Annotated in this window: 36 protein-coding genes (2 of these 36 only partly in view); 17 read left to right on the top strand and 19 right to left on the bottom strand. The window is 48.7% G+C overall.

Going from position 1 to position 57,671, the window contains the following annotated elements; translation table 11 throughout:
- The 13 genes from NH568_RS18040 to NH568_RS17980 all read left to right on the top strand — a co-directional run.
- Nucleotides 1-395: the end of a hypothetical protein gene (locus NH568_RS18040; protein ID WP_253049506.1), read on the top strand. 1,552 nt of this gene lie to the left of the window's left edge; 395 of the gene's 1,947 nt are visible here — the last part of the coding sequence; its start codon lies off the left edge, out of view; its stop codon occupies nt 393-395.
- Nucleotides 395-3,508 carry a poly-gamma-glutamate biosynthesis protein PgsC/CapC gene (locus NH568_RS18035; protein ID WP_253049504.1) on the top strand — a complete coding sequence of 1,038 codons (3,114 nt, stop codon included), beginning with the start codon at nt 395-397 and terminating at the stop codon, nt 3,506-3,508. The genes NH568_RS18040 and NH568_RS18035 overlap by 1 nt, the downstream gene beginning before the upstream one ends.
- Nucleotides 3,495-5,792 carry a hypothetical protein gene (locus NH568_RS18030; RefSeq protein WP_253049502.1) on the top strand — a complete coding sequence of 766 codons (2,298 nt, stop codon included), beginning with the start codon at nt 3,495-3,497 and terminating at the stop codon, nt 5,790-5,792. The genes NH568_RS18035 and NH568_RS18030 overlap by 14 nt, the downstream gene beginning before the upstream one ends.
- On the top strand, nt 5,782-6,540 hold the full coding sequence (locus NH568_RS18025; RefSeq protein WP_253049499.1) for a hypothetical protein: 759 nt from the start codon (nt 5,782-5,784) through the stop codon (nt 6,538-6,540). The genes NH568_RS18030 and NH568_RS18025 overlap by 11 nt, the downstream gene beginning before the upstream one ends.
- Nucleotides 6,528-10,862, top strand: coding sequence for a hypothetical protein (locus tag NH568_RS18020; RefSeq protein WP_253049497.1), 4,335 nt, complete (start codon nt 6,528-6,530; stop codon nt 10,860-10,862). Before NH568_RS18025 ends, NH568_RS18020 begins: the two co-directional genes overlap by 13 nt.
- Nucleotides 10,852-14,961 carry a poly-gamma-glutamate synthase PgsB gene (locus NH568_RS18015; RefSeq protein ID WP_253049495.1) on the top strand — a complete coding sequence of 1,370 codons (4,110 nt, stop codon included), beginning with the start codon at nt 10,852-10,854 and terminating at the stop codon, nt 14,959-14,961. Before NH568_RS18020 ends, NH568_RS18015 begins: the two co-directional genes overlap by 11 nt.
- Nucleotides 14,962-15,354: 393 nt before the next feature.
- Nucleotides 15,355-16,563: a DUF642 domain-containing protein gene (locus NH568_RS18010; protein WP_253049493.1), complete on the top strand. Its 1,209-nt coding sequence runs from the start codon at nt 15,355-15,357 to the stop codon at nt 16,561-16,563.
- Nucleotides 16,564-16,842: 279 nt separating this feature from the next.
- Entirely contained in the window at nt 16,843-18,279 is a 1,437-nt protein-coding gene (locus tag NH568_RS18005) for a peptide MFS transporter (RefSeq protein WP_253049491.1), read from the top strand.
- Nucleotides 18,280-18,708: 429 nt separating this feature from the next.
- The gene (gene hppD, locus NH568_RS18000) at nt 18,709-19,755 is read left to right on the top strand and encodes a 4-hydroxyphenylpyruvate dioxygenase (RefSeq protein WP_125719936.1); all 1,047 of its coding nucleotides are present in this window, start codon (nt 18,709-18,711) and stop codon (nt 19,753-19,755) included.
- Between the two features lie 156 nt (nt 19,756-19,911).
- A complete protein-coding gene (gene fahA / locus NH568_RS17995) occupies nt 19,912-21,225 on the top strand; it encodes a fumarylacetoacetase (protein WP_253049489.1) in 1,314 nt (437 codons plus the stop codon).
- A gap of 128 nt (nt 21,226-21,353) precedes the next feature.
- Nucleotides 21,354-22,451: a M23 family metallopeptidase gene (locus NH568_RS17990; protein WP_253049487.1), complete on the top strand. Its 1,098-nt coding sequence runs from the start codon at nt 21,354-21,356 to the stop codon at nt 22,449-22,451.
- A complete protein-coding gene (locus tag NH568_RS17985) occupies nt 22,441-22,815 on the top strand; it encodes a polymer-forming cytoskeletal protein (protein WP_253049485.1) in 375 nt (124 codons plus the stop codon). The genes NH568_RS17990 and NH568_RS17985 overlap by 11 nt, the downstream gene beginning before the upstream one ends.
- A gap of 168 nt (nt 22,816-22,983) precedes the next feature.
- Complete coding sequence (locus NH568_RS17980) at nt 22,984-23,592, top strand: porin family protein (protein ID WP_253049483.1); 609 nt, start codon at nt 22,984-22,986, stop codon at nt 23,590-23,592.
- A gap of 33 nt (nt 23,593-23,625) precedes the next feature.
- Here NH568_RS17980 and NH568_RS17975 read toward each other — a convergent pair whose 3' ends face one another.
- Complete coding sequence (locus NH568_RS17975) at nt 23,626-24,093, bottom strand: hotdog fold domain-containing protein (protein ID WP_253049481.1); 468 nt, start codon at nt 24,091-24,093, stop codon at nt 23,626-23,628.
- Between the two features lie 640 nt (nt 24,094-24,733).
- Between NH568_RS17975 and NH568_RS17970 the strand changes: the two genes are divergently transcribed.
- Nucleotides 24,734-26,746: a methyl-accepting chemotaxis protein gene (locus tag NH568_RS17970; protein WP_253049479.1), complete on the top strand. Its 2,013-nt coding sequence runs from the start codon at nt 24,734-24,736 to the stop codon at nt 26,744-26,746.
- Between the two features lie 72 nt (nt 26,747-26,818).
- On the opposite strand, the gene NH568_RS17965 is transcribed toward NH568_RS17970, so the two are convergent.
- The 3 genes from NH568_RS17965 to imuA are packed head-to-tail and all read right to left on the bottom strand — an operon-like array spanning nt 26,819 to nt 32,222.
- Nucleotides 26,819-30,088 carry an error-prone DNA polymerase gene (locus tag NH568_RS17965; protein ID WP_253049477.1) on the bottom strand — a complete coding sequence of 1,090 codons (3,270 nt, stop codon included), beginning with the start codon at nt 30,086-30,088 and terminating at the stop codon, nt 26,819-26,821.
- A complete protein-coding gene (locus NH568_RS17960) occupies nt 30,034-31,521 on the bottom strand; it encodes a DNA polymerase Y family protein (protein ID WP_253049475.1) in 1,488 nt (495 codons plus the stop codon). The genes NH568_RS17965 and NH568_RS17960 overlap by 55 nt, the downstream gene beginning before the upstream one ends.
- Nucleotides 31,522-31,526: 5 nt before the next feature.
- Entirely contained in the window at nt 31,527-32,222 is a 696-nt protein-coding gene (gene imuA, locus NH568_RS17955; protein WP_253049473.1) for a translesion DNA synthesis-associated protein ImuA, read from the bottom strand.
- 208 nt (nt 32,223-32,430) lie between these two features.
- Here imuA and NH568_RS17950 point away from each other — a divergent pair, with 208 nt between their 5' ends.
- Nucleotides 32,431-33,144, top strand: a complete 714-nt coding sequence (locus NH568_RS17950; RefSeq protein WP_253049471.1) for an SOS response-associated peptidase family protein — start codon at nt 32,431-32,433, stop codon at nt 33,142-33,144.
- A gap of 3 nt (nt 33,145-33,147) precedes the next feature.
- Here NH568_RS17950 and NH568_RS24255 read toward each other — a convergent pair whose 3' ends face one another.
- From NH568_RS24255 to NH568_RS17930, 4 genes are all read right to left on the bottom strand, one after another.
- A complete protein-coding gene (locus NH568_RS24255; RefSeq protein ID WP_253049469.1) occupies nt 33,148-35,457 on the bottom strand; it encodes a methyl-accepting chemotaxis protein in 2,310 nt (769 codons plus the stop codon).
- Nucleotides 35,458-35,906: 449 nt separating this feature from the next.
- Entirely contained in the window at nt 35,907-36,053 is a 147-nt protein-coding gene (locus tag NH568_RS17940; protein ID WP_253049467.1) for a hypothetical protein, read from the bottom strand.
- 176 nt (nt 36,054-36,229) lie between these two features.
- Nucleotides 36,230-36,370 (bottom strand): hypothetical protein, encoded by a 141-nt coding sequence (locus tag NH568_RS17935; RefSeq protein WP_253049465.1) that lies wholly within the window; start codon nt 36,368-36,370, stop codon nt 36,230-36,232.
- A 137-nt stretch (nt 36,371-36,507) separates the two neighbouring features.
- A complete protein-coding gene (locus NH568_RS17930) occupies nt 36,508-36,660 on the bottom strand; it encodes a hypothetical protein (protein ID WP_253049463.1) in 153 nt (50 codons plus the stop codon).
- Between the two features lie 468 nt (nt 36,661-37,128).
- Between NH568_RS17930 and NH568_RS17925 the strand changes: the two genes are divergently transcribed.
- Nucleotides 37,129-38,841, top strand: a complete 1,713-nt coding sequence (locus NH568_RS17925; protein ID WP_253049461.1) for an alkaline phosphatase D family protein — start codon at nt 37,129-37,131, stop codon at nt 38,839-38,841.
- A 78-nt stretch (nt 38,842-38,919) separates the two neighbouring features.
- Here NH568_RS17925 and NH568_RS17920 read toward each other — a convergent pair whose 3' ends face one another.
- The 5 genes from NH568_RS17920 to hrpB form a co-directional block, all read right to left on the bottom strand.
- Nucleotides 38,920-39,261, bottom strand: a complete 342-nt coding sequence (locus tag NH568_RS17920) for a hypothetical protein (RefSeq protein WP_253049459.1) — start codon at nt 39,259-39,261, stop codon at nt 38,920-38,922.
- 1 nt (nt 39,262) lies between these two features.
- Nucleotides 39,263-39,814: a hypothetical protein gene (locus NH568_RS17915; RefSeq protein ID WP_253049457.1), complete on the bottom strand. Its 552-nt coding sequence runs from the start codon at nt 39,812-39,814 to the stop codon at nt 39,263-39,265.
- 25 nt (nt 39,815-39,839) lie between these two features.
- Nucleotides 39,840-40,019 carry a hypothetical protein gene (locus tag NH568_RS17910; protein WP_253049455.1) on the bottom strand — a complete coding sequence of 60 codons (180 nt, stop codon included), beginning with the start codon at nt 40,017-40,019 and terminating at the stop codon, nt 39,840-39,842.
- Between the two features lie 310 nt (nt 40,020-40,329).
- Nucleotides 40,330-41,988, bottom strand: a complete 1,659-nt coding sequence (locus NH568_RS24250) for a sensor domain-containing diguanylate cyclase (protein WP_253049453.1) — start codon at nt 41,986-41,988, stop codon at nt 40,330-40,332.
- 236 nt (nt 41,989-42,224) lie between these two features.
- Nucleotides 42,225-44,660: an ATP-dependent helicase HrpB gene (gene hrpB / locus NH568_RS17900; protein ID WP_253049566.1), complete on the bottom strand. Its 2,436-nt coding sequence runs from the start codon at nt 44,658-44,660 to the stop codon at nt 42,225-42,227.
- A 296-nt stretch (nt 44,661-44,956) separates the two neighbouring features.
- Between hrpB and NH568_RS17895 the strand changes: the two genes are divergently transcribed.
- The gene (locus NH568_RS17895; RefSeq protein ID WP_253049451.1) at nt 44,957-45,508 is read left to right on the top strand and encodes a metal-dependent hydrolase; all 552 of its coding nucleotides are present in this window, start codon (nt 44,957-44,959) and stop codon (nt 45,506-45,508) included.
- 96 nt (nt 45,509-45,604) lie between these two features.
- Here NH568_RS17895 and NH568_RS17890 read toward each other — a convergent pair whose 3' ends face one another.
- The 6 genes from NH568_RS17890 to NH568_RS17865 all read right to left on the bottom strand — a co-directional run.
- Nucleotides 45,605-46,534 carry a diguanylate cyclase gene (locus tag NH568_RS17890; protein WP_253049449.1) on the bottom strand — a complete coding sequence of 310 codons (930 nt, stop codon included), beginning with the start codon at nt 46,532-46,534 and terminating at the stop codon, nt 45,605-45,607.
- Between the two features lie 104 nt (nt 46,535-46,638).
- Nucleotides 46,639-49,368, bottom strand: a complete 2,730-nt coding sequence (locus NH568_RS17885; protein WP_253049447.1) for a CHASE domain-containing protein — start codon at nt 49,366-49,368, stop codon at nt 46,639-46,641.
- Between the two features lie 69 nt (nt 49,369-49,437).
- Nucleotides 49,438-52,926, bottom strand: coding sequence for an ATP-binding protein (locus tag NH568_RS17880; RefSeq protein ID WP_253049445.1), 3,489 nt, complete (start codon nt 52,924-52,926; stop codon nt 49,438-49,440).
- Nucleotides 52,927-53,137: 211 nt separating this feature from the next.
- A complete protein-coding gene (locus NH568_RS17875) occupies nt 53,138-55,264 on the bottom strand; it encodes an EAL domain-containing protein (protein ID WP_253049443.1) in 2,127 nt (708 codons plus the stop codon).
- A 117-nt stretch (nt 55,265-55,381) separates the two neighbouring features.
- Nucleotides 55,382-57,220 carry a GGDEF domain-containing protein gene (locus NH568_RS17870; protein ID WP_253049438.1) on the bottom strand — a complete coding sequence of 613 codons (1,839 nt, stop codon included), beginning with the start codon at nt 57,218-57,220 and terminating at the stop codon, nt 55,382-55,384.
- Nucleotides 57,217-57,671: the 3' portion of a hypothetical protein gene (locus tag NH568_RS17865; RefSeq protein ID WP_253049436.1), read on the bottom strand. 433 nt of this gene lie beyond the right edge of the window; the window shows 455 of its 888 coding nt (coding positions 434-888); the start codon falls outside the window, past its right edge — the gene reads right to left on this strand; the stop codon is at nt 57,217-57,219. Before NH568_RS17865 ends, NH568_RS17870 begins: the two co-directional genes overlap by 4 nt.

Here is a 57,671-nt window from a genome sequence, read left to right as displayed (position 1 = left end):
AGGTAGTACAGACCAATCAACCGTTGGAACAACTGGCTAAAAAGCATCACCTTGCACTGTTCGAAATGACCGCACTGGATCTGTTGGACAAGATCACTTCGATGCCAAAAGAGACACTCAAAGGCAAGCTACGCTATTTGACCCTGCAACAGGGTGAGCTATTTTTGCCGGCAACCCTCGGCACGGACACTTATATCCTCAATATTCGCTCACTCTCCGCAAGCCAGGTCAGCAGTACCATAGGAGAGCCTTTCTCGGTAGCTGGTATTTTGTTTGAATTTATCGACATCACAACCCTGTTACAGCAACTCGAAGATCCCCATGCGCTTTTAAGCAAGCTTACGTCTGTGACGCCCAGTAGCGACGGCGACATCAATAAGGAGCGCACGCTGTAATGGATTGGGTGTTACCACTTTTTCCAGATGGAAGCGGGCTGGGCCAGTCTGTTATCACCACCGTTTGGGTAGGCATTGCGGTTGTTTGCATGCTGAACTTGCGTTTTGGCTTTCCACTCACTGGTTTGGTGGTACCCGGATATCTGGTGCCCCTGCTGATTGTCAGCCCCGTGTCTGCCGTCGTGATTGTGATTGAAGCCATCGTTGTCTATGTCTTGATGCGATTTAGTGCCAAGGTGGTGATGGAGCGGCTGGGATATGCAGAAATGTTTGGCCGGGATCGCTTCTTTGCCATTATTCTGATCAGTATTCTGGTCCGGGTGTTTATGGACACCTTGTTCTGGCCTCAGATAGGTCAAGTGTTGGCGCTGTGGGATATTACCTTCGATTATGCCGGACAGCTCTACAGCCTGGGGCTGGTGATCATTGCACTGACCGCCAACGTGATGTGGAATGGTGGTTTCCGCTATGGTATGCGAGTGACATTAGTCCAGCTGGCCATCACCTTTGTATTGGTGCGATTTGTTCTGATGCCGTTTACCAATTTCAGCATTGCAAACCTCGCCATCATGTATGAAGCGGTTGCCGCTTCTATTCTGGCTGCGCCTAAAGCGTACATCATCCTGGTTATCACAGCCTTTTTGGCCTCTCGGGCCAATATTCGTTACGGCTGGGAATTCAATGGCATTATGTTACCGGCACTGCTGGCACTGCAGCTCATGCAACCCAGCAAGCTACTCACGACCTTTATCGAAACGACAGTGATCTTATCACTGGGCGCCATCTTGCTTAACTTTACCCGCCTCAAACATGCAAACTTTGAGGGTGCGCGGCTGTTACTGTTGTTTTTCAACATTGGCTTTATCTACAAGCTGCTGCTGAATTACTTTGTGGTCGATTACTTCCCGACACTCAAAGCCACGGACACATTTGCGTTCGGCTATATGCTATCCACCTTACTGGCACTCAAAATCTATCAGAAGAACGCTCTGGGTCTGGTACTGCGGGCCACTTTTCAGACTTCAATGATCGGAGGCCTGCTGGCATTTGGTATCGGCTTCGCCATCATGTTTGTGCCATCTCTGATCCACAGCCCAACACAACCCGCTGCAGTTGATGAAGCCCAAAGTGCCCCGCTGAGTCATCATGTCAGTGAATACAAAAGCTATCTGTACACCGCACGGTACGACTTGCTGAACCTCAGCCATTATCAGCAAGCACAACAATTGCAACGTTTTAGAGGGGCCATTCGATTGCTGAATGAGAACCCTCAGGATCCCGACACCCAATACCGCGCTGCTCAGGTACTTGCAGAACTCGGCTTTGTGCTCATTGATAATCCTGCCATTTTGGTGATCAAAGATACTCAGACAACACACCCCAGAGGTTTATTTGCGCTGGCTAAATCTCCGGTTCGTGAACATATAGTGACCGTCCCCTACCCAACCAGTGAACGTCTGGCAGGTGATGCCGCCGGGCAACTGTTCGCCATTTTAGGGAGCAGTGCACTGGCACTGGGCACTCGGGTGACACCATCGGCAGCCAGTCAACAAACCCGGCCACAAAGCGCTTATTATCAGGCCTTTATTAGCGCACTAAACACCAACCAGGTGTTGCAACTCAGGGCCATTAACCAATATACACGGCCTCAGTTGAGGCAAACGCGCTTTGACGACAACAGTCAGTTCTGGATTTACAATCAGCTGCCCGACTCGCTGTCACAGCGCCAGTTAACCCGCCTGTTAGGGTTTGAGCGTAGCCAGTTTGGTCTGCTCAGTGAGGACAACCTGCCCTACCCTGGCTATCAGGGCGCTATGCTGGAAACCTTCTTCGACAACTTGAGTTACGCCACCCTCTTGTCACATACAGCAAGAAGTAACGTGAATGCACCTCAGTACCCTGTCGAACGGATTAGTCTGCCACTTAAAGAGTTGGTTACTCAGTTTTCTCAACATATTAGTGCCAAGGGCAGCGGTCATTTTCGGATGCTTGCAGAAAACGAGGCTGCATTGTGGGAATACGAGGTCCTCGAGCCTTTATTCAAACTTTCCTATGAGCTGCGTTCACGTTCACTGGGCGACGATGATCTCAATCGCCTGCAACAGCTTAACCGGCTCGCCAACATGGTAGGCTATCGCTTGCAGCTGATCATGAATGATGCCCAACGTCTGGTGATCATCAGTCCTTTGCCCGAAGTCAGCTATTACCAGCAAGGGCAGGGATTTTATGTCATTAACCTCAACGCCACTGCGCCGCTAACTATTCAGGTGCCACGGCCACTGTTCGAAAGTAATACGCTACAGTTTGCAACGGATCTGTTCCAGACCAGCGGTGCCCGGGCACTGCTTATTGCCGGTGCCCACCCTTATGCCAGTGAAGAGGCAAACGTCATGGCACCGACCAACACACGAACACTTTATAACGTGGTACACCAAAGTGCAGTACGGCACAACCCGGGAATGCCGGTGTTAAGTTTGCAGGTACGTAGCCACAGCGCGCCCTCACAGATCCGCCCCAGCGCCATTGCGTATCAGTTTACTCAACCTGATTTTCGACATACGTCTACCATTAATGCACTGCACAAGGCCATGACACGATTGGGGATAACAGTAGAGAAAGTCTCTGGTCAGATTGCTACCCGGGGGCTGGAGATTGGCTCGTCTCCGCAATCAGGCTACCGTCTGTTCAGCCCAGACAGTGAACTGGCAACCTTGTGGCTGGCCTCCGATTTTAAGCAGCACTACGCCGTCTCTGAACAAGCGCTTCAGGAGCGGCTGCTTGCCGTATCCGCTCACCCCACCTTTATGCAGGTGCGCCTTGCGGCTACAGGGCCAGATGACTGGGCCAGGCTATCGCAAGAGCAAAGACAAAGACTTGACATGATAATTGGCCGCTATGCCCAAACCCAGCATCTCCCCTGGTTAAGTGCCTTGTGCGACGGTAAACCACACTGCACCCTGCAAGCAATCCGACTTTCCGACAATGGATTGCTCGGGCTGCAAATGCAGTTGGCTGGCAAAACAGCGGCAGTTTACCTTGCTCAGCGCAACCGGCTCATTACCCTAGAAGCACTTGAAAAAATGATGCAAGGAGGGCCAAATGTACTGGATTAAACGAGTACTGCAGGCGCTGCTAGTAATCCTCGTGTTACTCGCGGGGTACCGTGTTGCACTGCATTTTTACGTCTGGCTAAATTCGGCTGAGCGCATTGCAGCGCGCAGTGAAGAAGAAACGCGCTCAGTGGTACACTGGCTGAGTCCGGATCGTCCACTCATTTATACTTTTCCTACATCACGGACAGTCGCAATTCGTGTGCTGTCGAACGCCATATTTGCCAGTCAAACCGTTTTCGATAAACCAATCAATTATGCGATTGAATACCGGCTGCTGGATAGTCAGGACAATGAACTGGAAAAACATGTTTATCATCATGCGTCTAAGCTTGCACTGGAGGAAGGCCAGCAGCAGGTAAAACAATTGATTGAGGACCGGCAGGCGCTGGCTGTGACATCTGGTCAGTCATTTTACGTTGACTGGCAGCAGCTGACACGTGCCAGTAAAATTTCCTTACGGTTAATTCCGGAAGAGCCCAGCCTGCGTGGCGTTGTCGTGCGTATCCATGGTAAGACCCCAACCAACGCGGATGATGTAACCCGTACCTGGCTCAAGCTTCCTCAGCAATGGCGAGAGCGAATGACCAGTTACCATACATTGGGAAACAGTGGTTTGCAGCCGCTGCAAATTACCAATGCAGTCTCTTACGATTGGCGAAAACTGGCACCGCAAGGGATCCCAGGTATCGACTTTGACGCCGATATTCTCTATGAGTCTCTACCCTATAATGTGATCACCTATGACTTTTCTGCCGAGCAATTTGACTTGGACGGATACTACACCCGACCAGGGCTTGCCGCTTCGATACGCCTAACTAACACCGGGGACCTGAGCGTACAAACACAAGGAAACAGCAAAGATCTGCAACTGGTCTGGCACGACCTCACACAGCATCAAGCCCCAGTGACATTGAGCCTGATAGAGACAGATGACCCGACGCGGTTCCTGTTACCGGGTCTGCAACCCGGATTACTGGTGATCCGCTCTCGTTCTGAGATGATCACTACCTGGCGGGACGAGTTGGACCAAGTCGTTACCCCCTTGCACAGCTATTACTATCAGCTGGAAGAGGCCAGCCAGGCCGAGTTCACCGTCCAGGGTGGAAGCGATATCCAGCTCGATATGCGTGGTCCAGTGGGCAGCACAGTACAAGCAAAGGTGTATGATGTCCGGCAGCAGCTACTGCGCTCTGAGGAGCTTGTTCTGACGGGCTTGAACAGTGGCTTTGACCGTTTAATCACCCCGGAAACCCGACGAGAAGCCATTTCCGACAGCGAAAAAAGATTTCTGCGCCTGAGCCGTGAAGCATATAGGATCACGCTCAGCAGCAACGAACAAGTAGCCGTAAAAATGCAGAGTCGTCATGGCGCCATGCATCATCAGAACTATGTGTGTGCCACGCTCTGTGACGCACCACAAACCGGCTTCACTGAGGTCGGTGCCTGGTTTAGCCAAAGTGCCGATAATGAATTCTATTTTATTGAGCAGCAGAAGATCCTCAAGGTACGGCTATTCAGCGCCCCTCCTCCTTTAGAAGAAAAACAAACGGGTTACCTGTCACAAGCCCTGTTTGTACGTTTACCGGTCTCTAATACAGCACTTGTCTACAGTCCGCCCAAGTACTTTGCACCACCGCAGCCGGCGGCCCCGTTTCAGTATGCGCCGTTAGAAGATCTGGCGCAGCTGCAACAAGCTCAGCTCAGCTTGCAACAAAGTGATCCGGCCCTGGCGCCTGTTCCCAGGTTAATTACTCTCAGTGACAAGGGGATCCGTTACACCGAGCAGGATATCACGCAGCTGGATAACTTACCTGATTTATCAAATGCGTCTTCACAGCATTTTATCAACCTGGGAACGCCCCGTGATTACTGGAAAGTACGTCTGTTCCAGTTGCAACCCGGACAAACTCTGATACAGGATTATCGCGCCAAAGATAAACCGATGGCGATTGTCATCAAGCCCTTTGTCAGAGGGAATCGCCCTGAACACCCACTCGTTATGAATACCCAGCTGGATGGACGTTTTAGTCGTGTTTTTACCAATGAATATAGTATTTCGCGAAAGCGATATGCTTTGGCACCTGAACAAGAGTTACCCGCTTTCTTACTGCACCCGAAAAACCCGGCACTGACAGCTTACCCTTCCGTCACGCTGGCAGTGGGCTCGGATATTGAACAGTTACATCAGCTAAGTCTGTCGGCAGAGCAACCTCTTTGGTTTGCGTTGCTGGAAGAATATGCAACGCCTCCTCCTCAACCGCAATGGTGGCAACATGAATATTAAAACACTTCTTTTTCTGTCATTGCTCCTGCTAGCAGGCAAGGGGTACACCAATGAGACGCCTGAGCAGCTAAGCCCCAGTTGGCAAGTACTGTACAATTGGTTCGCACAGCCGGTTGCCTTGCCGCCCTGGCAACTGCGAAGCCAACCAGGGTTGGTCACTTTGCGTGCCAGCTCAGCTCAGTTTGGCGGTGGTGACCTGTATTTCCGCCCTCAGGGAAGCGCCTGTATGCTCTCCGTACCTCATCAGTTTCATGATCAACTGACAGGCAGAATTGGCAAAGCCGTGTTCAATACCCGCTGTCAGGTCATGGTTATCAACACTGAGCACCGAAATGAGCCAAGCCCGGATCTGTACAGTATGGACTATTCACACCGTCCCAGTGGCTTGCATGCCGCCGCGGCACAAGCTTTCGCACGGCGCTATCCAGCCAGTCATTTGTACCAAATACATGGCTTTAATCAGGATAAGCGTCGCACACCACATGGCCGTCTCGCAGATTTCATTATCAGTCAGGGCAGACAATACACCCCGGCTTTGACACAATTAGCCCAGTGTCTGTCAAAGGTCAGCGAGCATACCTATCAATACCCGCATCAGGTATCTGAGCTGGGTGGTACACGCAACATTATGCATCGCCTCGGCTTGCCCGCGGGCTTTTTTATTCATATTGAGATAAGTCGCCCAATGCGAGAGCGACTGGTATCAAATCCTCAAACTCTGGAACAGTTTGCCCTATGCCTTATTTGATTGTTTTGCTCCTGCTCCTGACAAGCACTTGGTTGCCTGCGCAGGCACAGCCCGCGGCACTGCACAGTGCTCCGAACTGGTTCGAGCCCGGTACATTGCAGTTGCACCGTAATGCCGCAGACATCAATCTGGATGCAGAACAATCCCGTTTCATCCTGCTTCCGGCTGGCCGCTGGCTCAGTCTGCAGAGCGAAGCACAGGTCATTCAAATGTGGCAGGGACAGTCTCCTCACGCCATGCAGCGTATTACCCGGGCTGAACTTCACTGTGAACAAAACCGGTGTCAGCTGCCTGCTGCTGGCACTACGCGCCTGATCCGCTTTTACAATCCAAGTGAAGAGATCCAGCAATTCTCAGCCTGGCATGGGCTGTTTCATCGACACCGGGATCCGTTTCGTATTCCGGTCAAGCTTGCACTTCCGGCAATGCAACTTTATGAAGCGCAGACCCACACCACACATTATCGCTTAAACAACAGGCAGAGTATTCAGCTGTTTTTTGCCGAGGCAACTAAGCTCAAATTAAACGCCCGGCGCATTCTGCCCGACCCGGCACAGCCCGGCATAGTCTCGGTCCGACTCAATGACGCCGTGATTAGTCAGATCACTCTAAGCGATTCTCCCGCCGAGGAATTTGCCCCGCAGTTGCGTAAACACCGATTTGGCCATGACGTAAAGCTCAATAACGATCAGGTTATTGGCCTGGTTAGCAGCGACTATATTGCCGTGCCAGCCGGAGGCTATTTGCGCCTTGAAGCCCAGGGCGATACCTTGCTAAACCTGGTGCGCATGGAGCGTGGCTTGTTTGATACCGACGCAGCACAAACCTGGCCGGAATCCTTGTTTAACCCATACTGGACAGATAACTTGCAGTGGCAGCTGGAGCAGGTCTATCAGCATCACACTATCTCGGCTTTGCATTCGGCGGATCTGGCGAAAACTAGTGCACTGGGACGTCAGCGACTGTCAGAGTTGCAAGATACGTTAGGCACAGTGCGTTTTTTACAGCCCAAACGCGCTGAACACCCATTTACCACTCATGTCAGTGAGCAAACCGTAACTCAGGCTTATCGTTTTGCAACCGACCGCCTGTATGCAACCCAACAGCGCCAGTTACTCCACTATCATACCCTCTCTGGCCCTGTTCAGTTTGAGCTGATTGATCAACAACGCCTGTCCCCGACACTCAGGCTGTATGCACGCACAACCACAGCTACCCAGCTGATAGTGGAAATAGACAGTTATCGGCACACCATAGATCTCTTGCCATCCGGACATTTTGCAATGCTGGAGCTGCCTCTGCCACTGGACGCGCAGCAACTCAGTGTCACTGTCAGCGATCCCATTGAGGTGGATCTGGCTTTACGTGTCAGAGAATTACAGTCTTTGCCAAACAATGCCGTTTTATATCAGCGCCCGGGCCGGCTCAGCGATAAAAGCCCGGCTATTGCCTATCGCCTGGAGCAACAGTTGCAAAGGCTTGCCCATTCCTACCTGCAAGGTTTGTCTCGGTTTGTGCTGACTCATTCGCAGCACTCAACGACCAAAAGTAGTCTCAGCGCCAGCCACTGGCACTATCGCCTCGGCGAAGCTGAAATGATGGTTAAACAAAACCCACAACAAGCGCTACCTTTATTGAAGTCACTGATAGACAGCCCCCATCAGGAAGTTGTGATCAGAGCCTGGCAGCTACGCCTGGCCGCTTTTTCTGAGCTGGGTGAGCATAATACTGCTGAGCGCTATTTGGGCGCTCTGTTGAGCCACCCTTATCCTCAGTTACAACACTATGCCGCTCAGCAACTATTGAATCACTACCAAAGCACTCGTTCGATTCATAGCATTCAGGGGTTGTGTAGTATGTGGCGCAAAACACTGCCTGCCTGCGAGGAAGCACTGCGCAGCAGTTTTGTCGAATTACAACAAAACCTTTATGCTCTGTGGTTAGGGCATGATACACGTAAAGACGATGACGACTTGTACCCTGTCCGTCAGCAACTTGGCTATACTGTGCCAGCCAGCCATCCACCAGTTGTTGATTATTCTCTACATCACCACGGTGTCAGTACACTGCTCAGCGAAACAAGCAACACCTCGGCGTACCCGATAGTCAATCAAAGCCTCTCTCTCACCGCTCATCGACCAATGCTGCTCAAAGTCAGCGCCAGAGCTCAGGCGGTAGAGACACAACAAGGCGAGATAGTCTGGCTGCGAGCACATCGCTCAGCACACAGTGACATAATGCCAATATTTAACGACGTGCCTTCAACCACCACGCTGCGTATAGACGAGCAAGATCAGCCACGCTTGTCCATAGCCAGTACCGGTTATTTTTCGCTTCAACCCGGAGAGCAATTGACCATCAGTAGCGACCAACTGTTGCTGCTCCAGTTTGATGCTTTACCACCTGAGCATGCTCTCACTTCAGGTCAGGATATGAAGGGGACTTTGTGGCATGACGACTTTATGTCTTTGCTCTATCGAACACCGCTCAGCGGTGCACAGTCTGATGCTTTGCAACGCACTCTGCTGCTCAATGCGCTTTATCGTCTTGAGCGCCAGACACTCAGTGAACATGAATATACCGCCCTGTCAGCAAGGCTGATGCAATCCTCGCCGAGCCCGGCACTGGACATGCTGTATAACCGCATCCAGAGCTTTGGGCACTGGCAAGCGTTCGAAGCTTATCAAAATTATGCAGGTACCCAGTTGGTCGATTTATCTGCGTTGTCTACACGCAGTGCCGCTGAGCAGTTTAGCCGCCACACCAGTCGCGATGACGATTTACCAGGATTGATCTTACGTCCAAACCATAGCCTGGCACTGGATCTGAGGGAATTACAGTCACTGCAGGTCAGGCTCGTCTTACACTTCGCCAATGCGGAGTTATTGCAACAACATCAGCGGCCGCAACTCAGTGTAGCGCGCGCCGATGGCAACGTGCACTGGCGTCTTGATAGCAACCGAAGTGAGCTCGGGTTAACGCGTGCAGACCTGGCCAGCGGGGGACTGGTGTTGCGTTGGCTCAACCCGTTTGCCGCACAGCTGCTCAGTGTCGAGGTCGAGGCCTATCAACAAGGCGCCTGGCAAACGGTCGATTTGGGTGCTGAGCAACTCTTTTACTATGGCAATGACAGCAACCCGATCACCGCTAAACTGAATAAAGACGCCGTTCTTAAACTGGAATACGTCGAACAGGATACCCGCCGGGAGCAGTCAGGCTTTTATCCGGCCGGACTGCTGACTCTGGCACCGCAAACGTCGAGCCTGGCCAGACTCTATCGCTGGCAACTGAACCCCAACCGCCATAAACTGGCCGTAGCACCTGCTTTGCAACCACACAGAGTGCCTCAGCCCACACTGGTATATACGCCAGCCAAAACGCACTACCGTGAACCCGTGATGCAAACCGATGGCAACCTCACCCATGTTGAGGGCGTCATGCAATACAATCGGGATGGTATCTATCAAAGTAGTGAGCCGCTGGGCTCTGAACACACGCTGGACCTGGGCATACGATTGCGTAACCGACATCAGCAACACTGGTATCGGCTGGAAAGTTTCTTTCGCCTGAATAACACCAGTGAATCGTCATTCAGTATCAATGGCCAGTATGACTGGCTTGATGATGAAGACGACTGGTTTGCCAAAGCGTTGTGGAACAATCGCTGGCAAGAGTCGCCACAGAGCCGGGAAACACACCTGACCAGCCAGTGGGCCGTAACCATTGGAGAGATTTGGCGCGAGGATCAACACTGGCGCCACCAATGGTGGTGGCAGCCATTTTATTACTACACCAGTATTGAAAAAGACGAGTATCTGGCGGATGAGACCATCAGTAATGCAATGTTCAATTTTTACCGTCATAACCACAGCCATGGCTGGCGTGGCGGTTACCGTCTCCGTCATCAAAGCCGCGTAGACAGTCAGCTTAGTGCACAACTTACAACAACCTCTAATGATGACTGGACCTCGCTTGATGTTGCTTCATTAAGTGGTGTCTGGCAGCAATATTATCAGGGCCATATTTTTTCTGTCGGCCTGAGCAGTGGCTATGTATTTGCCGATGATCACCGGCCTAATGCGACCTGGCAGTACCTGACTACGTTGGGCTGGCAAACGCTGTTCGACTTTAGCGAACACACTGGCGGCTGGATCAGTCTGAACTGGACACAGGATTGGTTCCGAAATAACCACAGCATTCGTTTTGAGGTCACCCTGGGCAATTTGCAGCGCAGTGGCTTTGACCCGTTTGCACATGACGAGATTATCTTTGAGTCGCTGCAATTGACGCATTTTTTAGAGCAGGATCTGTATGGCAGATAACCAATTAAAAACCCAGCTTCAGGCAATTCTATTTGCCGATACAGAACAGTTCTGGTTGAATCTGCACCGTCACAAATATCAGCAGCTGATTGAGGAGCTGGCCGGATGGGAGCTATTACAAAGTCAGCCAAAAGACGAGCAGCTAGACTATTGGCAGCTGCTGCAGACCATTGCGTTTTTGCGCCATAAAATTGAGCGGCTTCACGAACAATTGGAAGGGCATGATGCAGACTACCAGTCGTTTGTAGAACGGCTCAGCAAAGCCGAGCTGGCTACCGAGAAACAGCTACATATCCTCAAGTATGCAGAAACTTTGGGAGCGTCTAGCACCCAGCTGCAACAGGACAAACAAGCGTTTACTCGCTGGTTTGATGAAGGTGCGGTCATTGGCCGCTATCAAACTCTGGTTGCCGATCTGGAACAAGATCTACGCTTCTTTATTGCCAAACTCGGCGCCCTGACCAACCGTTATCTGCGTCTGTCAGGCAATCAGTTGGAACAAGCCTGGAAAAAGCTGGATCTGCAACCCTTTTTCTTGCGTTTAATGGCCACCAGTAACAATGCCCACGTCCGTCATGGCATGATCCGCGCGCTGGTGAATCAGGTTTCCGTGATCAATGAATTTAAAGCCGATCCGGACTTGGACAGCGAACTGGTTGCTGAGCTCATTGAGCTACTGGATGCAGAAAATACCCCTTACCAGGCCATTATCGATATTCTTGAGATTCTTATCCATCAGCGCCCGACCTTTGTTCGCAGCTATATGTGGGCCTATGTAGAAACAACGCTTGACGATAATACCTCGGCACATAAGCACAATGATCAGCTATTCATTGTGGCTGCAATGCCTCGAATTCTGGCCAACAAATACCCACTGGCTGAGCGGGATATTCCGCTGTTGCGGGAGTTAACACAGCACCCGTTTGCCCGAGTGCGGCAGGTGTGTATTGAGCAATTGCGTAACCTGCCTGACAAGTTGGCCAGGGAATTGCTGGAACAACGCTTCAGAAATGAAGTCGTCGACTCAGTGCGTTTCACCCTGGTTAAGCAGCTTACCGCTGCTCGTTTTTCTGCTGACGGGTATGCATTTGAGTTATGGCGCTCCCATCTCCTTGGCAAAGAATGTCTGGAAGTCAAGCGTATGTTGTTGGAGCAAAGCCCCAGACTCATGCTAAATGAGGCCGTTGAAGCAACACTGGACGATACCTCAGACAATCAAGACACAGTTTTAATGCAACGTTATCTGGACGTATTAAATCAGGCTCTGGAGAGTGAACCTGACCAAGCCGTACGGCGCTACATTGCACGAACCCGCGAGCAGTTATTTAGCTTCACACAACAAAGTCTGCATGCACAACTTGCCCAGGTACTGGCTGAGCAAGAGGCAGTATACTTACCCGGCGATATCGACCAGGATACACTGGGCCGGGCACTCAGCATGCTGGCTCAGCATGAACAGAGCTTTAACGCCTATCGTGAAAAGCAAGGCTGGCGGATCCAGATAGACTACCAACGCCGCCGACGCTTCTGGCGGGTCTGGCATGAGTTTTTCACGCCCAGTACAGATAAGCGTCAGAGCTTTAGCCATACCAGAGCCAAAATTCCCTCTGCGCAACTCCATGTGCCCAGTTGTACCACGGCTGAGATCAGTGCCACAAATGTCCCGGGCGAAGCGCTTTACCACCTTAAAGAAGCCAGCGCACGGCCGCATTTGCCCCTGCCCGACTATTTGTTATCGGTGCTCAGCCAGGATCAACTGAAGAGCAGTGGTAAGAATTACACACCCGATGGCATTTTAGTGGTGACACCGCCACAGCATCTGTGGCAGCGGATCCGGGCCTACTGGCACTTGTCTGTTAACTACGCTGAAATCGATGGCCTCCGAAAGGGCAATGAGCTGGAGCAACAAAATTATATTGCACAGCTGCGCAAACTTGGCTTTGTGCTGGAGTTTAAACCTTATGGCAGCGAACTTGGCTGTACCTTTCCGGTTGAGCCGGGTATTGCAAAATTGTTTGCCCGGGCAGGCGTGCCCGGGGTATTGGTTAATCTGGGCTATAGTTTCAAAGAATACCTTTACTCTATTTATCAAAACAGCATAGGTCAGCTGGTGTTTTTTGTGTCGACCTTTATTGCTTATTTCTGGTTACGTCATATTCGGCTAAATCGCAAAATTCGCAGCAACCGTGCGAAAATCCCTGTGACCATAGGCGGCTGGGGCACCCGGGGAAAGTCAGGTACCGAACGGCTCAAAGCGGCGTTATTCAGTAGCCTGGCACTGCGTGTTGTCACTAAAACGACCGGGTGTGAGGCCATGATGATTTTCGCACGCAGCTCAGGTGAGCAGTATGAATTACCCCTGTTCAGACCCTTCGACAAAGCCAGTATCTGGGAACAAAGCGATGTACTGGATTTTGCCCGCTCGGTGCGCGCGGATGTCTTTTTATGGGAGTGTATGGGCCTGACACCCAGATATGTGCGGATCCTGCGTCGCTGGATGCGCGATAATTTCACCACCATCACCAATACGTACCCGGATCATGAAGATATCCTCGGCCCAAGCGGCGTTGATGTAGCACGGGAAATGGCCGCCTTTATTGGCAGCCACACCCAGATATTTACCGCCGAACAAACCATGGCCCCGATTCTGAACCGGGCTGCGGACCACAAGCAATCCACCCTGATCCAATTGCACTGGGGTGATGGTTTTCAAATCACGCCGGATATCCGCGCCTTATACCCGTATGAAGAGCACCCGGACAACATTGCCCTGGTATGTAAAATGGCTCAGTACATCGGCATTGATAAAGATTATGTGTATAAAGAAACCGCAGAACGTATTGTGCCGGATGTTGGCGTATTACAACATTTTACAGCGGCACCGGTTGATCATCTGACTCAGTCTTTCGTCAATAGTATGTCAGCCAATGAGCGCCTGGCGACCCTGGAAAACTGGCGTCGTCTTGGCTTATTCGACCTGAACGACAAACCAGAGACACAAACCATCGCTCTGCTGAACAACCGTAATGACAGGGTTGCACGGTCAAAAGTATTTGCGCAGATCCTAGTGGAAGATCTCAGTTTCGATCATATAGTGGTGATCGGGAGTAACGTCGACGGCTTCGAGGCCTATCTGGATCAGGCACTGGATACCCGAGTTAACCGACTGATTGATAATAATGACAAGCAAGATCTGATACGCCTGCTGACGCAATGGAAATGCGGGGAAAGCCCGGAGCACTTTATTCAGCAGTTAAACAGCCTGTTTGAAACTCCCCTGCTGGACACCGCGCATTTGTTTGATGACAGCCTTTTGGCGACAACACTGACTGAGCATATTGACGATAAAGTCCAGCAGGGCATTGTCCGGTTGCGGATTCAGAACTGGCAGCTGGCACATTCTCTCACAACATTAGACGATCTGAGTGCAAACCGGAAACAACTGACTCAGGTTCTGGGCAGTATAATGCACAGTAAATTGCTCTTGTTAGACAACCCGCATATCACCGCCGATGAGCTCACCAATCGTATCGCCCGCCTGGGGCTGGCCGGACAACATCAATTAATTGTCGGCATGCAAAACATCAAGGGACCGGGACTAAACTATGTTTATGCCTGGCAGCACTGGCATACTTTGCATGCCAGCTGCGAACGGCTACTGGAGCCACAGATCAGTCATGCTCAGTTTCGTCGCGACCTCAACAAGCTGACGCAACTTGACAAGGTCAATCGTATTGAGCGCGACTATTTTTCACACATGCTGCAAACCCTCAGCAAGCTCCCTCAGGCACAAAGCGAATTCGCTCAGGCCGAACTTAGCCACCTGGCCGAGCGGCTCACTCAACAAAGCGCCAGCGACGAACAAGCTGTGGGGCCGGAAAGTCTCTCAGGTGTTACACGCTTTGTACTGCAAGTGGTTGAGTCGTTTCTCGACGCCGGTGCTGCGGTAAAAAGAAAGAAAACCGCACAACAGGTTTATCAGGATATTGCCACACAGCGGATCACACCGGAACGCGCCATTACGGTTCTGGCAGCGCTGAACAGGGGCCAAAAACCGGGCTGGCTGACGGAGCGCTGGCTTAATCGCGGCAAGGATTGACAACGCTCATACATCTGTTTGCCTACACCAGGCCAATGTAGGCACGCTCCTTGCTCCAATCATCTCTGAATGACTTAAAAACAGTGTCATTTCGCATTGTGCAATTTTATTAAGCGAAATGGCCGAGACAGGCCTCGCAAAATGCAAAACTGTGCAAAATGCGAGCTGCAACTATCCGGATGACATGTAAAAGTATTAGGTACACAGGTAATGAAAATCAATCCTTTGGTACCACTTTTATATTGTAATACTGAGGCATAAATCGGAACTAACAGTCATTTTTTTGATTTCTAATTGACCAAACTGTTTAAAAGTAAGAAAATGGGATTAGTTAAAATTGATTAGGGATAACATTTTATTTACACAAATAGAATTTAGCCCTGGAGTATGTCTATGAAATTATCAGTTCTTGCGCTTGGCCTGAGTGCCGCCCTAATCAGCAGCTTCGCTGCAAACGCCGGTGAAAACCTGATCACCAATGGTTCTTTTGAGCAGTCAGATGCTGTTAATGGATCCTGGAGTCTGTTCAGAACTTTGCCTGGCTGGAGTCGCAGCTCCGCTAAATTTGAAATTCAGACTAATCGCCTTGGCCTTATTCAGGCACAAGATGGTGAGCAATACCTTGAGCTGGATTCAACCCGTAACTACAGCGCATACCAAAGCGTTGCGACGGAAGCTGGCAAACAATATGTCGTAAGCTTTTACTACTCACCTCGTGTTACCAACAATAACACCACCAACAAAGCAACCGTCTATTGGGACGACCAGGTCATTGCAGAGCTAAATGGTACGCAACGAGGCTGGCAACACTACACTATCACGGTAACGGCAAACAGCGACGAAAGTACGCTGAAATTCGTTGGCGCAGGCAACTCAGACTCATACGGTGCACTACTGGATAACGTTTCGGTCACTGCTGACTGTGTTACAGGTTTATTTGGTATCAACAATTACGGCTCCTCACAAAGTGGTTACGTGTATCACTTTGATGTTGACGCTGGTCAGTACAGCACTGTGTCAGGAGTAACACACACCGCATCGAACATCGCGAGCAAAGACGGTGTGCTTTATTTCATGGAGCAGACTGACAGCAAGTCTAAAGCTTCTACCTTGTGGGCGCTGGATCTCAATGGCAACCAGCAATATAGCGTGGCTAATGCAACTTCATGGCCTTTATATCGCTCTGCTGTTACACCAGACGGCGTATCTTTGCGCAGCACCAGTAAAACCTACATGTACGACTTTGACATGAACAGCGGTGAAAAAACCGTACTGGGTAAATTGTCTTACCCTGGCGATGACTTCAGCCATGGAGACATTGCGTACTCAGCAGACGGTAACGTCCTTTACGTGTTGACCGGCAAGGCACTGTATACGCTGGATGAAGGTAATATGGAACTGACTAAAATTGGTGAGCACGGTGTTAACTGGGCTTCTGGTCTGGCCATTACCGCCGACGGCAAACTGTACGTATCTGGTCGCGAAGCAGGTAGCAATGCGCAAATCTGGCAAATGAATCCAGACACAGCCGTTGCAACTTTAGTGATGGAAGGTCCTGAGCATATTAACGACCTGACCTTTGTCGACAATTTCTGCCGATAACCGGAACATACGCTCTAAATGCACAAAAACCAGCCTGACAGGCTGGTTTTTTTGTATACAAAAAGCGTCCCACCCAGCTGGTAAGGCTTCCCCATCGCCATCCCACTAGGTATACTGACGCGCTTTTAATGAATAGTTAGTCAACACTGACCTAACTTGGAAATCATTTGGGGACTGGCCACCCGTTCAAAGTATGTTTGATATGACTGTCATCTTCAGTACGTCCGACATCGATAATATTAAGGCCAAAACAACACATTTGATTGAAATGGGAATAATATGAATTCATTACCTAATCGCGGTGAGTTTCTGGGCCATCCAAAAGGCCTGTTCTTACTCTTCGGCACGGAAATGTGGGAGCGCTTTGGCTACTACGGAATGCGTGCAATCTTGGTTCTTTATCTGGTTGCTCAGGTACAAAACGGCGGCTTCGGCTGGACTAATGCCGACGCACTGAGCCTGTACGGCACCTTTACCATGGCAGTCTACCTGACCCCTTTGATCGGTGGTTGGTTAGCCGATAACGTATTGGGTCAGCGTAAAGCAATCATCATTGGTGGTATTCTGATGGCCGCAGGCCACTTTACTATGGGTATTCCACATAGTTTGGTTGCCGGTATGGAAGAACAGGTTTTCTATATTGGTCTGGCATTATTATGTGCCGGTAACGGTCTGTTTAAGCCAAACATCTCGACTATGGTGGGCGACTTGTATCAGGAAGGTGATAAACGCCGTGACGGTGCCTTCACGATTTTCTACATGGGTATCAACTTAGGTGGTGCGTTGGGTCCGCTTATCGCAGGTTATGTTGCAGCACAAATTAACTGGCAAGCTGGTTTCATCGCTGCAGGTATCGGCATGGTGATCTCCGTTGTGATGCAACTACTATTAAGCCAGAAATATCTTGGCGATATCGGTGTCGTCCCAGCAGCCAAGCTGTCTCAGCAGCAATCGGCCAGCAACACTAAAGAGCCTCTTACCAGTCAAGAAAAAGACCGTATCCGCGTTATCTTCACTATGAGTGTATTCAGTATTATCTTCTGGATGGGCTTTGAGCAGGCCGGTGGTCTGATGAACCTGTTTGCTGCTGATTATACCGACCGTATGCTGATGGGTTTTGAAATCCCGGCGTCATGGTTCCAGTCTCTAAACTCTATCTTTATTATTATCTTCGCGCCACTGGTGGCCATGATCTGGCTCAAGCTGGACAAGCGTGAGCCTAACTCACCGGTTAAGTTTGCCATCGCGTTAGTATTCCTGGCGCTTGGCTTTTTGACAATGATGATGGCGCTTATCACCGAAGGCAGTGATTCGGGTAACCTGCAGATCAGCATGATGTGGCTGGTACTTTTCTACCTGTTCCATACGCTGGGTGAACTGTGTCTGTCGCCAATTGGCCTCTCTATGGTGAGTAAACTGGCACCACTGCGCCTGGCTTCATTATTAATGGGTCTGTGGTTCCTGTGTACAGCGGTTGCGAACAAAATCGCGGGCTTTGTTGGTTCATTCATCGGCGAAGGCCAGGAAGCAATGAACAATGCCATGAGCATCTTCATTGGTCTGGGAGCAACAGCGCTGTTGTCTGCACTGGCAATGTACCTGCTTAGCAACAAGCTGGTTGACTGGATGCATGGCGCGGAAGGTACCAATGATGAGCCGCATACTCAGGAACATTACCTGGAAAAAGAACTAGAGATCTCAGGCGAAAGACAATAATTTTTTAACTGTGATTCATGTAAAAGCCGCACTAAATCTGTGCGGCTTTTCTATTTCTGGCTTGCTTTTGTAAACTTTTAGATACACCTGGGCAGAATTCATCCCTCAGTGAGATCGTCCCCTTAAAAGTTCCAAAGTGATATCGCTGTCAACAAAGAACTTAAAAGTTCTTTTATATTATATTGTTAAGGATTTTTCTTTTAAATATACCACGGCCAAACAATCCAATTTACAGAACGGAACGAGGCTTGTAATCGAAAAAATTATCCTGTCCACTCAATCCGTATAACCCTGATAATTTGTACGACAGAATTTACATTTCGCCCTCTTGCTAATTCACCCCCATAGCTTCCCCTTTTGAGCATTTTGATTAATCATCCACAGCACAAAACAAATAGCGATCCAGTGCTTTTAAGCGGGAGTATGACAATGAGTGAAGTAACAAATCCTCTAGGCCTAGTTGGCATTGAGTTTACCGAGTACGCAACACCAGATGCGGACTACATGGAAAAGATTTTTGCCGATTTTGGTTTTTCTAAACTGAAAAAGTTTAAAGACAAAGACATCCTGTACTACAACCAGCATGACATTCACTTCCTGCTGAACAAAGAGCGCGGCGGTTTCTCTGCTGAGTTTGCTAAGAGCCACGGTCCGGCTATCTGCTCTATGGGCTGGCGTGTAGAAGACGCGCAAAAAGCGTTCGAAATCGCTGTTGAGCGCGGTGCAAAACCAGCAACAGATTCAACCCATAAAGACTTGCCTTACCCAGCTATCTACGGCATCGGCGACAGCCTGATCTACTTCATCGACGTATTCGGTGATAAAGGTTCAATCTTCGAGCAAGACTTTGTTGATTTGGAAGAGCAAGTGGTTGTTGAAGACAAAGGCTTCCTGCGTATCGACCACCTGACTAACAACGTATACAAAGGCACCATGGAAACATGGGCAAACTTCTATAAAGACGTATTCGGCTTTACTGAAGTACGTTATTTCGACATCAAAGGTCAGAAGACAGCCCTGTTGTCATACGCACTGAAATCTCCGTGCGGCACCTTCTCAATTCCTATCAATGAAGGTAAAGACGACAACAACAACCAGATCGATGAGTACCTGGACGAGTACAATGGTCCGGGCGTACAGCACCTGGCATTTTTGACCAACGACCTGGTTGCATCACTGGACAAACTTGACCAGACTAACATTGCAACATTAGACATTGTTGATCACTACTACGACACCATTTTTGACCGTGTACCTTGGGTTAAAGAAGACCGTGAAAAGATCAAAGAGCACCAGATCCTGGTAGACAGCCAGAGCGAAGATTGCTACCTGCTACAGATCTTCACTAAGAACCTGTTTGGTCCTATCTTTATCGAGATGATCCAACGTGTTGACGACGGTGGTTTCGGTGAAGGTAACTTCCAGGCACTGTTCGAGTCTATCGAGCGTGATCAGGAACGCCGCGGCGTGATCTAATTCTCCTTTGAGAGTAGAAATTTAAAAGCAGCTTGGGGCGATGCCTTGTGGCTGCTTTTGCCGTTTAATTTGGCTGAGACTCAGATGTTGCATTGAAAAATCAAAACGCTATCACCACATCTGAGAACAGCCTCAAACTTGCAAAAAGGAAAGACCATGTCTTTTATCAACGAAACGCACGACATTAATCTGAAGAGCTGGGTTGCCAGCGCTAACCAGGCCGACACCGACTTCCCAATCCAAAACCTGCCATTTGCTTCATTCCGCCGCAAAGACAGCGCCGAAGAGTTCCGTGGCGGCGTTGCCATTGGCAATCAGGTACTGGATTTGGCTGTGGTTGCCGCAGCGGGTATTTTCAGTGGCGAAGCACAGGATGCAGTAGAAGCAGCCAATGCACCTAAACTGAATGAGTTTATGGGAATGGGTCAAAATTATTGGTCTGCTCTGCGTCTGGCGTTATCTCGTGCTCTTCGTGAAGACTCTGAGCATCAGGGCGCATTGGAAGCGGCATTAGTTGCTCAATCTGACGTTGAATATGCACTGCCGTGTCATATTGGCGACTACACAGATTTCTACACCTCAATCTACCATGCTACAGCGGTAGGTAGCTTGTTCCGCCCGGACAACCCTTTGCTGCCTAACTATAAGTGGGTACCAATCGGTTACCACGGCCGTGCTTCATCGATTGACGTGTCAGGTCAAAACTTCCCACGCCCTAAAGGTCAGACTAAAGCACCAGATGCTGATACACCGTCTTTCGGTCCTTGTAAGCGCCTGGACTACGAACTGGAGCTGGGTATCTACCTGGGTAAAGGGAATGCGCTGGGCGATTCAATCTCGATTGAAGATGCCGAAAGCCATGTCTTTGGTTTCTGCCTGTTCAACGACTGGTCGGCCCGTGATCTGCAAGCCTGGGAATACCAGCCGTTAGGTCCGTTCCTGGCGAAAAACTTTGCTTCAACGGTATCGCCGTGGATTGTCACCACTGAAGCACTGGCGCCGTATCGCACTAACTGGCACCGTAATGAGCAAGACCCTCAGCCTCTGGACTATCTTGAGTCTGCACAAAACCGTGAATCTGGCGCTTTTGATATCCAGATGGACGTACTGCTTGAAACGGCGAAAATGCGTGAAGCCAATGCAGCGCCAAGCAAGCTGTCAGAATCAAGCTTTAAACACAGCTACTGGACAGTGGCACAAATGGTCACTCACCACACAGTAAACGGCTGTAACTTCCTGCCGGGCGACATGCTGGGTTCAGGTACTCAGTCTGGTCCTGAGCACGAAGAAGCGGGCTCTTTGCTTGAGCTGTCTCGTGGCGGTAAAGAGACCATCACCCTGGACAATGGCGAAGAGCGTAAGTTCCTGGAAGACGGAGACAAGGTCATTATGCGTGGCTGGTGTGAAGCCAACGGCTTTGCACGTATCGGTTTCGGTTCAGTCGAAGGCACTATCCTGCCAGCGAAGTAATCGCAAACGCAAAAGCTTTTCTTTACAAAACAAAGGTGTGCTTAAGTACACCTTTTTTTTGTAAGTAAATACTGGCTTTTTGCATAAAAATTGTTAAAGTGAGTCGTTAATTTAAATTTTTACGTGTTATGTTTCGCTATATCAAACGCCTGATCACATCGCTATTTCAACCTAAACAGCTAATGATGCGCCAGAATGGTCAGGTTAGTATGATGGTTGTGCCCGGCTGGTTGCAATTTATTGCACTAGTGCTGGTTTGTGGCGCTCTTACCTGGTTAGTTATCAGTACATCAGCGTTTTTTAAACAACAAAAAACGGTTAATGCCCTGCAGGCTGAACTACAGACTCAACAGCGAGCCTGGGCAAAAGAAAAACAGCTGCTGGCCGAACGTCTGACTGAACAACATACGCAGCTTGTCACCTTAAACGAACAGCACACTGTACTCAGTGAAATTGTCGGTGCCCTGCCTACATCGATCACTGAGCAGGCAGATACGCCTGCCCCTTTACCAGATACAGACAATCGAGTTGATGTAGATCCAACGGTTAATGATGCACATGAGTTTGAAGTACATAGCGCTGAGCTTGACGATGCCCAAGCCGCTTTGCTTAGAACACTACAAACCATCATTTCAGCACGCAACGACCAGCTAATGGCCGGATTTAACGAAGCTGGCTTATCCCTGACAACGGACAATAACACCGCACAGGGTGGTCCGTATCATCAGGTTGATGCCACGCTGTTAAATGCACACTACACCCGGCTAATAGATGACTCTGTACAACTCAATCAGTTAGAAAACCTATTACATTCAACGCCTAAAATGATGCCCGTTGCGCACGACAAATATTATATTTCCAGCGCTTTTGGCTTTCGTAAAGACCCCATCACTGGCCGTCGCGCATACCACAAAGGCGTTGATATGGCAGGCTGGCACAAAACCCAGATCATTGCGCCAGCCGATGGTGTGGTGAGCAAAGCCGGTAAAAATGGCGGATACGGTAAGTTTATTGAAATTCAACATGCCAACGGCATTGTCACTCGTTATGGCCACCTGCATACCATCAAAGTGAAAAAAGGCCAGTCAGTCAAACAATCTGATGTGATTGCACTGATGGGCAGTACAGGTCGTAGCACCAGTACACACTTGCATTATGAGGTGTTACAGGATAAAAAGCATATAAACCCTGTAAAACTGGCAAGAGTGCTCAAACGTGTTCAATAAAAAGAAAAATTCATCTCCTTTCTCGCTTATTTCCCCCGACACCGTAATCACAGGTAACATCCAGTGTGATGGTGAAATTCAGGTTGATGGCAAAGTCGTTGGCGATCTGCAAGTGACTCAGTTGATCATTGGTGAAACGGGTATTGTCGAGGGTAATATCGTTGCAAACCAGGTTCAGGTACTAGGACAAGTTCAGGGCGGTATCAGCGCCGACAGTGTCACGCTGGAGCCCAGTGCCAGAGTCACCGGGGACATTGAACATGATACGCTATGTATTCAGGCTGGTGCCCATATACAAGGCCAGTTAAACCATCGTGCAGAGCAATCAAACGTCACGCCTCTGGATAAAGCCAGCGAAGGTTGAATAGCGCACCCAAAGCGTATCATCGGTAACATTTATTAACACAAAACATAGACTTAGCCTTTCACTTTTGTATCTGATAGTGATACATTTCACGCATATTATAAAAATAGAACGAGCTTGTTGGGCTCGTTTTTTTAATCCCATACTAAGCAAATAAAAGGATATAAAGTGAAAAAGCATATTTTAGGTCTACTACTCGCTGCCACGTCTTTGGGTTCTCAGGCTACCGAGCTAAGTAAAAGCTACCTGGAAGTAGGATATGGTGAAACGAGCCTGGATGGCGCCCCAAGTGGTTCAGATCCACAAGGTTTTATTTTTGCAGGGAGTTACGAATTTGCTAACGGCATTTTCATCGGGCTAAAAATCGATCAGCACTCCGATACCCTAAATGTCTTTGATGATTTAATCAGTGACGACTATGACGTTGATGAAACCACCTTTAATCTGGGCTATATATTGCACAAGACCGGTAATGGTCGATTTGCAGCAGGTGCTCAGGTAGGTGAGTTTGAGGTTTCCCTAAACGGCAGAAGTACTTCAATAGACACCCGTCGAGTTTACGGCGAATACGAGCATGCGCTTAGCAAACGTTTCAGCGCATTTGCCCAGGCTGGATATGAGATGCTGGACTTCCCAACTGCTATTAGTGACGAAAATGGCGTCTACTTCAATGCCGGTCTGCGATTTGACTTTACTGCTCACTCAGGTGTTGTCGTTGAATACACCAACGGTGTGGAGTATGACCAAACAGAAGTAAAATACCGTTATACTTTCTGATTTGAAAAAAGGCCTGCTCATTGCAGGCCTTTTTTACTTCTTAGCCGATATATACATAGTCACATCGGCATGAAACACCTTAACACCCTCACGATTAAATACCTCAACCGGTACAATGAGTTCTTCTTTGTCCTGCCATTGACGCGGTAATGGAATGATAGCTTCTGCGCACAGATCAGTATCCGCTTTTTTTAGATATTGTACTGTCATTCCTTTGGGGATCCAGCGATGTGTTTTCGACGGTATACTGGCATCGGTCACCACTCCAGCACATAGTTCAGCGAGGTTACACTGCGCAATCGCATGCACCGTGCCAATATGGTTGTGCACAGCCTTTCTGTTGGGCATTTGCGCCGTGATCCGCCCTTCACTGAGGTGAGTGATCTTAGGTTTAATAGTACCGAAATAAGGCGCTCGCTTGCAGACCGCCTTGCTGAATAGCCAGTTGCCAAAGGGCAACCATTTAAACTTCTTATAGGTTTTTAATAAGGGTGTTGCCATAACGCTTACCTGTTGGATTTAGATAACACCTCACCCTAACACATCTGACCAGTTAGTTCAGCCCCGTTTCACTGTTTTCTTTGTTCCCTTTATACATGAATATCATCGAATTAGAGTGAAAGCCTGGAGAGTGAATATTACCCTTTTTACAACAAAAATCGTGTAAGAGGCATCACCGGGACAGCATGCATATATCTCTGGCACACCTGACAACTTAGCCTACCGGGTCGGCACAATACAGATATAAAATATTTCATAACCTGACAGGCAAATACAATAAGTTTTTCTCTATTTGCTCTGATTGGCTGTAAAACCTCACTTCCCCCTTCGCGTTCAACCTTAAATATTTTATAATAAACAAAGATATATGATGAATTTCACGTTATTTAGAGCCGTTCTAATCAGACTACTTTAGCCCTGTTTTTAGAATAAACCAGATATTCTCGTTAACTGGAACAAAATTGGAACGATTCAAAAACAAAATTTTAAAATAATCAGCAAAAACAACAAGCCTGCCTATCACTCATACTCTGACTGCAGATAAAACTTGTCATTTTTTGCAATTAACGACTTTAATTATGGACGACAATTCAATGAAAAGTACGCCACGGATGACGCCTCTTTCGAACTTGGTGATTCTATGAAACTCAGTAACAAACTCTACTCAGCCTTTGGTGTTCTTATTGTGCTGATGGTGATGTCCAGTACACTGGTCTGGTTTAAAGTTGCAACCGAAACAGCCCGGGCTCAGGAGGTCACAGGCGATGACCTCCCGGGCATGATCCTCTATAGCCGCTTACTCGACACCGAACACCAGCTCAAAAGTGCGGCGCTCGAATATATGAATGGGGATACCAGTAAGAAGTCCATGTTTAATGAGGTATTTCGAAAGTTCAAGGAAGTACACACCGAGTTATACCGCTATGAATCAGCCAAACAGGCTGACCGGGAAAAAATGGCTCACATTCTCAAAAGCATCACGACTTACCACCAGCGAGTCAATCAGGATGTTTTTGGTCGCTATGATCCCGATGCCTATCAACGTATCAAAACCCGGGTTGACCGCCTTGAGTCGACCACTGGGGAACAGTTAGAGTCTCTGCTAGATAAGCTTAAAGAACAAGAGTTTAACGATGCTATGCAGTCGACCGATTTACAGGAGTCACTCAACGATGACCTGCCGGGTGTCCGTTACTATTTAGAGCTTGTGGATGAAGCCGGCGATATGATAGCCGCGATTATTTCACATACAACGGGTAATGCGAATGCAGAAGCAGACTTTAATGACGATGCCGCCAGCTTTGAAGAGTATCTGAACCTTTTGATACCTCTAGAACAAAAACCGAATGAGTTACAGGATATCGCGACCATTAAACGCTTATATAAAGCCATACGCGATGAAGCGGCCACCGTCTTCAGCAGCTATGATCCAACAGCTTTTAAACAGGCAACAGCGACGCTCAGCGAATTGGACAGAAAGTACATTCAGGATATAGCAAAGATCCTCGATGTCTCTGCAAAAGAGGAAATCGATGATGCCACTGGTGCACTGGAGCTGTTAGTTGAGGGGCTCAACTCAACCTCTATCGTGATTATTGTGATCACACTGATCGCTGCAATTCTGGGTATGGCCATTGCCTATATTATTAGCAGCTCAATCGTATCCAGACTAAATCAGGTACTGGGAGTCGCTGAACGGATCAGTGCAGGTGATATCTCAGACAGAGACATCGTGCACAAAGGCCAGGACGAAATCGATGGACTGGCCGAAGCCACCAATAAAATGGCTCGCTCTTTGAATGAGCTATTACACTCAATTGCTCAGGTGGTAGATGATGTGCGTACTTCGAGCCATGACATCGCCGAAGCCAATGACCAAATCGCTTCGCGCAGCCGCTCATCGGCCGATCAGTCGACTCAGGTTGCCACCGCCATTGAGGAGATGAGCGCCACAGTCTCAGAGGTTGCGTCACAGAGCCAGGTTGCAGCCAGCCACGCCGATCAGGCGCGTACACTGGCCTCAGGAGGCGGAGATACCGTAGGACAAACCGTCAGTAAAATTAAAACTGCCTCCCAAAACGTGCAGAAAACCGCTGAAAATGTGACTCACCTGGGCGAGCTGAGTAGTCAGATTGGTAACGTGATTGGCGTGATTGGCAGTATTGCCGAGCAAACCAACCTGCTCGCCTTAAATGCCGCCATTGAGGCTGCACGAGCCGGCGAACAGGGGCGTGGCTTTGCCGTGGTCGCCGATGAAGTCAGAACGCTGGCTGAGCGTACCTCTAAAGCAACGGAGGAAGTGGTTTCTACAGTTCAGTCGATCCAGTCTCAGACGGAACACGCCGTCAGTTCAATGCAAAACAGCGTGTCTCAGGTTGACCAGAGTGTATCTATGGCTGAAGCTGCGGGAACTCAGCTGGATGACATTGTTCGTGGTGCGTCTGAAATTGCCTCTATGATCCAGTCGATAGCGACTGCGACCGAGGAACAATCAGTCGTGGCTGGTGAAATGGCTCGGGACATTTCTAAAATAGAGCAATCCAGCCAAAGTTCACTGCAGGATACTCAGGTTGCAGCTTTGTCTGCACAGGAGCTCAATAAGCAAGCCGAACAACTGGCTCAACTGGTTCGTAAATTCAGACTCAGAACTTAATTTTACCTAGGTATTCTGGCGCAGCGCTTTTTGCTGTGCCAGTCTTGAGCTTTGTTTTGGCTGATTTATCGCTTAATGAAAGTCCCGGGACTTGCTGTGCAAGGTGCCCAGGATCTCACTGCGGTCAACCAGCCGACCGGCGATGACGTGGATCACCTCGCCTTCTTTTTCAACAATACCTTTTACTTCCAGCAGTTTAGCACTGAGGTAAGCCTGCTTTTGAGCACGTGCAGTGCCCGCCCATACCACCACATTGATATTGCCGGTGTCATCTTCAAGCGTAAAGAAAGTCACCCCACCCGCAGTGCCCGGCGCCTGTTTACCAGTCACGATCCCTACCACAGTCACCAGAGATTTATGCCGACAAGCACTGAGCTGCGCCATGCGAGTAAAACGACCCAGTTTACCGGCCTTATCGAGCAGCGTTACCGGATGTTGACCCAGAGTGAGACCCAGCGCCGCATAATCTTCCACCAGGTCGTCCATGTCATCTGGCTGAAAAATACAAGATTGCGATTCCGCCAGCGAATGCGTACCGTCAGGCTCCGTGCGTGTGGCAAATAATGGCAAGGCCTGTTCCTGATCCATCAGTGTCCAGCGAGCCGAATAGCGGTCGCCCTGTAACGCTTTAAGCGCATTGGCAGACGCCAGACACTCCAGTGCGTTACCAGACAACCCGATGCGCTTTAGCTCACCGATATTCTGAAACCCGCTACCCGGGCGAGCAGTCAGTAACAGCTCAGCGTTGTCACGTTGTAAGCCTTTTACCAGACGCAACCCAAGTCGAATCGCAAATCGCTGCTGTTGCTGTTGCTGTTGCTGTTGCTGGCAAATATGATGATCGTACTCAGAGGCATTGACACACACAGGCAAAACCTCAACCTGATGACGCCTGGCATCCTGGACCAATTGTGAGGCGCTGTAAAACCCCATTGGCAGACTGTTTAATAGTGCGGTATAGAACATCGCCGGATAATAGTGTTTCAACCAGGCTGATGCATAAGCCAGCACAGCAAACGAGGCAGAATGACTTTCCGGAAAACCATACTCACCAAAACCACAGATCTGCTCAAAAATACGTTCAGCAAAACTCACTTCATAGCCCCGTGCTTGCATCCCGTTGATCAGCTTTTCTCTAAACTGCATCAACTCACCACTTTTTTTCCACGACGCCATTGCCCGGCGCAATTGATCTGCCTCCCCACCGGAAAAACCTGCCGCAACCATCGCCAGTTTAATCACCTGCTCCTGAAAGATAGGGACGCCCATTGTGCGAGACAACACAGACTTCACCTCCTCGGAAGGATAAGTCACGGCTTCTTCACCATTACGACGTTTTAAGAAAGGATGCACCATATCCCCCTGAATTGGCCCCGGCCTGACAATGGCAATTTGGATCACTAAATCGTAATAACAGGCGGGTTTTAATCGGGGCAGCATGCTCATTTGTGCGCGGGATTCTATCTGAAATACGCCGACAGTATCTGCCCGCTGAAGCATTTTATATACCTGAGGGTCGTCACCCATCCGGGTTAGTGCAGCCAAATCCAGCTGTCTTGATGTGTGCTGTGCGATCAACGCAAATGTTTTACGAATGGCACTCAGCATGCCCAGTGCCAGTACATCTACTTTGAGCAACTTAAGACTCTCAAGGTCATCTTTATCCCACTGGATCACTGTGCGCTCTGCCATAGCAGCATTCTCTATGGGTACCAGATCATGCAAAGGGCCTGCTGAGATCACAAAGCCGCCCACATGCTGAGAAAGATGGCGAGGAAAGCCCATGATTTCTTCAACCAGGCTGATGAAGTGCTGCCCTTTCAGTGAGTCTGGTTGCAAGCCAAGCTCACTCAGCTGAGTTTGCCAGTTTTGACCACGGTCACGGCGGTTCACATTGCGGATAAAATAATCCAGCTGAGTTGCTTCAATCCCCAGCGCTTTCCCGACGTCTCTGACCGCACTCTTAAAGCGGTAGCTGATCACCGTTGCAGCCAGCGCGGCGCGCTTACGGCCATATTTATGGTAAATGTACTGGATCACCTCTTCACGACGTTCATGTTCAAAATCCACATCTATATCTGGCGGCTCGTTACGCTCTTTACTAATAAAACGCTCGAACAACACCGACACCTGGCGCGGATCTACCGCCGTGATCTCCAGGCAGTAACACACCACAGAGTTGGCTGCCGACCCCCGCCCCTGATATAAAATCGCTTTGCTGCGTGCAAAACGTACCAGATCATGAATGGTGAGAAAAAAGTAGGGATAGTCCAGCTCCTCAATCAGTGCCAGTTCTTTAGTAATGATCTCGGCTATCTCTGGTGGCACGCCCTGTGGAAAGCGCTTTTTTTGCCCATGTTTTACTAAATCACGTAAATGCTGCATCGCCGTTTTTTCTGCTGGCACCAACTCTGCCGGATACTGATAACGCAAAGAGTCCAGATTAAAATGACAGCGCTTTGCTATGCGTAAAGATTCTGCCAGCCAGGGTGCCTTAAACAGCTTGCTGAGTTTTTCCCGGCTACGCAAGGCACGTTCGGCATTAACCAATAACCGGCCTTTGACTTGTTCAAGCGGCAGATTTAGCCGAATGGCCGTCAGTGTCTGTTGTAGTCTGAGTCGCTCACTGCTATGCATTAACACACCACCACATGCCGTAATGGGTAACTTATAGCGCGCAGCTAATGTCTCGCAGTGGGCAATAAAACGTTGCTCCTGGTTTACTAAATGGCGCTGTATGCCCACCCAACTGCGATGCTTATGATGACGCACCAGCCAGGATCCCCAGTGCTCATCTCGGTCATCTCCTTTTGGTAACCAGATAAGCAAGCAATGACGTAACGACAGTAGGTCCCATTCAGCCAGTTGATAGTAACCTTTTTCAGCACGTCGCCTGGCATTAGTGATCACACGGCATAACTCACTGTAGGCTGCTTTATCCGGGCAAAGTAACACCATATCCAGTGACTCAAAACGCATCAGGCTGCCCACAATCAGTTGTAAATCAAGTTGCAGCTCCTTAATTAACGTATGCGCCCTCACTACCCCAGCCAATGAGCATTCATCGGTAATGGCAAGCGCAGTATACGCGAGAAAACCGGCCTGACGCACCAGTTCTTCTGGCCTCGATGCGCCCTCTAAAAAAGAAAAGTTAGTTTGACAAAACAGCTCTGCATAACCGGGCTGCCTGACGCTTCCGGGTGGCTCCCCCGTCCCCTGACCAACCGTCTGCTTTATCCCCGGTGAAGAAACTGGTAAGGCGAACATTGCTGACTTATTCGTTGCCATCAGCTGAAAACCCCATGGCAAAACCAACGCTGCTGACGATCTCGGAACACCCATAACCAACGTCCCAGTGCATCCTGAGCCACAAAGTAATCTCGTTCAATTTCATGAGCATCCCACCAGCCAGTGCAGATCCGTTCAGGGCCTAAGTGGACATTAATTTTATGCTGTAATGGCTGGATACTCGGCAATAAAAAGGCGGGTCTGAGATAGCCCATTTCAGGGTATAACGAAGGTGCCTTCGGAAAAGGTGTCCCCGACAAAGATGTCCCCGGCATACTCAGTGGTGTACAGTATCCAGTTGCCAGCTCAGGACGCAAATCATTACAGGCTGTCAGTCCCTGTACCGCGCGCTCACCTAATTTGGCCTGCAACACAGCGACCAGACCAGCGGGCGTCATCGTACCACGTTGCTCGGTAAATAAATCATGCATCAATTCATCGGGCTGACACATCTGTGCAACTTTTAGTCCTATTGCCTGTACCGGACCATTGAGCGTCACTGAGCTGAGTTTGAGGTCGCATAAGTTCAGCCACAGATCGGCCCGATCTGTGGCTTCTGCACGACCCACTTCAAGCTGCAGGGGTTCAGCATCGCGCTGGTACAAGGTCAGTATTAACTGCCTGGCATGTCGATTACGTAACCGCAAAAACTGCTCCTGCTGCACCAACAGTTTAAGCAGCGGTTTATTCAGCCAGTCCAGGTTTTCTATGTCATACAGCAGTGGCAGATAGCGTTCAAACTCTGGCTCTGGTTGATAAAAAGTCACAGGATGAGGCACTTTCCCGCGCAGCCTGGACACATACTGTACCAGCTCACAATCGAAACGTTTTCCCAGCTCCACCAGAGGCAGCGCGAACAACTCACCGACAGTTTTAAACCCAACCCGTTGTAGCCTCTCAAGCTGTTTAGCAGGCAGTGATAAGGCCACCAACGGCACACCATGTAAGGCTTTTTCAAGCGCTTCGGGGTTCTGATGTGCCAAAGCACCATGCTGTCTTGCCAGCAACCGGGCGGCCTCAGGGGAGTAGCCAAATGCAAACCGATAGGTAAAGGACTGTGTATCCAGGTGTGAGCGCAGTGTGCTCAGGTAGTGAGATAAATCCCGGTACATGGCGAGCATACCGCTGACTTTCAGTAATAAGCCCTGAGGCGCAAACAAAGCAATATCTGCCGTGATCAGATACAACCACTGGGCAATTTCACGGATCGTTCGGCTTTCATCGGCTTCATCATAGGGATGTACAACCAACTCTCGACTGCGGGCCGCGGCGGCGGCCAGTCCCATACCCGTCGATATCCCCAATTGTGCAGCAGCCTGATCCAGCTGCATCACCCTGTTGTCACGCCCACCTACGATGATGCAGGGCCGAGATAACTCAGTGGTGATACCATCAGGCTCTGTCTCATTCGATTTTTGCGTTTGCTCTGCAATTTTCAGTTTATCGAGCTGAATAGCAGGAAAGTGTAAATACAACCACAAAGTCATTACTACTACCTGCCTGTAGAGTACTGCGGTGCAACTTCTGGCACTTCCTTGCTCTGAGTATGAAATTGTTCGGTCAGCTCAGGCCAGAGCAGTGACATATCCAGTGCAAATTGGGACTGAGCCCAGCCGCCTTTGCGCTTTTTAACTGTGATACTCAAACCTTTGATATGTGGGTTAAGTCCCAGACTTAAAGACACAGGCAAGGTCCCCTCACCGTGGTGCTCACGACGTAAAAGGTACAGACACGCCTCACCAGTCTGGGCTGCCAGTTGCAGGCGCTTGACCTGATGCACCTGTAGCGCTCCATGCCATACTAAGACACTGTTGCAGGCGCCACTTTTCAGGCACTGCTCAGCGGCCCATAGTGCTTCTTGCGGGCACTCCGGGGTGATTTCCAGTAACTTGCTGGTGTCCACTCCGATACGCTGCAAAGCATCGGCGTTCAGGCGAGCCGGCGGATTAATGACCGCCGTTAAGCCACTTTGTTGCATCAGGCTAGGCAATAACAATCTCAGCTCACCAATGCCCAGCTCAGTATGCAAATCCACGACGCCGATTTTAGGAAAGCCACCCTGTAAGTGTTTATCCAGCTCTGTATATCCTGTCGCCATGAGTTCTTTCCTGTGTTGCTGACGTCCAATAAGCCCTGAGCCCTGCCAAACCAAATCCTGACGCTGTAATCGTTCAATTAAATTGCTCATAACACACCTCAACCTGTATATTTATACAGTATAATTACTGTTGAACAAAGTGCAAGCATGCTGTGTGTATCTCGCTGCAGGCAGACCCACTAAAAAGCACAGAGAGTACATAACGGTTAATCCAGATCAAGCAGTGGCAACCAGAGTCAGTTAAAGTAACAGAGACAACAGGAGTCAGTTAAAGTAACAGAGACAACAGGAGCGTATTATGTGTGGACGATTAAATATCACCGATGATCCCTTTGTGATCGAGATATTAGAAGGGCTGGGCATTGCGAACCCGAGAGAAAACATGCACTTTAGCCGCTTTAAAAAAGCAGCGGACAACATCAGTATTGTGCATGAAGAAAATGGTCAGCGGCAACTCAGTAGCGCAACCTGGTGGCTGTTGCTAGATCCAAAGCCGGGGCAAGGTTTTAAACCGTCCAAATACACGTCATTTAACAGTCGCTATGACAAACTTCACGTTAAAGGCAGCGCTGCCTATCTGCCATTTCACTACAGCCGCTGTATTATCGTGGTAAAAGGCTTTGGCGAAACCCTTTTCACCAAGAGCAAACCACAGCATTATTATGATTTTATCGCCCCTGATGGCGCATTATGCTTAGGTGGGTTATATAAAGTGTGGCACCACCCGGACAATGGGCAAAAACACTACTCCTGCTCAGTGATCACCCTGCCTGCACACCCTAAACTACGCCGTTACCACGACAAAGCCAGCCCTTTGATTTTGCCACCTTCGCCTGCCGAGCTCAACGCCTGGCTAGACAGCACACAGCACAATGGCGGTGGCTTTACTCATTTACTGATCCCACATTTATATCAGCGTCTGGCAGTCTTCCAGATAGACAAACCCAGTAGTTACAACCCGCTGGGAGAGGTGGCTTATATCGCCAAAGATCCTCTTCGCAACAGACAGTAAAAATCATACCTGATAACGTGCCAGAATATCGTCCAGCTGAACGGCAAGCTTCGCCAGATGCTGTGATCGGTCGTCAATATCCTGGCTACGCCCCAGATTGCCATTAGCCTCCTCACTAATGGCACTGATGGCCTGACTGATCTGTGCCACAACCGCCGATTGCTCTTCTGCTGCCGTCGCAACCTGAGTATTCATCGCCACAATCTGCTCAATGGCATCAGACACATCGATCAACGAGTCTTTTGCCCGCTCAGAAGTTTCTGCATTATCAACAGAGCGCTCACGACTTTGCTGCACGGACTGACGAGCTTCGCCCACTCCGCTTTGCAACGCCTTAATCATCTGCTCAATTTCTTCGGTTGCCTGCTGAGTGCGCTGCGCCAGCCCCCGTACTTCATCTGCTACCACAGCAAAACCTCGCCCGGATTCACCAGCCCGAGCGGCCTCAATGGCCGCATTCAGCGCCAGTAAGTTAGTTTGCTCTGCTATGGACTGGATCACATCCAGCACACTTCCTATCTGTTCGCTTTGAGACGACAAGCCATTCATCACATCCCCGACCTTGTCCATTTCTTCAGCCAGCTGCTCTGAGACCTCAGCGCAATGCTCCACTAGTTGATTAGTTTGGCTGGTCAAAGAACTCACCTGGTGGGTCTGCTCTGAAGTATTGAGTGCGCTGCTGGCCACCTCCTGTACCGTATATTGCATTTGTTGTCCGGCCGTAGCCGACTGCTCACAATCCTGCGATTGCTTATTGACACCATCAATGAGGCCTGCCACGCGATCAGAGAGCGCCACTGACATTTCCTTGAGTGTATGAGCGCTGTGTAGCAAGTCAGCGAAGTTATGCTGCAACCGCTCAACCAAGCTATTCACTGAACGACTTAAGTCACGGATTTCATCATCTCCTTCATCGGGTGCACGCAGTCTGAAGTCGTTATTATCGGCAATGCCACGGATCGCCTTACTGGCAGCAATGACTGGTCGTGTAACACGATTCGCCACATAGAAACCAACCAAACTTGCAATGATCGCAGCCACAGAAACGAACAAAACAGAGGAGCTAAGCACGGAATACTTCAGCTCAGAAATCATTGCAAATGCTTCACTTTCATCGATTTCACTCACAATCGCCCAATGTAATCCGTCAATATCCAACGGCGCATAGGCTGATGCCACAGGCACACTCCGATAGTCCGAAAAAATAGCAAAACCACTTTGCCCTGCCAGCGCAGCACGGGTGCCGGGAGAATCAATTTGGAGTGTACCTATGGTCGTGTGTTTCTGCTCAATATTATCAACCATGGTTTTATCAACCTTGAAGGTTCTGAGCTGCGCGATAAAGCCCCCCGGATCTTCGACAAAAAATCGACTGTTATTCAGCAACAGCTTGCGCTGATTGACCAGATACACCTCACCACTGTCTCCCAGCCCCTGAGCACGCCACTGTCCATCCAGCGTCAACATACGATTAATCTCATCAACAGGTAACTGAAATATCAAAGTACCAAGTAGCGTGCCATCATCAGCCAGAATCGCGGAACTAACAAAGCCAGCAGCAGCATTGTAAGAAGGCAGATAGGGACTAAAATCCACAAAATGACCCTGGCGTACCTGTTGTGTACGAGCCGCCTCATAGGCCTTTGCCAAACCAGACTCCCGAAACGGCCCAGCGGTTAAGGAAGTGGCAAAGTCCAGTTCCTTAAATACGGAGTACACGACATCCCCTTGTGGGTTTGTAATAAACACATCGTAAAAGCCAAAACGCGCCTGAAACTCTCGTAAAGCTTTATGATAGCGTCGATGTACCGCACTATAGGTACTATTGTCACCCGCATCCAGAAGCTGATCTTTACTGCCTAACGGGTTGGGGTTAGCTGCGATATAGTGGGTTTGTAAAGCCCGGGCCGTGGGGCTCAAACCTGCGAGCAGCCGACTCATACTCAGGCTATCTCCGCGATTTTTTTGCTCGTATTGGTGGAGAAACTGGGTACTATAATAACGACTCAGAGCGGGACCTTCATCCGAGGTTGCAAGTGGGTAACTTGTAAATGCCTGGGAAAAAGCCCGACTGGCGTCTATCACCATGGTGGATCCTGCCAGGGTCACGACCTGATCAGAAATCGTTTTAAAATAGCGTTCAACCTGAGTTTGCATCGCGTTGCGACGCGATACCAGGTTATTTTCAATTTCTTTTGTTACGGCGGCCTTTCCTTCCTGATATGCCAGCAAGCCGATAACAAAGCAGGTGATAAGTAAGGGAATTACAGCAAGCAGAACAGCAACGATACTCAAACGGTTTTTTAATTGCACGTAAACTCCTACAGCACAAAGCAGCTCAGTTCCAGGCTGGGGGAACCGGCAAAATGTATACCACAGCCAACCCTGATGTAACCCCTGTATAGCAAGCAGGCGCTTTAACAACATCAGAAGTGGCACATACACCATGTCAGACTATAGCCAGACCCTGCCTTAGTGAAAAGGCTGTCATAACTAGCGCATCCTTGACATGAATTAGTTATTAAAATTAATTTGATGCATGAACTAACCTACACCTTTTAATACTTTGATACTAGTAATAAAAGATTGGTTTTTGATGTCAATCAGGTATGACCAATGAGGGCGAGCTAAGTTGAGGTGTTAACATGGAAGCGGAATAAAAATCGGGCCACATCTGTGGCCCGATTAAAAAGTGTCAAGAGACTTTCTTTACATACTCAGGCTCAAAACATGAGCCGAGCAAAAAGTCACCATTCAGCTGATTACCAAGGCTGACAAGGTACTTCTCTGCAGCCACTCAAAGCTGAAGTTGCTATGCCGCCGCCTGCAATTTTCATTGTCTCTTTAGCATTGATATTCATGTTGTCATTCAGATTTTTAAGTTTTTGTTTTTTCACTGCTAGTTTCATAACGAGTTTCCTTCTGTTTAAATAAATCGGATATACCAACTAAAATAAGCGGTCATTTACTTCGAATACACACTATAGTCAAAGCTTAAGGTTACAAAGCACCAAAACACGCAAATTCTCATTATGGTACAAACGAGTTGGGTCTGATGTTGATAAGGTACTATTCAATAATAAACTTAGTGACGCTTGCAGCCTTCTTCGTAACATCCAGTTTGTGTAGTCCAGCCACCGCCAGCAATACGCTTAGTTTCCTTAAGGGCTAGTTGCTCTTGTTGATTTAGGTTTTTTAGATTTTGTTTTTTTAAAGATAAGTTCATCTTAATTTCCTTTTACGTGACTCTTATTAACCTAAACCAATGAAACACATAAAGTAAAAACTTGTCAAATATTTTAATAATAAAAAACGGGCCATATTAAAAACACTTCAAAGCCCGTTTAATACAACACTAAATAATTACATTTCCGGGATAATACCACATCCGCTTACACAGCCAGTACAAGGCTTAACCGGCGCACCACCAGCAACCTGGGGTGTTAACTCTTTCGCAAATGGTTTGGCATTATTAGACAGGGTCGTAAGATTCTTTTTGTTTAGTTTAAGTTTCATTTAAATCATCCTTATTTGGTAAAAATAACACTGAAAAGTAATAGACAATAAGACTAAATCAGCAGGAATAAATTACCCAACAAAAACAAAATTAGCAATGAAAATATTCATAAAAATAGATTTAAAACAAATGAGAAACCATTGCAACATAATAGATACAAAAAATAAGGTCATATGAATTATTCCCTCATTACACATACGGCATTAATTAACTTTCAACATCAAACTAACAAGAAAACACAACAATAAAACGCACAAAGCATCAAAACATGATTTTGACATAAAGTTGAAAGCATTTTTTCACATCTCGTCTCTAAAATGGCGCCTTTCTCAGCAGGAAGAGAACTACCCGAGCACCAATACACTGCAATTAGCAAAGGCAATCTGGGTTGAATTAACAAAGGAAATACAAACAGAACGTGCGAGCACAAACGTGTCGCGCTGCTTACGTTAATACCAGGTAAAATAATGAAAAAAATACGCTTATTACTTAGCATCAGCGCTGCACTCAGCAGTTTCCACTCTCTTGGTGCTCCTGAGGTGCATTACGACCAATGTCAGAGTACCTTTAGCTATCTGGGTGCCAGCTATCAGGGTACCACAGATAAAAATAACTCAGGCAGCCAATGGTGTTACCTGAAGCAAGCCATTGATGGATCCAGCTGGGGTAATGTCAGAGTTGAGACCATTCCAGCGTTTACCACAGTCACAGGCAAAAGCTGTAACCTTCCCTCCAACTATCAGGGAGAGCAATTTTATGGTTGTACAACACGCAATCATAGTGCCCCCTGGTGCTATATTGATGAACAAGGTAGCTGGGAAGAGTGTGCCACCGAAGAACCTGAACCACTCATGAGCCACACCCACCCTCAGCAGAACAAACGCCTTGATCGGGTTGCGCTGGGCTCTTGCTTTAAAACACAGGGCGATATGCCTGAAGCGCTGGCACGCCTGATAGGACACAAACCCGATTTATTCTTCTGGCTGGGCGACAATATCTATGCCGACACCACAGATATGAATACCATGAGGCAGAAATATGATGATAAGAAACGCAATATTGAATATCAAAAGTTTCTGGCTGCCGGGATCCCGGTCATGGCGACCTGGGACGACCACGACTTTGGTCGCAATAATGATGGCAAACACTACCCTAAACGTGCACAAAGCCAGCTCGAATACTTAAGACACTTTGATGCGCCGGAAGATGATCCCAGACTAAATGGCCGGGCGGGCATTTACGAAGCCAAAATGCTGGGACAGAAAGGCGAGCAAACCCACGTCATAACACTGGACGCGCGATATTTCCGCTCTCCCACCTTTTCTAATTATGGCGCATGTGAAGGCGACGCCACGACGATACTTGGTGAGCAACAGTGGCAATGGCTGGAACAGGAACTCAACAAGCCCTCTGAAATAAAGCTCATTGCCAGCGGGATCCAAGTCCTACCTCCCTTATATCAGGGTCGCAGTCGTAACAGTTACTGTGCATATGGTGATGGTAAAAAGTTTGAGCAAGCGCTGAGTAACCTGCAAGAATCAGAGATGTCAGGCACCAGCTATGAGTCCTGGGCAGAAGTTCCTCTGGAGCGAGAACGTCTGTTACGGCTAGTACAAAAATCGATCAACGCAGGCAATTCAAAGGCCGTGATTTTCTTATCCGGCGACCAGCATTGGGGTGAACTACTACAAAAAGATATCCCCGCCAGTACAGAGCACGGTAAAATGGCCAGAGTCTATGAGGTAACAGCTTCCGGGTTTGGTCAAAACTGGCCCTATCATATTGAGAACCCGCTGCGCTTGCCTGTATACGCAGATACCAAAGGAGATGGCAACTATACCAAGCAATGTAAGTTTCCAGCCAAGTACGCTGCCGTGACCTATCAGGGTTGTATTACCCGGGACCATGATAAGCCCTGGTGCTACACCGAGGTAGACGAAAATGGCAATGGCATAAAAGGTGAATGGGGTAACTGTGCGGCCAGTGGTGCGACGATTCCAACCGGCCAGGTTGGTGTAGTCAGCAAAGATATCGCGGACCTGACTACCAGCAATCGTCACCTGATCAACAAATCTGGCAGTAACTACGGCATGCTAGATATAGACTGGCAAAAACGCACCATTAAGTTGTCGATAGAAACTGCGAAAGAAGAAGCCGTGTCGACAATCATTAATTTCTAAACATGTACAACACAACCCATATGCTGACCTGATGAGCACAGGTCGGCATTGTCTATAAAACCCTATTATCGTTATGGACTACTTGACGATCTTGAGGCCCTGCCTCAATACTGAAGAAGACACCGGCATAGCGTTATCTGCCGCCCTGATACGAAAGGCCCGGGCTCGGTCATGTGCACTGCGAACCGCATCACATTGTGCGATAATATCTTCTTCATCCAGTGCCTCACCTAAATCCATAACGATCCGATACGCTGATTCGTACAATTCTTGTTTAGCATCTTCTTCAGCACGAAAGCGCATAAAGAAACTTTGCACTTTCTGCTCGGGTCCATGTAATTGAGTGCCCTGGATACACGCCCCTATCATAATCGCAAGCAATAAAATGAGCGCAAAAAATGTTAATGTTAACAACAGCATTTTATGCCTCCTGCCTTATCCGGGATTCCATAAACTTATAGAATGGATACTTGGCAACAATTAACCAGATCATAATATTAGCGCAAACGGTTATTGGACCATAAAACGCATAAATTGCATTGCTTTCAAGAAAGCCTCTTAATACCAATTGTAATGCATTCAACAGAACCAATAAAAACGTAATATATAATGTATAGCGCGCGGCTTGTGTGAACAAACAACCTCGGATCAAGTGCACAATATACAGAGTAACCGCATAAGAAACCCCACAACACACCAAGGTGAAGTAATATATCTGAATCTTTATCTGCAAATCGATTTCCAAAGCAAGGATAAATGATGCCAGTTGGCCGCTTGTTATGTTGAAAATCAAACAAGTCAAAGCAGTCAGGAAACATGAATGAAGTTTATGATCTGAGATAGTTTTAAGACTCGCTTTACCACCAAACAGCAGGTTGAATCTATATTGCTTGAAGTAATACAACAAATATATAACAACCATCAGCTGTAAACAGCGTAACGTCCATCCGGTTACTACATAAAACTCACTCATGTTTTGTCCTTTCTAAAGCTCCACACTAGCAGTATTGCGATGATAAAATATCCTGCTGCCAGTCTCTGGGTTGGTCACCATCAGAAGTTATGCCCCCAAACACCTCAGCAAGTTGTTTTTGCGACAAGCTGTAACCGTTTAACTGCTTTAGTTTCTTTGTTTTCACACTTAAACGACGAACGTTTTGTTTAGTAGTAGCTTTCATGGGCTTTTCCCTTTCATTTCTTTTTGGATAGAGCAATCTCAGCCACCTGCTGCAATCATGTTAAACAAGCAAACTCTAACATTCAACTTAAAATTAACATAGATTTAACCAAAAGCAGTGTGACCATACGCATTTAGCAGGTAAGTCTAAAGTTAAGTTACCATGAAAATATTTATATTAAAGGCGTTGTAAAAAAATACAATGCACTAAAACGCAATTTAGGAACCCGGTGCCGGACATTTATGACGTCCGCGGAAGGAGTTACATATCAGGTCTTTCGGATGATGCTACAAAAAAGATAGTTTTAGAGTTAAGCGTGAAGCTCCCCTTGGTAAATGCGCACTTGGTTACGACCTGCGCGTTTTGCATCATAAAGCGCTTCATCCGCCTGTTTTAAAAGTATTTTTCCACTATCCATACCGGGTTGGTAAAATGCCACACCAAAACTGGCTGAAATGGTAAACAAGGTATCTTTTGCGGTAAAGTTTAGTTCAGTCAGATCGCAACGCAGACGTTCCAGATAAACAATCACTTTGTCCTGCTCACATTCAGGGATCAAAATACAGAACTCTTCGCCACCAATACGCGCGACCAAATCAGAGCTGCGGCTCGACGCCAATAAAAACCGTGCAACCTCTTTAAGCACTTCATCACCCATATCATGACCCCATTGGTCATTGATCTGCTTAAAATAGTCAATATCGAGCAAAACCAGTGCAAACAAACACCCGTAACGGGATGAACGATCCAGTTCCTGCTCGAAACGCAATGTAAAAAAACGTCGGTTAAACAGGTTCGTCAATGGATCCTGGTTGGCAGTCTTTTCCAGCAAAGCATTCGCCTTAGTGAGCTCCGCCGTACGTTCATCAATTTTGTCTTGCAGGTTATCATTCAGTGCCCTGAGCGTGCGCATCATATAGCTAAAGTGGGCAGTCAGCTCACGAACCTCTTGCCAGCCACGCGTGACCCTTGGAGGATCGCTCAGCTCCCCCTCATGGGTTACTTTTTCGATATAGGATTTGAGGTTCTCAATGGGCTGAGAAATGTAAATCGACAACCCAATACCCACAATCACAGCCATTAACACAATACCCAGCTCAGCAGCGTAGATAACCGTTCGATTGGCATAGACCATGGCATTCACTTCGCTTTCATCCATTTTGGCCACCAGTCCCCAGCCCAACTGTTCGATGTAACGAGTTGATGCGAGCACAGGGACGCCACGATAGTCAGGGGACTGCTCCAGGGCGAGTTCATTACCAGACAAGGCTTGTATGATGGGCACAGTGCCTTCGGTAAAGGAGACTGTACGCGCGAACGCGGCTTTAGGGTCGTACTTGAGAGGCGTCGCAAACAGGGCATCACCATTGCTGTCCTGCATAGCAATAAGCCATTCCCCAGTCTGACCCAAACCGGTTCGGTCTCTGACAAGTTGATTAAGAAATTGAGTCGAAAAATTCACCTTAACATAGCCTACCAGCCGTCCGTCTAACAACAAAGGCGCCACACGGCTTAACTGCACCCGCCCATTATGCTGTTCCAGACGTATGGGACGATCTTCAAATTGTGCAGCTGCCAGGCTATCGAGCTTTTCAAACCCATTGGTTGCAGTAACAAACTGCCCCTGACTATCAAACACGCCTATGCTCTTAAGGTAAGACCTATCTATAGCGGCATCATTAATGATCCGAGTGATTTGAGCCTGGTGCGGGGTTTCCTGCGTGTTATTCCACAACGCCAATGTTCGACGCAGCTGCGTTCTGCTGGCTATTTGCGCCACATTGTCGTTTGCGCGTTCTACGCCAGCAAGGATCCGCAGTTTGGCGATTTGTGAAATCGCACTCAGATTAGACTTAACCTGCTCCCGATACTGCACGCCCGTATAACTGTTGAGAGAGTACAGTCCAATAAACAGGGGTAATGCCGTCACTACGATAAAGGTTGCGATAAGCAGGTGTTTTAATTTCACATGCGCCCGAGACACTGTGTGATAGATCTATTCAGAATAGCACAAGCCCAAAACATTGCGAAAATCACAACAATACAAGCTGTGATTCAACCATCATTGGTTTAAGTAATATGGCGACGGGAAGCAACCCCAATACACACCGAAACAGCGACACTTACTGATGGCAAAAGCGTCGTACTTACCCCCGGTACGCGATGAATTAAAGCTGCTTTTGAAATTAACCCACCAGCCTGGAATCACATACGGCTCTTAACCCGATTCGTTGCCTGAGCCGTTGCCGGATCATCTGGCCAAAAGTGCTTGGGATAGCGCCCCTTCATCTCTTTTTGTACTTCACGGTAACTGGACTGCCAGAAATGCGCCAGGTCCTGAGTCAGTTGCAACGGGCGCTGCGCCGGAGACAGGAGTTCCATCAGTACCGGCAGACGACCCTCACATAATACCGGGCTATGACTCATTCCATAGACTTCCTGCATTCGCACCGATAAACGGGCCGGACCATCAAGCTGGTAGTGAATACGTATATTTGATCCGCTTGGTACAGTAACTCGCTGAGGTAATAACGCATTCAGACGCTGCTGTTGCGACCACTCCAGATTGCTTAACAAGGCAGCGTGTAAATCAAGCTTTTTTAACTGGGGAAGTTGTTTCACATCGTTCAGATAGGGCGCAAGCCAAACATCCACCTTTGCCAGCAAGCTGGCTTCATCAATCGCCTGAAACTCCTGAGGGTATAACGCTTGTACTAACGCCATCCGGGTCAATAAGTCTTCACAGTCCGCATAGTCTTTAAACATCGGCAGACCTTGCTGGCGAACCAGAGTCAGCCAGACCTCAGTTCGCAACTCAGTGTCTATCGGGCCCGACGCAGGCTTTGCGGTATAGATCCAGTGTCCCAGATACAGTCGCTGCTCATGTACAAACTGCCCTGATTTTTGCTCAAACTCACATACATCACGTTCACAAAACAAATGAGGCAAGGCATTTTGTACATGCCCGGGCTCGAAAGCTGTCGCGCTAAATATCTGCTGACCTTTATGTCCGCCTAAATCGGCAATAGCCAGGTAGTTGGCATCCTGCCAATATTCCTTGTGCGCACTCACACCGGCACCATTTGCCAGTACCCAGCCCTGCCCACGACGTTTTGCCAGGCGGTCCGGAAACGCCAGCGCAACCACCAGCGGCAAATGCTCCATCGCCAGTTCACCAGTTCTATGCTGTAACTGTGCGCGGCGTAACCAGAATAATAGTTGCTGGCGAAACGCAGGGTGAGGGCGAGACGCTTGCTGCTGCAGGGCAACGCTGAGTTCAGCGGATGCCGATATCCGGCTCTCTAATAACGCAACAAAATAACAGCCAAGCTCTACAATACCCGGATATTCAGCTTCCAACTCTTGTGACTTTAATAACATATGCCCGAAGCGAGGATCCGTACCCAGCGACTGGACCTGTTTGCCTAATGGCGTAACCCGTCCACGATCATCTATCAGCTCCAGAGCGCTTAACAGCTCATTTGCCTTTGCAAGCTGCGCATCTGTGGGCATATCCAGTAACGCCAGTTCGTGAATTTCGCTACCCCACACTTTAGCTTCAAGCATCAGACCACTCAGATCACTGCACAGAATATCAGGCCGGTCATGGGTATCTCGACGTTCAAACAACGCCTTACTCCCCAACCGATAAACGACCCCGGCTTCAATACGCCCAGCCCGCCCCGCTCGCTGTATCGCAGAGCTGCGAGAAATAGACAGGGTTATCAGTTCACTTACGCCTGTGCGCAGGTTGTAATGCGCTGCCCGCCGCTTGCCGCTGTCTACGACAACGCGGATACCTTCTATCGTCAGTGAGGTTTCGGCTACATTGGTAGTAAGTACCACCTTACGCATTCCTTTAGGTGCAGGTGCAATGGCCGCCTGCTGAGTTTGCTTATCCTGCTCCCCGGATAATGTTGCTAACAACAGATGTGGTTCAGCAACAATCGTGTCCTGAAGTGCATCGGATACATATCGAATCTCTTTGTGCCCGGGTAAAAACACCAGTACACTACCAGTCTGATCACTGAGTGCCTGACGCACTATGGACGGGATTTGCTCTAGCCAGCGGCTTTCATCTTTAAGTGGGGTATATATCTCATCAATCGGAAAGCTACGTCCGTCGGAGCACACTGCCGGGCAATCCAGAAATTGCTGATATCGCTCACTATCCAGGGTCGCCGACATAACCAGTACACGCAGGTCGTCACGCAAAGCCTGTTGTGACTCCAGTGCAAATGCCAATGCCGTATCTGCTGCTAAAGAGCGCTCGTGAAACTCATCAAAGATAAGTAAATCGACCCCTTCCAACTCAGGATCTGCCTGAAGTAGGCGTGTTAACGTGCCTTCAGTCACAACTTCAAGCTGGGTACGTGCGGAGACTTTCACTTCCTGACGGATCCTGAGACCCACCCGCTCACCGACAGCCTCATTCAGTTGCGCAGCCAGAAAACGGGCAATATTACGTGCAGCCAGTCGCCTGGGTTCCAGCATTATGATGCGCTTAAAGTGTCCATCCAGCATCAGCTGCAATGGCAGCCAGGTCGACTTACCCGCGCCAGGTGGCGCTTGTAACAGGACTCGGGGTTGCGTAGTGAGTTGCGATAGCAGTTGATCATAAACGGCCTGGATAGGTAGCACTATACTCATTTTTATTGCTTTGTATAATCTAATATGGGGCTAGTTTACACTACCCCATTGGAAAAGTGACTCATTCAAAGCAAGTAGTCGTGCAGGCGCCCTCAGGTTTTGTATTATCTAAAACCGCAAAATTTATGTAGCTTTAATCTGGGTAACCCTCAGCAAAGCTCAGCGTTGGCCTGAAAAAGTGGACAGCTACTTGTTTGAATGGGATTATCCCTGCCATGTAACATGCTGCGTAATCTTAGTCCGACGCCGCGTTGCGAAATAGACAAACACAACCACCAGAGGAATACATGACACCGAGTGGGCACCTGATGATGAGCTGGCTATGCGGTGCCAGTACAGTCTCAACGAAGCGAGAACGGATACTTATCACTTTAGCGGGCTTGTCCCCTGATACAGATGGCATCGGCCTGCTGGCTGACTGGCTCACAGGCACAACGAGATTCTACCACCAGTGGCATCATGTTTTAGGCCATAACCTGCTGTTTGCGCTTAGTATCGCAACTTGTGCAAGTTTACTGGCTCGAACCCAAAAAATGTGTGTATGGTTGATGTCATTTTTCGCGGTCCATTTACACCTGCTCACCGATCTAACCGGTTCAAGAGGGCCGGATGGGTATCAATGGCCAATCCAGTACTTATATCCGTTCAATCAGACCGGATACACCTGGCAGGGCCAGTGGGCTCTGAATGCCTGGCAAAATCACCTTATTTGGTTATTCCTTGCATTGGCCTGTATCGGATACATACGACACAGTAATATTTCATTCTTTGAACTGTTCGGCTCAAAACTGGATGAGACCGCACGCACACTGTGCATCAGAGTATTGTCAAGAAAGTAACGGCTAGCCTTTTAGTAAGTGAACAAACCGCCTCTGCCATAACAAGCAAAGCATTAACTCTGCAAGCAGGTGAATAGTCAAAACTTGAAAGGTTTATTATGACGACACAGCCATACACGCCTGGTATTGGTTGCGGCCAGACTCTTTTGCGTTATACAGCGCGCTATCTGCCTGTTCAATCAGTTCGGCAGGCGTAGCAGCTTTGGTACTTCCTGTACACGACAAGCCCACACTCACAGTCACAAAATTGTGAGGAGAACACGGATGGACAATGGCCAGATCCACTATGCTTTGTACTACCTCAGATGCAAACTGTTGGGCACTGTGTATTGATGTATCTGGTAACAGTACCGCAATTTCCTCCCCCCCATAGCGACAAACCAAGTCTACGGGGCGCCGAGTACACTCAGATACTTGTCTGGTCACGCTTTTTAGTGCTTGATCCCCTTCCAGATGGCCCAGGCTGTCATTGAATTTCTTAAAGAAATCGATATCTATCAGCAACAAGGTCAAGGGCACGCGGCGCCGTAAGCTATCTTTTAACAGACGGTCAATTTCGATATCAAAAAAGCGACGGTTATACAACTCGGTCAGACCATCTACAAACGACTGGTTGGTCAGGATATCGGCCTGCACTTTATACTTGAGGTGGGTTGTAATACGTTTCACCAGCGTACTGGCAACGAGCGGTTTTTCAATGAAATCTACAGCGCCTGCATCCCAACATTTTTCCTGTACTTTTGGCTCCTGGCTTGAGGTGATAAAAAGCAGTGGAATATCGGCAAGTTCTGGTTGTGACTTGAGCGCTTTACATGCTTCAAGTCCTGACATGCCCTCTAAATTAATGTCCATAACAATTAAATCTGGCTTAATTTTATGACACACTTTTAACGCTGTCTCTGCACTTTCAAAGCTGACTGTACGACAAACTGGCTTTAGTATTCTGCTGATCAGCTTACGGACCAACTTTGAATCGTCGACCACCAATACCGTACAACTCTCGATACTGTGTACAATTTCAAACATCGAATTCCATCCCGTTTACCCCGGATTCTGCCATTCTCACCAACATTAAGACAGGTTAAACAGCCTGAGTTAATTAACGAGGATAACACTACAATCATAGCCTATTATACAGATTTCAACCGACCCAGCGCGTTATCTGGCAGCAAAGCACATTCAGTAATCACTTGCCACAACACTGTTTGCTCAATGGGCTTAGCAATGTAACCATCAAAACCTGCATGCTGATATTTTTGTCTGTCTTCGGTTAACACATTAGCAGTCAGTGCTATCACTGGCAATGTCGGATGTTGCTGTTTAATTAACTTACAGGCTTCAAGCCCATCCATCACAGGCATCTGAATATCCATCAGGACAAAATCAGGGCGCTGGCGTTTTACCTGAATGACCGCTTCCTGGCCATTTGCTGCCAGCACCACATCCGCGTTGCTTTTATCAAGCAAGGCACGGATCACCAGCTGGTTAATTTCGTTGTCCTCAGCCACCAAAACCCGAACACCAGACAGCTCAGGAAGTGCCACCAGCTCCTCTGAAAAACGCACCTGTGTATTGACACTTTTTTCCAACGGTAAAAATACCGTAAACACGCTACCCACGTTTTCCATACTTTGCACATCAATGCTGCCTGACATCAATTCAACCAAAGAGTGGGTAATAGACAAACCAAGACCCGTGCCACCGAATTTTCGGGTGGTTGATTTGTCGGCCTGCTCAAAGCGTTGAAACAAGCGCTCCAGCGCTTCTTTGCCAATGCCCACACCAGTATCGCGCACGCTAAATACCACGCCAGGCTCACCTTGTACTTCTTCAATTTCGAGATCTACACCACCGCGCTGTGTAAACTTAATGGCATTAGAAAGCAGATTAAGTAGTATCTGTCGGACCCTAACGGCGTCTCCCTCCCAATTAGCGTGCTCAAAGCTGCCCGTCACAGACAAGTAGATCCCTTTCTGAGAGGCCACCGCTTGCAAATCTGCCTGAATATGGCTAATCAACTCACTCAGGTTAAACGGCCGGACCTCTAACATCAGCTTGCCAGCCTCAATCTTTGAGAAATCCAGAATATCATTGATAATAGTGATCAAAGCTTTGGCTGAATAAGTCGCTTTTCCCAGGTATTCCTTCGCTCTGCTGGACAGGGGTTCTTCATTCAGTAGCTGTAAAGTGCCATACAAACCGTTCATGGGTGTGCGGATCTCATGGCTCATATTGGCCAAAAATTCAGACTTAGCCCGGGTCGCCTGCTCTGCCACTTGTTTGGCTTCTGCCAGGGCCTGTTCATGCTCCAGTTGTTCCGTCAGATCATACGCCACCCCCAGAAATCCCACCAGCTGACCTTGATTATCCTGTAACCGTGATACACTCAGCCGCACAGGTGTGAGTTGCGTACTCTTTTTAACATAGGTCCAGTTATTGATGTCATTTTTGCCAAGGCGCGCTTTCGCTACAAAAGCTTCAAAGCCTGACTCCACAGGATAACCCAACTCCTGTGATAGTTCTTCTGCACGTTGAACCACTTCCAGTTCCAGATGAAACACTGCGGGCGTGAGTTTGCCAATCATTTCCTCAGCTTTATAACCCAGCAGTTTCTCGGCCGCAGGGTTAAACACCGTAATGACTCCATCCACGTCGGTTGCCACCACCGAATAGGTTGCACTGTCTAAAATACTGCGCTGTAGTGCACCCACTTGTTCTATTTCAGCGGTTCGGGCCTGAACTTTTTGCTCTAATACGGCATTGGCTTCAGATAGCGCCCTCTCACGGGTTTCAGACAAGTCCAGTTGATGTGCTTTAGACTGATGTGCACGCAAGACCAGCAATTGCACACAAAATACCACCAGCATCAATGCCAGAGTGATCATGACCGCTTCGCGCAATGCCCGGTATGGGCTGGGTAACCCAAGTCCCTGAATGTAATCGGCCGTAGGGCTAAGTTCGAGTCGCCAGGTGCGACCGTACAACTGGATCACACTATGTCCCCGATACTGGCTGAGCTGTGCCTGTGCTTCGCCGCGGCTAAAAAACAAGGTACTGGCCTGGCGGTCTATGTCTTTGATCTTAGTTACCAGATTGCGTTTAATCCCGGTTAATGAACCCAGTACTTCATCAATTAATATTGGGCTGTAACTCCAGCCCGCAAGTTGCGACATGCGCTCTGCCGGGGTATCTGGTGCATCGCTTTGGGTATAAACCGGCATTAAAATCAAGAAGCCATGCTGTACTTTCTGATTGGCCTGCACCAGAGTGATGGGTGCCGTCAGCATTACTTCGGCACGCCTGGCGGCCTCAGTTGCCGCAACCCGGCGCATTGTTTCAGAGCCAATATCCAACCCTACAGCCTGTTGATTGCGCGATTCAGGTTCAATAAACTGGATCACATACAAACTTTGTTCGTGGGGCGTTAGCTGCTTGATATCAAATTGTTTATCAGGGCGCTGCTGTCTCGCATCCTGCACAAACACCGCTTTATTTTCAAAAGGCACAAACCGGATAAAACCAAACCCCCGGGCACCGGGAAACTCCCGTTCATGATAGCGACTGCCGGCATAACGCTGCATACGCGTGTAGTCAAAGTGCTCTACCCCCACAGTCTGAGTAGCACCGCGCAAGCCTGCCAGGCCATACCGATACAATGCCATCCGCTCTTGCACAGCCTGAGTAAGCTGTGTCAGGTCGGCTGTTACCGCCTCTCTTATCCTCGTATCAATACCTTGTAGGTGAGACTGGTGGCTATACCAGCCACCCAAGGTGCCCAACCCCATGACGAGCAATAAAGGCCAAAGCAGCTGCCACAGTGGCCTGCTGTTCTGTTGTGGTGCATTAAGTTGGTTTGTCACATTACTCGCCCTTAATCCGCCCTGCCATTGTTTTAAAGTACCAGGCACTTTGTCCTTTTTGTCGGGTCGCTAACTTTCATTGCTTTGTTTTGAAGCCGGTGACACATTAAACACGTCTTCTTGCAGCACCTGCTCCAGAGCCAGGTACTGAGCTTCAATGCTGTCGACCAGCGTGTCGTAATCGGCTCCATCTTCATGGCTGGCGCCTTCTTCCAGCTTAGCCAGTAACTGGGTCAGCCGCTGTGCTCCTATGTCTGCGCTTTGTCCGCGCAAGGCATGGCTGATCTGCTTAACCTGAGCATGATCTTGTTTTTTGCTGTGTTCCTTCAGAGATAACAATTTCTGGGGGGCTTTATTATAAAACAACATACAAATTTGCAGATATAGCTCAGAATCGCCTTGCAAACGTGCAATAGTACCATCCACCTCAAGCACTTTACCCGACAGTTCAGGCGCCTGCCCAGCCTCCTGAACTGGCACACTCTGCCCAGAGGGGCCAGATGAAGGCGTATTGGCGGGCTGATGTGATGAATAATATTCCTTTGCTGGCTGCTGGTAAGACTTAAACTTAGACAACACATCAAACAACAACTTGGGCTGTATGGGTTTAGTCACGTAGTCATCCATGCCCGCAGCCAGACACCGTTCGCGCTCTCCCGACATCGCATTGGCCGTCATCGCAATCACCGGGATATGACGAAAAGACTCACCCCCTTTTCCTTCCCTGATTAAACGCGTTGCCTGATAGCCATCCATTGTTGGCATATTGCAGTCCATTAAAACGGCAAATACAGGCTGGTTGTTCTTTTCGGCGTTTAATAGTGCGCTCAGTGCCTCATGGCCCGATTGGCAGGTCACAACCTGGGCATGGATCCCCTGCAGGATCCCCCGGGCGACTTCCCGGTTGATCTGATTATCATCTACAATCATCACCGTTGCCCCGCCCAAGTCGTTCTGCTCAGTACATTGTACGCTGGGTACCATGACCTGATGCTGATTTTTCAGCATCTTGGCAATCGCATCCTGGTCAAAGACCGACAAAAAAGCTCCCAAACGGATAGGTTTAACCAGTTTAGCCAGATACCCCTGTGTAACATTTTGATGGGTAAACTCGCTATACAACACTATGGTTCGTTCATACATAGGGGTATCGACCACATTCTGCATATGGGGGTGGTCATGATCAAGCACGACAAACTCACCATCGCGCTCCACCACAATACCGCCATATTTACCTATCATATGTGAAAGATAACTGTGCTCGCGGGCATCTCTTACATAAAGCTCGAAGCGCCGTCCACCCAGGGTATTTTCATGGGGCTTAGGCTTGGCTGAATCCAGCGCAAACGGCAGAGTAAAACAAAACTTGCTGCCAACGTTTTTCTGCGACTCAAAGCCAATTTCTCCGCCCATTAGTTCACAGAGATTTTTGCAAATCGACAGACCCAGCCCGGTGCCACCAAACTCCGCACTGACACCACTGTCTTCTTGCGTAAAAGCAGAGAAAATTTTATGGTGGTTGTGTTTATCTATCCCAACTCCAGTGTCCTCCACGGTCACCGTCAGGAACACTTTACCCTCTTCCTGCGTAGTCTGAGCACGTACGCAAACTCCCCCCTTGCTGGTGAACTTAATGGCATTGCTCACCAGGTTGAAGACGACTTGCTTAATCCGCCCGACATCTCCTGCCAGCTCAACAAAGTCAATATCTATTACGTCCACCACCAGGCTCAATTGCTTCTCATAGGCTTTTAGCGAAATGGAAGTGACAACATGCTCTACCACTGAAATAGGATTGAGCGGCTCTTGTTCGAGTTCCAGCTTACCGGCCTCGATTTTTGATAAGTCGAGAATATCGTTGATCAAAGAGGCCAGTGTCGACGAACTGGTTTCGGTCATTTCCAGATACGACAGCTGTTTTTTGGTGAGCGGTTCACGACGAATGAGGTTAAGCGTGCCCAAAATACCATTTAGTGGCGTGCGCATTTCATGGCTGATGGTAGAGATAAAGGCACTTTTAACCGCCGAGGCTTTTACCGCCTTGGCTTTTTCTGCTTCCAGCTCTGCCGTGCGCGCTTGTACCAAACGCTCCAAACTTTCGTTGGCACTTTTAACTTGCTGCTCGCTAAGCTTCTCTTTGGTTGTGTCGCGACCAAATAAGGTGATCCCAACCAGTTGGCTGTCGGGACCGCGCACAGGTGAAACGGTAAAATTTACATGCCGGATCTGGTCTTGTAACCTGTAGCTTTCGTACCAGTCTGTGTCTTTTGTGCCGTCTTCATTTTTGAAGAAAGACACAGCGTCCTGCAAACGATCCATGGGTAACTCAATTAAGTCGGTAATTTTGTGCTGCCGCTCGCTGGCTGCCAGACTGGGGAAAATCAGTAAAGACGCGCTGTTGTAGGTCTGCACATTCAACTGAGTATCAAAACTGATAATAGGCTCATCAGCCCCGTCAATAATAGACTCATAGACCGCCTTGTCTTCCTGATACTGCTCACGATTTCGATAAAAGAGTACAATGCCTCCCATAAACAACAGCAACACCAAGGTGACAACAGCCAGCAGCATATAGCTTGATAAGCGTCGCTCATTTAACAGCACCGCAGCCTGCTGCGGCAGGGCAATGGCGGTAATAAACATTTCGTGCCCAGGTCCCTGATAACCACTGTTTAACTCTCGCTGTATGGCAACCTGCATTGCCAAAGTGCCGTGTTTTGCCGCACCGTCAACCCGCCCTTTTGCCGTGCTGTGTAACCTAAAGTCGTCATCAAACAGACGTGGGTTGGCCAGATCCCGGGTGTAATGAAACACCGGCTCAGGGCCATAAATATAGTGCCCCTGATGATCGGTCAGATAATACTCTGCGGTGTCATCATTGAGCAACTCAATCAGCTGCCGGGCGCTGGAATTAAGTACCAATAAACCAAACAGATCGTTGTCTGCATCAAACAAAGGCATGGCGATACGCAGCACAGGGGTAAACGGACGCTGAACTTTGTTATTCTCAAAATTCAGCGAAATACGCGATGCAAAGTGCATTTCTTCGGACAGGTCCAGAGTTTCCTGAACATAATCTTTATTCGATTTATCCTGCAGTTTGGGTTCAGGGATCCGCTCTACCTTGCCACGCCGCCGGTCAACCCGAACAAACTCTTGCCCATCGGGCATAATGATCCGCAATTGCAGTAACTCGGAATTGTTATAAATAAGAGATCTAAAAATGGTGGCAATGCGCGTTTTCCATAGTTCAATGGGCTGGCTGTCCTGTGGATCAACGCCGTTGTTTTTCAATGCGCGGGCTATGCCCGGAAAAGGCGGGGTGTCTTTCAAAAAGTGTAGGTAGCTTAAATCAGCCCGATAGCGCCGCTCAAATTGTTCTGCAATATGCGCTGTATTCAGTTTGAGCTGGCTTTCCACTTCAAGCTGTACTTCGCGTTGCAGCTTGCGCTCAAAGAAAAACAACGCCAGTGCAATCAACAGAAGCAAAAACAGGCTGAACACACTTGCAAACCAACGCGTTTGCTTACCTTGTTTTGCCGACAGGATCCTGATCATAGTATGGCCTTTGCCCCTGTATACAGGGTGTTTTCTAATGTTTTTTTACTGATGTCAGCTTGGTCATAAGCCTGCACAGACTGGCCTTTGACCGAAAAAATAACTTTAAAAACAGTTGCTACACTCAAACTATAGTCTATGGTGCACACTTTACATGACTCCCGTAAAGACTTCTCACTTTTAGCTGAACCGTGTTTAGCCTTACCCGCTATCACCCTGGCTTGGCACCCGCTGCCAAATTGTGCTCAGCAAACTCATAGGCCGCCTGACTATCAAGTGGTCGGGCATATAGATATCCCTGTGCCACATCACAGTTCAGGCTGCTTAGTTCAGTCAGCTGCGGGTGCGTTTCGACCCCCTCTGCAACCAGCTTCAGGCCCAGTGCCTGAGCCAGCAAAACAATGGTTTGCACAATGCCAAGGCTCTGCTCGTCAGTGCTCATATCCATAATAAATGCCCTGTCTATCTTGAGCACATCAAGCGGAAACGATTTCAGATAAGATAAACTGGAATAGCCCGTACCAAAATCGTCTATGGCAATGCTGACCCCCATGTTCGACAGCGCCAACAACGTCCTTCGCGTCTGCTCAAAATCTTCAATCAGGGCACTTTCGGTGACCTCCAGTTCCAGCATCCTGCTCTGCACCTGGCTTGATTCCAGGCACTGAACAACATGCTCGATAAATTGTTCATCACGGACCTGCTGCGCAGAGACATTAACACTCACTTTAAGATCCCAGCTCAGTGTCACCAACTGGCTGGCAAATTCACAGCTTTTTTGCAGCACCTGATGACCCAAAGTATCAATCAGACCTATCTCCTCAGCGAGCGGGATAAACTCCAGTGGTGAAATCAAACCACCACTGCCATCTTTCAATCTTACCAACGCCTCAAAACCGCAAATTTTTCCCGAGGCTATCTCTACCTGAGGCTGAAACAGCACGATTAAGTTATCTTTTTCCAGGGCATCACGTAATTGCTGCTCCAGCTCATGGCGTTTCATCAGCTCTGCTTCAAGCTCTTGAGAAAAAAAGCACACAGTGTTCCGCCCCTGATTTTTTGCTCGGTACATGGCCACATCGGCATGACGCATCATGACCTCTTCCTCATTCGCATCCAGCTCCGTCATGCTCACGCCAATACTGACCGAAATCTGATATTCCTTTTGCTCCAGCATAAAAGGCTCTTTAAAGCTGGTAATCAGGTTGCTGGCGACCACAGCCACATAATTGACGGAGCGCACTTCTTCTAAGACCAACACAAATTCATCACCACCAACTCGTGCCAACGTTGCGTTTGGGTCAATCACCGACTCCAGCCGTTTTGCCACTTTCTTGATTAATTCATCGCCCAGAAAGTGGCCCAGCGCATCGTTAATGTATTTAAAATGGTCAAGATCTATGAGTAACAGCGCAGTGTAAGTGTCGGAGGCCTTGGAACAGGCAATGGCATGCTGCAACCTATCATGCAATAAAATACGATTAGGTAATCCGGTCAGCTGGTCGTTATTGGCCAGAAAGTTCATTTTAACTGCCATCGCCACCGATTCACTGACATCATGAAACACCATAATGGCCCCGATGATGGTATTGTCTTCATCGCGAATAGGGGCAGAAGAATCCTCAACCCTGTAAATTTGACCTTCGCGGCTGTGCAGCTGACAGTTGAGTGCCATCGCCACATTGCGTTTTTCTTCCAGTGCCATCACGGCGGGGTTAAAAGAGCGGCTTTGTGACGATGCATCACGCAAATCTAGAATATCCTCAATGTGCTTTCCTACTGCATAGCCCTCGGCGTAGCCGCTAAGGCGCTCGGCAATGGGGTTCATGTAGGTGATCACAGCCTGTGTGTCTGTCGCTATTACAGCATCGCCGATAGAATTGAGTGTCACTTTCAGGCGTTGCTTTTCCTGATAAAGCGCTTGCGAAATGCGCTCCAGATTTTGCTGATAGGCCAGCATAGCCAGCTGGTTATAGACCCGCATTCGGCAGGTTTTCAGGTCTATGGGTTTGGGAATATAATCGGCGCCCCCTTCAGTCAGCGACTTAAACTCGATTTCAGTGTCGTGGCTGGCGGTAATAAAAATAATGATATAATGCGCGGTGTCCGGGTCACTTTTGAGCAGACGGCAAATATCCACACCGTTATACTCGCCCATGTCGATATCAAGCAAGATCACATGCGGCTTTACTTCTTTTATCAGCGTCACCGCATAACTGGCTTCAGAAGTTGAAAACACCTCGCCTAAATCACTCACGGCTTTTTTGATGATCAGAATGCTGCTGGGATCATCGTCAACAATCAGTATTCTGGGGTTGTCCGGCAAATTAAGTATCACAAACTAGTCATCTATATTTCCCTTATCTACAGAGCATAGACCAAGCTCGCCAGTTTAAAACCCCATCCTTCAACTACTGCAATATTTTATTCTTCACCGCCCTTTGACTATCAAAGCTTACCCGGCAAGTTTTGTGCTGCTTACGGTAAATGCATCCAAATTCTGTTGCACTTGCTGCAACGTCATTCCCAGAGGCTGGGCTGGCAGGTTCAGACCAACCCAGGCATTACGGCCACCATGTTTAGCCCGATACAGGCAATTATCCGCCAACTCCAACACCTGCTCCCAACTGCCATGCTGTGTCTCGGCCAAACGTAACGGGAAAGCGGCAAAACCAATCGAGCAGGTGCAGCTAAGCGGCTGACTATCCTGACAAAACGAAAACTGTGCCACCGCATTGTGAAGCCGCTCAACCACCTGCTGTGCGGTTAACATATCGGTCTGGGGCATCACCAATAAAAACTCCTCTCCCCCCCAGCGAACCAGCTCGTCCTGCTCTCTCAGCTCTTTTGTAACGACCTCAGCAAATTGCTGTAACACCAGATCGCCCGTTGCATGGCCATAGCTGTCATTGATCTGTTTAAAGTGGTCGATGTCTATCAGACAAAAAATTGTGCTCTGCGATGCACTGCGCGCTTGCGTCAGGAGTTTATCAGCCTCACTGAAGAAGTAGTGCCGATTGTGCAAACCGGTCAGACTGTCGGAGTAGCTCAGGGTTTGCAGTCGTCGATTCCGCTCATCCAGTTCAGCCGTTCTTTGCTTTACCAGCTCTTCAAGTAACGACAGGTTACGCTTATTTTGCCATCGCCAGTATAAGAACCCTAATAATGCCAATGCCAGGATCAGTAACAATGCGCCGCGTTGCTGCGCCAGACGGGTGTTCTCAAGAATTTGTTGGTGACGAAAGATTTCTTGCGCCTGCAAGGCATTGTCTTTTTCCAGTAAGCTCAGTTGCTGCTTTTGTGTTGCCAGTGCGTACTGCGATTCCAGTTGCAGCAACTTGTTATTACGTTTTTGAAAGTTCAGCGCATCTTTGGTCAGTGCGTAGCGCTTCAGATATAGGTGTGCCTGTTGATAATCACCCAGCTGTACATAGGCATTGGATAATACAAACTGCAAGTCGGCCTGCTCCTCCAAAAACCGTGTTGCAAAGGTTGCTTTTAACGCAGGCATAGCCGTTTCCAGTGTTTGCTGAAAATCGCCCGATTGCAGCCAGGCCATGGACTGCAATAGCTTGAAACGGATCTTCATTCTTTGATTACGAATGAGTGTGTCGCTTTGCGCGACCCGATTGAGGATAGGCTGTGCCTGCTGAAAGCGACCAAGTTTGAGCAATGCCCAGGCCCGTACCAGATACAGTTTATCGACCAGCTCTGGTGCGCCCGTGACGACCAGGTCATCGGTATGCAGTTCAGCTACCGCCTGATGATAGCTCCCCAGTAGCACATACAAGTAGCCTTGCCATAACCTGTGCTCTAAAAGCAGTAACTGAGCGACATAGGGCATGGTCTGAGCATGATTGTTCAACTGGGTGACCAACTGATGTACATCATCCAAAGAGCGCTGTGCATAGTTATACCGCTCAAGGTCCATCTCTAACTTGGCGATGGCGAGCCGGCTTTGTGCCATCAACGCCAAATCTTTTCGCTTAATGGCTAGTTGTAACGCATCGTTGTGCAATATCAGGCTCTGCTGATAGTCACCATACTGTTGACGGATCTGACCTTCCAGCAGCAAGGTTTGCGCAACAATTTCCAGCGCGTCAATCGCCAGTGCATCGCGTCGCAACGCTCTGAGTTCAGGTAATAGCGAGAGGTCGAAATCACTTTTAAGCGTAGCACTTAATTTGGCCAACGACTTTTCAAGTGTACTGGGTGACGCCAGCTCAGTTGCCGTAGTACACACACTGAACACAATACATAGCAACCAGCCCGTCAGAGCGCCCAGGCGTATCATGGTCTGGACTCCTGCGGCAACATAGCGCGATTGATGACGTTCCAGTCCTGTACCTTACGATTAATAAACCCCGACTCCGTTAACGCTTTGCGGATCACCCCACGACGTCTGAGCTCTTTAAGACCGCGGTTTAAAGCAGCAAATATCTGACTTCCTTCGGGATGACGTTTGCTAACAATGAAGTGGCGTGAGTCAGGCAATACCATTTTCACACCCTCTATTGGCACATAGTCACGCCCTTCAAACACCAGCTGCAAAGATTCACTCACACTAAAATTTACCAACATGCCATCAACGATATCGGTTTCTACCATGTTAAGCATGCTTTCCCATGGGCCAATAAAGCTCACCAGGTTCATGTTGCTGTTTGTCAGGGCGTGCCAGTCTACCCGCCAGCGAGGATTTGCCACCAGCGTCAGTTGCTCAAGCCCGTCCTGAGTGGTTTGATGCA

The sequence above is a fragment of the Pseudoalteromonas sp. XMcav2-N genome, from assembly GCF_024124545.1.
Lineage (GTDB): Bacteria > Pseudomonadota > Gammaproteobacteria > Enterobacterales > Alteromonadaceae > Pseudoalteromonas.
This window is presented reverse-complemented; position numbering and strand designations above follow the sequence as displayed.

Coding starts and splice junctions, on each gene's coding strand:
- NH568_RS18035 (WP_253049504.1), top strand. CDS start 395: ATGGATTGGGTGTTACCACTTTTTCCAGATGGAAGCGGGCTGGGCCAG.
- NH568_RS18030 (WP_253049502.1), top strand. CDS start 3,495: ATGTACTGGATTAAACGAGTACTGCAGGCGCTGCTAGTAATCCTCGTG.
- NH568_RS18025 (WP_253049499.1), top strand. CDS start 5,782: ATGAATATTAAAACACTTCTTTTTCTGTCATTGCTCCTGCTAGCAGGC.
- NH568_RS18020 (WP_253049497.1), top strand. CDS start 6,528: ATGCCTTATTTGATTGTTTTGCTCCTGCTCCTGACAAGCACTTGGTTG.
- NH568_RS18015 (WP_253049495.1), top strand. CDS start 10,852: ATGGCAGATAACCAATTAAAAACCCAGCTTCAGGCAATTCTATTTGCC.
- NH568_RS18010 (WP_253049493.1), top strand. CDS start 15,355: ATGAAATTATCAGTTCTTGCGCTTGGCCTGAGTGCCGCCCTAATCAGC.
- NH568_RS18005 (WP_253049491.1), top strand. CDS start 16,843: ATGAATTCATTACCTAATCGCGGTGAGTTTCTGGGCCATCCAAAAGGC.
- hppD (WP_125719936.1), top strand. CDS start 18,709: ATGAGTGAAGTAACAAATCCTCTAGGCCTAGTTGGCATTGAGTTTACC.
- fahA (WP_253049489.1), top strand. CDS start 19,912: ATGTCTTTTATCAACGAAACGCACGACATTAATCTGAAGAGCTGGGTT.
- NH568_RS17990 (WP_253049487.1), top strand. CDS start 21,354: ATGTTTCGCTATATCAAACGCCTGATCACATCGCTATTTCAACCTAAA.
- NH568_RS17975 (WP_253049481.1), bottom strand. CDS start 24,093: ATGGCAACACCCTTATTAAAAACCTATAAGAAGTTTAAATGGTTGCCC.
- NH568_RS17970 (WP_253049479.1), top strand. CDS start 24,734: ATGAAACTCAGTAACAAACTCTACTCAGCCTTTGGTGTTCTTATTGTG.
- NH568_RS17965 (WP_253049477.1), bottom strand. CDS start 30,088: ATGGGTGTTCCGAGATCGTCAGCAGCGTTGGTTTTGCCATGGGGTTTT.
- NH568_RS17960 (WP_253049475.1), bottom strand. CDS start 31,521: ATGACTTTGTGGTTGTATTTACACTTTCCTGCTATTCAGCTCGATAAA.
- imuA (WP_253049473.1), bottom strand. CDS start 32,222: ATGAGCAATTTAATTGAACGATTACAGCGTCAGGATTTGGTTTGGCAG.
- NH568_RS17950 (WP_253049471.1), top strand. CDS start 32,431: ATGTGTGGACGATTAAATATCACCGATGATCCCTTTGTGATCGAGATA.
- NH568_RS17940 (WP_253049467.1), bottom strand. CDS start 36,053: ATGAAACTAGCAGTGAAAAAACAAAAACTTAAAAATCTGAATGACAAC.
- NH568_RS17935 (WP_253049465.1), bottom strand. CDS start 36,370: ATGAACTTATCTTTAAAAAAACAAAATCTAAAAAACCTAAATCAACAA.
- NH568_RS17930 (WP_253049463.1), bottom strand. CDS start 36,660: ATGAAACTTAAACTAAACAAAAAGAATCTTACGACCCTGTCTAATAAT.
- NH568_RS17925 (WP_253049461.1), top strand. CDS start 37,129: ATGAAAAAAATACGCTTATTACTTAGCATCAGCGCTGCACTCAGCAGT.
- NH568_RS17920 (WP_253049459.1), bottom strand. CDS start 39,261: ATGCTGTTGTTAACATTAACATTTTTTGCGCTCATTTTATTGCTTGCG.
- NH568_RS17915 (WP_253049457.1), bottom strand. CDS start 39,814: ATGAGTGAGTTTTATGTAGTAACCGGATGGACGTTACGCTGTTTACAG.
- NH568_RS17910 (WP_253049455.1), bottom strand. CDS start 40,019: ATGAAAGCTACTACTAAACAAAACGTTCGTCGTTTAAGTGTGAAAACA.
- NH568_RS17895 (WP_253049451.1), top strand. CDS start 44,957: ATGACACCGAGTGGGCACCTGATGATGAGCTGGCTATGCGGTGCCAGT.
- NH568_RS17890 (WP_253049449.1), bottom strand. CDS start 46,534: ATGTTTGAAATTGTACACAGTATCGAGAGTTGTACGGTATTGGTGGTC.
- NH568_RS17880 (WP_253049445.1), bottom strand. CDS start 52,926: ATGATCAGGATCCTGTCGGCAAAACAAGGTAAGCAAACGCGTTGGTTT.
- NH568_RS17870 (WP_253049438.1), bottom strand. CDS start 57,220: ATGATACGCCTGGGCGCTCTGACGGGCTGGTTGCTATGTATTGTGTTC.